At 61.2% G+C, this 57671-nt stretch carries 46 protein-coding genes and 1 tRNA gene (2 of these 47 only partly in view); 31 read left to right on the plus strand and 16 right to left on the minus strand.

Annotated features, from left to right (window positions below; genetic code table 11):
• The 7 genes from rpsU to PBDP_RS27175 form a co-directional block, all read left to right on the plus strand.
• Nucleotides 1-154, plus strand: partial view of a 30S ribosomal protein S21 gene (rpsU, locus tag PBDP_RS27145; RefSeq protein ID WP_002551877.1) — the 3' portion only. It extends 62 nt beyond the left edge of the window; the window shows 154 of its 216 coding nt (coding positions 63-216); its start codon lies beyond the left edge, outside the window; the stop codon is at nucleotides 152-154.
• 479 nt (nucleotides 155-633) lie between these two features.
• Nucleotides 634-2592 carry a DNA primase gene (gene dnaG, locus PBDP_RS27150; RefSeq protein ID WP_116833604.1) on the plus strand — a complete coding sequence of 653 codons (1959 nt, stop codon included), beginning with the start codon at nucleotides 634-636 and terminating at the stop codon, nucleotides 2590-2592.
• Nucleotides 2593-2659: 67 nt separating this feature from the next.
• Entirely contained in the window at nucleotides 2660-4507 is a 1848-nt protein-coding gene (gene rpoD, locus PBDP_RS27155) for an RNA polymerase sigma factor RpoD (RefSeq protein ID WP_116833605.1), read from the plus strand.
• 130 nt (nucleotides 4508-4637) lie between these two features.
• Nucleotides 4638-8381 (plus strand): EAL domain-containing protein, encoded by a 3744-nt coding sequence (locus PBDP_RS27160; RefSeq protein WP_109754985.1) that lies wholly within the window; start codon nucleotides 4638-4640, stop codon nucleotides 8379-8381.
• Between the two features lie 15 nt (nucleotides 8382-8396).
• Nucleotides 8397-8473: transfer RNA gene (locus PBDP_RS27165), tRNA-Ile, on the plus strand.
• 96 nt (nucleotides 8474-8569) lie between these two features.
• Entirely contained in the window at nucleotides 8570-11002 is a 2433-nt protein-coding gene (locus tag PBDP_RS27170) for a hypothetical protein (RefSeq protein WP_249411826.1), read from the plus strand.
• A 36-nt stretch (nucleotides 11003-11038) separates the two neighbouring features.
• Nucleotides 11039-11500 carry an Lrp/AsnC family transcriptional regulator gene (locus tag PBDP_RS27175; RefSeq protein ID WP_018607342.1) on the plus strand — a complete coding sequence of 154 codons (462 nt, stop codon included), beginning with the start codon at nucleotides 11039-11041 and terminating at the stop codon, nucleotides 11498-11500.
• 22 nt (nucleotides 11501-11522) lie between these two features.
• On the opposite strand, the gene PBDP_RS27180 is transcribed toward PBDP_RS27175, so the two are convergent.
• On the minus strand, nucleotides 11523-11837 hold the full coding sequence (locus tag PBDP_RS27180; RefSeq protein WP_109754986.1) for an XRE family transcriptional regulator: 315 nt from the start codon (nucleotides 11835-11837) through the stop codon (nucleotides 11523-11525).
• Nucleotides 11830-12195, minus strand: a complete 366-nt coding sequence (locus PBDP_RS27185; protein WP_109754987.1) for a type II toxin-antitoxin system RelE/ParE family toxin — start codon at nucleotides 12193-12195, stop codon at nucleotides 11830-11832. The genes PBDP_RS27180 and PBDP_RS27185 overlap by 8 nt, the downstream gene beginning before the upstream one ends.
• 360 nt (nucleotides 12196-12555) lie before the next feature.
• Between PBDP_RS27185 and PBDP_RS27190 the strand changes: the two genes are divergently transcribed.
• From PBDP_RS27190 to PBDP_RS27230, 9 genes are all read left to right on the plus strand, one after another.
• On the plus strand, nucleotides 12556-14238 hold the full coding sequence (locus tag PBDP_RS27190) for a flavin monoamine oxidase family protein (RefSeq protein ID WP_212801543.1): 1683 nt from the start codon (nucleotides 12556-12558) through the stop codon (nucleotides 14236-14238).
• 12 nt (nucleotides 14239-14250) lie between these two features.
• The gene (locus tag PBDP_RS27195) at nucleotides 14251-15045 is read left to right on the plus strand and encodes a carbon-nitrogen hydrolase family protein (RefSeq protein WP_109754989.1); all 795 of its coding nucleotides are present in this window, start codon (nucleotides 14251-14253) and stop codon (nucleotides 15043-15045) included.
• Nucleotides 15046-15107: 62 nt separating this feature from the next.
• Nucleotides 15108-17549: a pyrroloquinoline quinone biosynthesis protein PqqF gene (gene pqqF / locus PBDP_RS27200; RefSeq protein ID WP_212801544.1), complete on the plus strand. Its 2442-nt coding sequence runs from the start codon at nucleotides 15108-15110 to the stop codon at nucleotides 17547-17549.
• Between the two features lie 170 nt (nucleotides 17550-17719).
• A complete protein-coding gene (pqqA, locus tag PBDP_RS27205; protein WP_003177660.1) occupies nucleotides 17720-17794 on the plus strand; it encodes a pyrroloquinoline quinone precursor peptide PqqA in 75 nt (24 codons plus the stop codon).
• 80 nt (nucleotides 17795-17874) lie between these two features.
• Nucleotides 17875-18786 (plus strand): pyrroloquinoline quinone biosynthesis protein PqqB, encoded by a 912-nt coding sequence (gene pqqB, locus PBDP_RS27210; RefSeq protein ID WP_212801545.1) that lies wholly within the window; start codon nucleotides 17875-17877, stop codon nucleotides 18784-18786.
• Between the two features lie 212 nt (nucleotides 18787-18998).
• Entirely contained in the window at nucleotides 18999-19751 is a 753-nt protein-coding gene (gene pqqC / locus PBDP_RS27215) for a pyrroloquinoline-quinone synthase PqqC (RefSeq protein ID WP_116833607.1), read from the plus strand.
• The gene (pqqD, locus tag PBDP_RS27220) at nucleotides 19748-20023 is read left to right on the plus strand and encodes a pyrroloquinoline quinone biosynthesis peptide chaperone PqqD (protein ID WP_109754993.1); all 276 of its coding nucleotides are present in this window, start codon (nucleotides 19748-19750) and stop codon (nucleotides 20021-20023) included. The genes pqqC and pqqD overlap by 4 nt, the downstream gene beginning before the upstream one ends.
• A complete protein-coding gene (gene pqqE, locus PBDP_RS27225; RefSeq protein WP_109754994.1) occupies nucleotides 19995-21164 on the plus strand; it encodes a pyrroloquinoline quinone biosynthesis protein PqqE in 1170 nt (389 codons plus the stop codon). The genes pqqD and pqqE overlap by 29 nt, the downstream gene beginning before the upstream one ends.
• A complete protein-coding gene (locus PBDP_RS27230; RefSeq protein WP_212801546.1) occupies nucleotides 21130-22959 on the plus strand; it encodes a S9 family peptidase in 1830 nt (609 codons plus the stop codon). Before pqqE ends, PBDP_RS27230 begins: the two co-directional genes overlap by 35 nt.
• Nucleotides 22960-23096: 137 nt before the next feature.
• Here the strand turns inward: PBDP_RS27230 and PBDP_RS27235 are convergent, their stop codons facing one another.
• The 11 genes from PBDP_RS27235 to bioB all read right to left on the minus strand — a co-directional run bounded on the left by PBDP_RS27235 (nucleotide 23097) and on the right by bioB (nucleotide 36101).
• Nucleotides 23097-23255, minus strand: coding sequence for a YqaE/Pmp3 family membrane protein (locus PBDP_RS27235; protein WP_038436734.1), 159 nt, complete (start codon nucleotides 23253-23255; stop codon nucleotides 23097-23099).
• Between the two features lie 344 nt (nucleotides 23256-23599).
• Nucleotides 23600-25378 (minus strand): acyl-CoA dehydrogenase C-terminal domain-containing protein, encoded by a 1779-nt coding sequence (locus PBDP_RS27240; protein ID WP_212801547.1) that lies wholly within the window; start codon nucleotides 25376-25378, stop codon nucleotides 23600-23602.
• A 203-nt stretch (nucleotides 25379-25581) separates the two neighbouring features.
• Nucleotides 25582-27378: an acyl-CoA dehydrogenase C-terminal domain-containing protein gene (locus tag PBDP_RS27245; RefSeq protein WP_212801548.1), complete on the minus strand. Its 1797-nt coding sequence runs from the start codon at nucleotides 27376-27378 to the stop codon at nucleotides 25582-25584.
• Between the two features lie 92 nt (nucleotides 27379-27470).
• Nucleotides 27471-28760, minus strand: coding sequence for a GGDEF domain-containing protein (locus PBDP_RS27250; protein ID WP_109754998.1), 1290 nt, complete (start codon nucleotides 28758-28760; stop codon nucleotides 27471-27473).
• A 242-nt stretch (nucleotides 28761-29002) separates the two neighbouring features.
• Nucleotides 29003-30808, minus strand: coding sequence for a phenylacyl-CoA dehydrogenase (locus PBDP_RS27255; protein ID WP_212801549.1), 1806 nt, complete (start codon nucleotides 30806-30808; stop codon nucleotides 29003-29005).
• 275 nt (nucleotides 30809-31083) lie between these two features.
• Nucleotides 31084-31380, minus strand: coding sequence for a pyrroloquinoline quinone biosynthesis protein PqqE (locus tag PBDP_RS27260; protein ID WP_109755000.1), 297 nt, complete (start codon nucleotides 31378-31380; stop codon nucleotides 31084-31086).
• A 119-nt stretch (nucleotides 31381-31499) separates the two neighbouring features.
• A complete protein-coding gene (bioD, locus tag PBDP_RS27265; RefSeq protein WP_163856364.1) occupies nucleotides 31500-32180 on the minus strand; it encodes a dethiobiotin synthase in 681 nt (226 codons plus the stop codon).
• Nucleotides 32177-32989, minus strand: a complete 813-nt coding sequence (bioC, locus tag PBDP_RS27270; RefSeq protein ID WP_116833611.1) for a malonyl-ACP O-methyltransferase BioC — start codon at nucleotides 32987-32989, stop codon at nucleotides 32177-32179. The genes bioD and bioC overlap by 4 nt, the downstream gene beginning before the upstream one ends.
• Nucleotides 32982-33713: an alpha/beta fold hydrolase gene (locus PBDP_RS27275; protein WP_109755003.1), complete on the minus strand. Its 732-nt coding sequence runs from the start codon at nucleotides 33711-33713 to the stop codon at nucleotides 32982-32984. The genes bioC and PBDP_RS27275 overlap by 8 nt, the downstream gene beginning before the upstream one ends.
• On the minus strand, nucleotides 33706-34884 hold the full coding sequence (bioF, locus tag PBDP_RS27280; protein ID WP_109755004.1) for an 8-amino-7-oxononanoate synthase: 1179 nt from the start codon (nucleotides 34882-34884) through the stop codon (nucleotides 33706-33708). Before bioF ends, PBDP_RS27275 begins: the two co-directional genes overlap by 8 nt.
• A gap of 161 nt (nucleotides 34885-35045) precedes the next feature.
• Entirely contained in the window at nucleotides 35046-36101 is a 1056-nt protein-coding gene (gene bioB, locus PBDP_RS27285; protein ID WP_109755005.1) for a biotin synthase BioB, read from the minus strand.
• A 90-nt stretch (nucleotides 36102-36191) separates the two neighbouring features.
• Here bioB and PBDP_RS27290 point away from each other — a divergent pair, with 90 nt between their 5' ends.
• The 5 genes from PBDP_RS27290 (at nucleotide 36192) to rarD (ending at nucleotide 41958) form a co-directional block, all read left to right on the plus strand.
• Nucleotides 36192-36932: a ComF family protein gene (locus PBDP_RS27290; RefSeq protein WP_109755006.1), complete on the plus strand. Its 741-nt coding sequence runs from the start codon at nucleotides 36192-36194 to the stop codon at nucleotides 36930-36932.
• Between the two features lie 58 nt (nucleotides 36933-36990).
• On the plus strand, nucleotides 36991-37755 hold the full coding sequence (locus PBDP_RS27295; protein WP_212802544.1) for a TOBE domain-containing protein: 765 nt from the start codon (nucleotides 36991-36993) through the stop codon (nucleotides 37753-37755).
• 66 nt (nucleotides 37756-37821) lie between these two features.
• Nucleotides 37822-39723 carry a PhoX family protein gene (locus PBDP_RS27300; RefSeq protein ID WP_212801550.1) on the plus strand — a complete coding sequence of 634 codons (1902 nt, stop codon included), beginning with the start codon at nucleotides 37822-37824 and terminating at the stop codon, nucleotides 39721-39723.
• 170 nt (nucleotides 39724-39893) lie between these two features.
• On the plus strand, nucleotides 39894-40868 hold the full coding sequence (locus PBDP_RS27305; RefSeq protein ID WP_109755008.1) for a serine/threonine protein kinase: 975 nt from the start codon (nucleotides 39894-39896) through the stop codon (nucleotides 40866-40868).
• Nucleotides 40869-41070: 202 nt separating this feature from the next.
• Complete coding sequence (gene rarD / locus PBDP_RS27310; protein ID WP_109755009.1) at nucleotides 41071-41958, plus strand: EamA family transporter RarD; 888 nt, start codon at nucleotides 41071-41073, stop codon at nucleotides 41956-41958.
• Between the two features lie 214 nt (nucleotides 41959-42172).
• On the opposite strand, the gene PBDP_RS27315 is transcribed toward rarD, so the two are convergent.
• The gene (locus tag PBDP_RS27315) at nucleotides 42173-42694 is read right to left on the minus strand and encodes a glycine cleavage system transcriptional repressor (protein ID WP_109755010.1); all 522 of its coding nucleotides are present in this window, start codon (nucleotides 42692-42694) and stop codon (nucleotides 42173-42175) included.
• Between the two features lie 437 nt (nucleotides 42695-43131).
• Here PBDP_RS27315 and PBDP_RS27320 point away from each other — a divergent pair, with 437 nt between their 5' ends.
• Nucleotides 43132-45309: a malate synthase G gene (locus PBDP_RS27320; protein ID WP_176689007.1), complete on the plus strand. Its 2178-nt coding sequence runs from the start codon at nucleotides 43132-43134 to the stop codon at nucleotides 45307-45309.
• A 216-nt stretch (nucleotides 45310-45525) separates the two neighbouring features.
• Here the strand turns inward: PBDP_RS27320 and PBDP_RS27325 are convergent, their stop codons facing one another.
• Nucleotides 45526-45972 carry a response regulator gene (locus PBDP_RS27325; RefSeq protein ID WP_060740319.1) on the minus strand — a complete coding sequence of 149 codons (447 nt, stop codon included), beginning with the start codon at nucleotides 45970-45972 and terminating at the stop codon, nucleotides 45526-45528.
• Between the two features lie 260 nt (nucleotides 45973-46232).
• Here PBDP_RS27325 and PBDP_RS27330 point away from each other — a divergent pair, with 260 nt between their 5' ends.
• The 9 genes from PBDP_RS27330 (at nucleotide 46233) to PBDP_RS27370 (ending at nucleotide 57152) form a co-directional block, all read left to right on the plus strand.
• A complete protein-coding gene (locus PBDP_RS27330; protein WP_305490392.1) occupies nucleotides 46233-48167 on the plus strand; it encodes a putative nucleotidyltransferase substrate binding domain-containing protein in 1935 nt (644 codons plus the stop codon).
• The gene (locus tag PBDP_RS27335) at nucleotides 48164-48871 is read left to right on the plus strand and encodes a 3'-5' exonuclease (protein WP_109755013.1); all 708 of its coding nucleotides are present in this window, start codon (nucleotides 48164-48166) and stop codon (nucleotides 48869-48871) included. The genes PBDP_RS27330 and PBDP_RS27335 overlap by 4 nt, the downstream gene beginning before the upstream one ends.
• A 385-nt stretch (nucleotides 48872-49256) precedes the next feature.
• Nucleotides 49257-49775 (plus strand): RNA polymerase sigma factor, encoded by a 519-nt coding sequence (locus tag PBDP_RS27340; RefSeq protein ID WP_109755014.1) that lies wholly within the window; start codon nucleotides 49257-49259, stop codon nucleotides 49773-49775.
• The gene (locus PBDP_RS27345) at nucleotides 49772-50746 is read left to right on the plus strand and encodes a FecR domain-containing protein (RefSeq protein WP_109755015.1); all 975 of its coding nucleotides are present in this window, start codon (nucleotides 49772-49774) and stop codon (nucleotides 50744-50746) included. Before PBDP_RS27340 ends, PBDP_RS27345 begins: the two co-directional genes overlap by 4 nt.
• A gap of 260 nt (nucleotides 50747-51006) precedes the next feature.
• Entirely contained in the window at nucleotides 51007-53445 is a 2439-nt protein-coding gene (locus PBDP_RS27350) for a TonB-dependent siderophore receptor (RefSeq protein WP_116833616.1), read from the plus strand.
• Nucleotides 53446-53612: 167 nt separating this feature from the next.
• A complete protein-coding gene (locus tag PBDP_RS27355; protein ID WP_212801551.1) occupies nucleotides 53613-54743 on the plus strand; it encodes a PepSY-associated TM helix domain-containing protein in 1131 nt (376 codons plus the stop codon).
• Nucleotides 54740-54919: a hypothetical protein gene (locus PBDP_RS27360; protein ID WP_109755018.1), complete on the plus strand. Its 180-nt coding sequence runs from the start codon at nucleotides 54740-54742 to the stop codon at nucleotides 54917-54919. The genes PBDP_RS27355 and PBDP_RS27360 overlap by 4 nt, the downstream gene beginning before the upstream one ends.
• Nucleotides 54920-55123: 204 nt before the next feature.
• Nucleotides 55124-56422: an MFS transporter gene (locus tag PBDP_RS27365; RefSeq protein ID WP_109755019.1), complete on the plus strand. Its 1299-nt coding sequence runs from the start codon at nucleotides 55124-55126 to the stop codon at nucleotides 56420-56422.
• A gap of 100 nt (nucleotides 56423-56522) precedes the next feature.
• Nucleotides 56523-57152 (plus strand): glutathione S-transferase, encoded by a 630-nt coding sequence (locus tag PBDP_RS27370; protein ID WP_109755020.1) that lies wholly within the window; start codon nucleotides 56523-56525, stop codon nucleotides 57150-57152.
• Between the two features lie 183 nt (nucleotides 57153-57335).
• On the opposite strand, the gene creD is transcribed toward PBDP_RS27370, so the two are convergent.
• Nucleotides 57336-57671, minus strand: partial view of a cell envelope integrity protein CreD gene (gene creD / locus PBDP_RS27375; protein ID WP_109755021.1) — the end only. 1038 nt of this gene lie beyond the right edge of the window; 336 of the gene's 1374 nt are visible here — the last part of the coding sequence; its start codon lies beyond the right edge, outside the window — the gene reads right to left on this strand; its stop codon occupies nucleotides 57336-57338.

A 57671-nucleotide genomic window follows, 5' to 3' on the forward strand; every position in this document is an offset into this window, starting at 1 on the left:
CTCCTGCGAAAAAGCCGGTGTTCTGGCTGAAGTTCGTAGCCGCGAATTCTACGAGAAGCCGACTTCTGAGCGTAAGCGCAAGGCAGCAGCCGCTGTTAAGCGTCACGCCAAGAAAGTTCAGCGCGAACAGCGCCGCGCCGTACGTCTGTACTAATACACAGACGTCCGTAGCAAGCTTCTGCCAAGCCCGGCCCTCAAGCCGGGCTTATGGCATTTGCGGAATAACGCTTGATGCTTCACCGTCAAAGCCGCAGACGCGACCAAGACAACCTGCTTCACCGCGTCAGACCTGGCTCTTTTGCCAGCGGTGCACGTCTTTCCTGACGAGCCTTCCAAGGCTACCGACGAGCACACCCTGATTCCTCTAACGACGATCAGCCCAAGGCACCTGCCTGCGTGCCCGCTTCATGAGCTATCCGAGGCCTGAACAGCCGTTACCGGACTCAGCGCAACACATTCAAACAGTCGAATACTGATAGTTATTAACGTCAGTGGATTATCGGCAGATACACTTCCCGACAGCGATGATGCAGACGACCCGGTCGAGCCACCGATTTAGCGTGCCTCAAACCCAGACCCGGTTACGCCTGCCGATTTCGGGTCCATATTTCGCGCAGTGATGATGAGAACGCCATGGCCGGGCTGATTCCCCAGAGCTTTATTGACGACCTCCTGAACCGCACCGACATCGTCGACGTGGTCAGCTCTCGCCTGCAAATGAAGAAAGCAGGCAAGAACTACACAGCCTGCTGCCCGTTCCACAAAGAGAAAACGCCTTCTTTCAGCGTCAGCCCCGACAAGCAGTTCTACTATTGCTTCGGCTGTGGCGCTGGCGGCAACGCCCTCGGCTTCATCATGGACCACGACAACCTGGACTTCCCCCAGGCGGTCGAAGAACTGGCCAAAGCCGCCGGCATGGAAGTACCCCGCGAGGAAAGCGGTCGACAGCACAAGCCACGCCAACCGACCGATTCTCCGCTTTACCCACTGCTGACCGCGGCAGCGGATTTTTATCGCCAGGCCCTAAAAAGCCACCCGGCACGCAAGGCCGCGGTGGACTATCTAAAGGGCCGCGGCCTGACCGGCGAAATCGCCCGGGACTTCGGCCTCGGCTTCGCACCGCCCGGCTGGGACAATCTGTACAAGCACCTGAGCAGCGATACGTTGCAGCAGCGCGCCATGATCGACGCCGGCCTGCTGATTGAAAATGCCGAAACCGGCAAGCGCTACGACCGCTTCCGCGACCGGGTCATGTTTCCGATCCGCGACACGCGCGGGCGGATCATTGCCTTTGGTGGCCGGGTGCTGGGCGACGACAAGCCGAAATACCTGAACTCCCCGGAAACCCCGGTGTTCCATAAGGGACAAGAACTCTACGGCTTGTATGAAGCGCGCAAGAACAACCGCAACCTCGATGAAATCATTGTCGTCGAAGGCTACATGGACGTTATTGCCCTGGCCCAACAAGGCCTGCGCAACGCTGTGGCGACCCTGGGCACAGCCACCAGCGAAGAACACATGAAACGCCTGTTTCGCGTCGTGCCCAACGTGCTGTTTTGCTTCGACGGTGACCAGGCCGGTCGCAACGCCGCCTGGCGCGCCCTGGAAGCTACCTTGCCGTGCCTGCAGGACGGCCGCCGGGCACGCTTTCTGTTCCTGCCCGAGGGCGAAGACCCGGACACCCTGGTGCGCTCCGAAGGTACCGACGCGTTCCGGGCACGAATCAACCAGCACGCCCAACCATTGGCCGATTATTTCTTCCAGCAGTTGACCGAGGAAGCCGACCCGCGCTCCCTCGAAGGCAAGGCCCACATGGCCACCCTCGCGGCACCACTGATCGACAAGGTGCCCGGTGCCAACCTGCGCACACTGATGCGCCAGCGCCTGACCGAAATCACCGGCTTGAACAGCGAAGCGGTCAATCAACTGGTGCACAGCGCGCCCCAGGAGGCGCCGCCGGCTTATGACCCGGGCATCGATTACGACGCGATGCCGGATTTCGCCGACTATCATCAACCCCAGCAGGATTACGCCCCCCAGCAGGAATGGACGCCGAAAAAAACCGGTAGCGGCGGCAAGAAATGGGACAAGAAACCCTGGGACAAGAACGGCAAGCGTGGCGATCGCGACCAACCACGTGCCCCGCGCGTGCCGGCCGCCGTCGAACCACCAACACTGGCCGCCTTGCGCACCTTGCTGCATCACCCGCAACTGGCGGAAAAAGTCGAGGACGCAGGGCACTTCGCCGCCGAGGACCACAGCAATACGCAATTGCTGGTGGCACTCCTTGAAGCCGTGCAGAAGAACCCCAAGCTAAACTCTTTCCAGTTGATCGCGCGGTGGCACGGTACCGAGCAGGGACGTCTTTTGAAGGCCCTGGCCGAGAAGGAATGGCTGATTGATGGAGACAACCTTGAACAACAGTTTTTCGACACCATTACTAGCTTGTCCGCCCGCCAACGCGAGCGAAATCTGGAACAACTTCTGCGAAAAGCTCGCCAGAGCGAGTTGACCAGCGAAGAGAAAAACCAATTGCGCGACTTACTTAGCCGCAATGTTTGCGCATCAAACCCGACCTCAACTGGCGCGTGAGGTCACAGCTCAGGTATAATCCTCGGCTTGTTTTTTGCCCGCCAAGACCTTCAGTGGATAGGGTGTTATGTCCGGAAAAGCGCAACAGCAGTCTCGTATCAAAGAGTTGATCCTATTGGGTCGTGAGCAGGGCTACCTGACTTACGCGGAGGTCAACGACCACCTGCCGGAGGATATTTCAGATCCGGAACAGGTGGAAGACATCATCCGCATGATCAACGACATGGGGATCAACGTATTCGAGGTTGCTCCAGATAAGGATGCCCTTATGCTGGCCGACGCCGATACCGACGAGGCGGCCGCTGAAGAAGCGGCCGCAGCGTTGGCAGCGGTCGAGACCGACATTGGTCGCACCACCGACCCCGTGCGCATGTATATGCGTGAAATGGGCACGGTAGAGCTCCTCACACGCGAAGGCGAAATCGAAATCGCCAAGCGTATTGAAGAAGGCATCCGTGAAGTGATGGGCGCAATCGCGCACTTCCCTGGCACGGTTGACCATATTCTCTCCGAGTACACCCGCGTCACCACCGAAGGTGGCCGCCTGTCCGACGTCTTGAGCGGTTATATCGACCCGGACGACGGCATTGCGCCGCCTGCTGCCGAAGTGCCGCCGCCAATCGACGCGAAAGCCGTCAAGGCCGACGACGACACCGATGACGAAGACGCCGAAGCGAGCGACGACGAGGAAGAAGCCGAAAGCGGTCCGGATCCGATCATCGCAGCGCAGCGTTTCGGCGCTGTGGCCGACCAGATGGAAATCACCCGCAAGGCGCTGAAAAAGCACGGCCGCAACAACAAGCAGGCAATTGCCGAGCTGTTGGCACTGGCCGAGCTGTTCATGCCGATCAAGCTGGTACCGAAGCAATTCGAAGGCCTGGTCGAACGTGTGCGCAGTGCCCTGGATCGCTTGCGCCAGCAAGAGCGCGCGATCATGCAGCTTTGCGTGCGTGATGCCCGCATGCCGCGCGCCGACTTCCTGCGTCAGTTCCCTGGTAACGAAGTCGACGAAAGCTGGACCGATGCACTGGCCAAGGGCAAGAGCAAATATGCTGAAGCCATTGCCCGCCTGCAACCGGACATCATTCGTTGCCAGCAGAAGCTGAGCGCGCTGGAAGCCGAGACCGGCCTGAGCATCGCCGAGATCAAGGACATCAACCGTCGCATGTCGATCGGCGAGGCCAAGGCCCGTCGCGCGAAGAAAGAGATGGTCGAAGCGAACTTGCGTCTGGTGATCTCCATCGCCAAGAAGTACACCAACCGCGGCCTGCAATTCCTCGACCTGATCCAGGAAGGCAACATCGGCCTGATGAAGGCGGTGGACAAGTTCGAATACCGTCGCGGCTACAAGTTCTCGACTTATGCCACCTGGTGGATCCGTCAGGCGATCACTCGCTCGATCGCCGACCAGGCCCGCACCATCCGTATCCCGGTGCACATGATCGAGACGATCAACAAGCTCAACCGTATTTCCCGGCAGATGCTGCAGGAAATGGGTCGCGAACCGACGCCGGAAGAGCTGGGCGAACGCATGGAAATGCCTGAGGACAAGATCCGCAAGGTATTGAAGATCGCCAAGGAGCCGATCTCCATGGAAACCCCGATCGGCGATGACGAAGACTCCCATCTGGGTGACTTCATCGAAGACTCCACCATGCAGTCTCCGATCGATGTCGCCACTGTCGAGAGTCTCAAGGAAGCGACTCGCGAAGTGCTTTCCGGCCTCACTGCCCGTGAAGCCAAGGTACTGCGCATGCGTTTCGGCATCGACATGAATACCGACCACACCCTCGAGGAAGTCGGTAAACAGTTCGATGTCACCCGTGAGCGCATTCGTCAGATCGAAGCCAAGGCGTTGCGCAAACTGCGCCACCCGACGCGAAGCGAGCATCTGCGCTCCTTCCTCGACGAGTGATCTTCAAACCCCCCGGCCCTGCCGGGGGTTTTGTTATGTGCAACAGATAAAATCCCCCTCGTTACGCTCCTCACCACCCTGTGGCCCGTCTACACTCGAATCATCCTCCCCAAGCCATGACGAGACAGTGATGCCCAGACTGACGGCCGCGCTTTTGCTGTCATTGATGACCTGGACCGCAACAGCTGGCGCGTTGACGCTCACCGACGAGGAGCTCCGCTGGCTCAAGGACCACCCCGACCTGCGCCTGGGCGTCGATGCCTCATGGCCGCCGTTTGAGTTCCGCGATGACCAGGGCCGCTATCAGGGCCTGGCCGCCGACTACGTCGACATCATTCGTGAGCGGCTGGCCATCAGGCTCACCCCCATCGAGCCCGCTAGCTGGACCGCCGTGCTGGAGCAGGTCGTACAGGGCAAGATAGACCTCCTGCCGGGCATCATGTCCACGCCGGAGCGCCAGAACTACCTGGCGTTTACCCGGCCTTACCTGGACTTCCCCATTGTCATCCTGGCCCATCGCGGTGGCGCCCAGCCCCACAACCTCAAGGAGCTGTACGGGCTGAAAATAGCCGTGGTAGAGAACTATGCCCCCCATGAACTGCTGCGCAACCACCATCCCGACCTGAATCTCGTGGCGCTGCCCAACGTCAGCTCAGCCCTGCAAGCACTGGCAACCGACGAGGTGGATGCGGTGGTCGGCGACCTGGCTTCCAGTGTCTGGAGCCTGCGCCAACTCAAGCTCGAAGGTCTTTATGTCAGCGGGGAAACGCCTTATCGCTATCAGTTGGCAATGGCCGTCCCTCGAGACAACAAGATATTGGTGGGTATCCTGGACAAGGTCATGGCCGACATGAGCCCGGCCGAAGTTGCCGAGATCCAGCAGAAGTGGGTCGGCAATGTGCATGACTACCGCCAGCTCTGGTCAGATTTGCTGGTCTACGGCCTGCCTGCACTATTGCTCCTGGTCGGGATACTGGCGGTAGTGATTCGCATCAACCGCCGACTCAGCTCGGAAATCGCCCGACGGGTCGAGCTGGAACAGGAGCTGCGCAGCAGCGAATACCATTACCGTGGGCTGGTGGAGAGCCTGTCGGCCATTGCCTGGGAGGCAAGGGTCAGCGACTTCACCTACAGCTACGTGTCGCCCCATGCCGAAGACCTGCTGGGTTATCCCCTTTCCCATTGGCTGATCCCAGGCTTCTGGCGCAACATCATTCATCCGGCCGACCTGATCCGTGCCCAGACCTACTGTGATCATGAAGTGCTGGCCGGGCGCGATCACTGCATCGATTATCGCGTGATCACCGCCGATGGCCGCTGCCTGTGGGTGCGCGACATTGTCAGTCTGATCGAACACGGTCACGAACCGGTGATGCGCGGGCTGATGATCGATATCAGCGAAGCCAAGCGCACCGAGGAAGCACTGCGCCTTTCGGAGCAGAAATTTGGCTCAGTGTTCCGCCAATGCCCGGACATCCTGGTGATCGCACGGCTGATGGACGGTTGTCTGCTGGAGGTCAACAAGGCCTTCGAGGAGCAGATCGGCCTGAGTGCCGCCGAGGTGGTGGGGCGCAGCGCAACCGAATTGAATATCTGGGGCATCCAAGGCGTGGGGCCGGGCCTGTTGCAGCGCTTGCAGGCCGGCAGTATTCGCAACCTGGAAATGCCCTTTCGCCGTAGCAATGGCCAGGTGTTCACCGGACTGATCTCCGCCGAACCCTTCGACCTCGACACGACGCCAGCCCTGGTCGTGGTAGTGCGGGACATCAGCCAGCTCAAGGAAACCCAGCAGCAATTGCAGACCTCCGAAGAGAAGTTTGCCAAGGCATTCCACGCCTCGCCCGATGGCTTGCTACTGTCCCGGCAAAGCGATGGTTTGCTGATTGAAGTCAACGAAGGTTTCAGCCGCATTACCGGTTTCAACAGCGCCCTGTCGGTGGACCGCTCTACCCTGGACCTGGGCATCTGGGTCAACCTCAACGAGCGCAAGCAGATGCTCAACCTGCTGAAACGGGACGGCTTCGTGAAGGACTTCAGCTGCCATATCCGTCGCAACGACGGGCAGGTACGGCTCTGCGAAGTCTCCAGTCGCCCGCTGCCCATCGGCAACGAAGACTGCATGCTGACCATCGCCCGGGACATCACCGAACGCCATCTCATGCAGGAGAAACTGCAACAAGCCGCCACCGTGTTCGAAAGCACGGCCGAAGGCGTGCTGATCACCGATACGCAACAGCACATCAGCGCGGTGAACCGAGCCTTCACCGAAATCACCGGCTACAGCGAAACCGAAGCCTTGGGCCATACACCTCGGTTACTGGCTTCCGGCCTGCATGACAGCGCGTTCTATGCCGCGATGTGGCACCAGTTGACGGCGGAAGGTCACTGGCAGGGCGAGATTTCCAATCGGCGCAAGAACGGCGAGCTGTACCCCAGTTGGCTGACCATCAGCGCGGTGCGCAATCGGGATCAACAGATCACCCATTTCGTTGCGGTCTTCGCCGATATCTCCAGCCTCAAACATGCCCAGGCCCGGCTCGATTACCAGGCTCACCACGATCCACTGACCGGCCTGCCGAATCGCACGCTGTTCGAAAGCCGCTTGCTGACGGCCCTCAACAGCCAGCAGGAAAACGGCGGCCAGGGCGCGGTGCTGTTCTTGGACCTGGACCGCTTCAAGCACATCAACGACAGCCTCGGACACCCGGTCGGCGACCTGCTGCTCAAAGGCATTGCCGTGCGCTTGCGCGAGCAACTTCGCGACATCGACACCGTGGCGCGCCTGGGCGGCGACGAGTTCATCATCCTGCTGCCTGGCTTGCAGCAGCCCAGCGACGCCGAGCACATCGCCCAGAAACTATTGAACTGCTTTGCCGCGCCATTCCAGGCCGGCGAGCACGAGTTTTTCATCAGCGCCAGCATTGGCACCAGTCTCTACCCACAGGATGGCTGCGACGTCGCCACGCTGGTCAAGAATGCTGACGCTGCGATGTACCGCTCCAAGGCCAAGGGGCGCAACCGGGTGGAAAGCTACACCCGCGACCTCACCGCCCAGGCCAGCGAGCGCGTAGCCCTGGAACACGAGCTGCGACGGGCGATCGAGCGCAACGAACTGTCATTATCCTTCCAACCAAAAATCAGCCTCGTCGACAACCGCCTGGTGGGCGCCGAGGCGCTGATTCGCTGGACCCACCCGACATTTGGCGACGTACCGCCGGAACATTTCATCCCCCTGGCGGAAGAAAACGGCATGATCCTGCAAATTGGCGACTGGGTACTGGAACATGCCTGCCAGCAGTTAAGTGAGTGGAACAGCACCCATGACAGCCTGGGCCCTCTGTCGGTCAACCTCGCCGGCGCCCAATTGCGCCAGCCCAACCTGTTGGGACGTATCGAACAACTGCTGCGCGAACACCATCTCAAGCCAGGCTTGTTGCAACTGGAAATTACCGAAAACTTCATCATGAGCCAGGCCGAAGAGGCCCTGACGGTGCTGCACCAGTTGAAAAAGCTCGGTGTGCAATTGGCCATCGACGACTTCGGCACGGGTTACTCTTCCCTCAGCTACCTCAAGCGCCTGCCGCTGGACATCCTCAAGATCGACCAATCCTTCGTCCGCGGCCTGCCCGACGACCCCCACGACGCGGCCATCGTGCGGGCAATCATCGCCCTGGGCCGCAGCATGCAATTCACCATCATCGCCGAGGGCGTTGAAACCCTGGCCCAGCAGCAATTCCTGAGCGAAGAAGGTTGCGAACAGATCCAGGGCTACATCGTCAGCCTGCCCCTGGGCGCCGACGAGTTTGCCGCCACGTTTCTTCGTGTGACCGTATCGGATTTTTCGGATAGCACAGCCGAGAAACCGTCGCTATAATCCGCGACCTACTGAGGGCCTATAGCTCAGTTGGTTAGAGCAGAGGACTCATAATCCTTTGGTCCACGGTTCAAGTCCGTGTGGGCCCACCATCTTGAAAGCCGCGCATTGCGCGGCTTTTGCGTATCTAGCGTCCTCCCGCTAGCATCCTTCCCTCCGATACAATAAAAATCCCATCCCTCACCGAGATGCCCATCATCGCCAGCCCCAGCCTCCCGCGACTGTTTCTTGAACTGTTCTGGCAACTTGGCATCCTTCTGGTGCCGGCCTTTTTCGTCACCGTGCTGCCGCCCCCACTGGCTTTGCTGGCGGTGGTGGCCCTTGGACTGCTGATGGGCCTTGCTGCTCGCCTGGGCTTTTTGGCGATGGGCCGAGGCATTGCCCGGGTGACGGTCGGTGCCGTGTTTGGCCTGGGTTTCAGCCTCGGCCGGGCGCTGCCCGAGTGGTGGGGCATCTTGGTGGCGATCGTCGGCATCGTTGTTGGGCTCGCCTGCGTCAGTAGCTGGGAACGGCGCCTTGGGTTGGCGCCCGTTTCCAGCAAAGGGCCGAGTGCCTGGGGTGGAAACGAGCCGATGCTGACCCCTGAAGGCGAGCCAATCCGGGTCTTCAACCACGGCGAAATCGCCATGGGCGGCCCGACTTATTGCGACTATCTGTTCCCTGACGGTGTGCTTCTACAAGGCATTGGCTCCTCGGCAGTGTTCTCCAGCGACGGGCGCTACTTCGCCGCACCGGTACCGTCCCGGCAGGCATGGGGGCTGGTGGTCCTCGACCGTCAGCAACGCCAGCTGTACCGCTGCGCCGACAGCGAGCTCTGGGAGTTGGACGCTTTTGATCTCGACCTGCTGAGCGGACGACATAGCCCACTGGTGGATAACAGCGCTCGCAAAACCCGGCTCGATGAGCTGTTGCAAACCGCCAGCGTCACCCACCTGGTGCCTGTCGCCGATCTTTGGCTGGAAGCCGACTGGCATCCTGAGCCGACCTTCGAGCGGCGCTCCGCTAATGGCCAGCAGTGCCTTCAGGGCAATATTTCTTTGCCTTCGACTTTTCGCGACTTGCCCCAGCCACTGGATCCCCTGCATTCACCGCGCTATACCATCAGCATCAATGGACAACCGTCCGGCCTGTTGATGGCGGCAGACGCGCCGTTGATATGGAGCACCGATCAACGCGCGCTGGTGTGCCTGGCTCAGGAGCAAAGCGGTGACGCGGAGGGCGACCAGTATTGGTTGTGGCAGCTCGACATCGGCTGGCGCGTCCTGCCATCGCCCTGGGTGAGGAGTGTCGCGGAACCGTCCTTCTACTGGCATCAATTGCTGAGCCTCGACGCGGACCATGTACGTATCGGCGCGTACCTCGATTATCCGCGCCCAGGTTCCGGCCGTTACGGCTATCGCCTGGACAGCATCCACGGCGATACCGAAACCCAGGCCGGCCATGACGCCCAAGGCCGCGTACAGGTCGCTGAATTCAAACTGACCCGCATGGCCATTGCGTTGCCGTTGGACAGTCGAGGAGCACGCGGTGATGCGTTTATCGAGACACAGCCGATGCTAGATGGTGCCTGCGCTCAGTTGAGCTGGCTTGGCGACAATCGCGAAGGGCTTGGGGGCTATCGCTGTCAGATCGGTGACTGGCACTTGCCGGGAAGTTGGTTGTTGGACCACCGTGTCTCAGACTGCGGACGTTACCTCGCACTACTGCCCTTCGAAAACTCAACGACCGTGACCACCCATGGCGTGATTGCGGACACGAAGGATCGACGCCTGCTGGAAGGGCCGGCGATGTGGGTGGAACGCATCCTCGATTTTCGTGATGGCCGGCTGAGCCTGGCAGTGGTTGCCGGTCGACTTGACCAGGACCTGGAGGGCAGCGCGCTGCAACGTTTCAATGTCCAGGCGCCGCAGAACGGTAGCGCCAACGCCACTTCGTTCTTTCATCCCGACGAGCGATCCCGGTTGTTCTATGACACCGTGGAACTGCAGGTAGTCGATTCACAGCTTCAGAGAATGCCACCCTGGCGCCTGGTGGATCGTCCGCAAGCCGCCAACGCCGAAGGGGACTTCATCCAGCCTGCACCCGACCACCGGGACGCCGCCTGGTTGTTCGGCAGCGAGACGGAATATGCAGACAGTTGGGTACGCGCGCAGACGCCCCGGCTCGGAGGACACCTGCTGACAGCTTCAGGCTGCGCGCTGGTCGACCTGGCACCGTCGATGATCTGGTCGACGGATAGCCGTTATCTGGCCCTGACCTGCATGGCGACCGATGTGACAGAACAGTGTGGAAACTATCGAGGCTGGCAATTGCTGCTCCTGGATATCCAGGAGCACACGTTGCGGGTGCATCCGCAGTGGCTGGGCAAGCGGCCGCTGTTTGAGAGTTTCGACGACGAACAGCTGCATGTACGCTGCTTTGAGCGTGATTGGGAAGCGCCAGACGATGACGACCCAGGCTCTGTGCAGTCGTTCCCGCGGGCTCTACTGTTGCAGTTGCCCACCGAACAATTGGTTTGCCAGGACGGTTTATGGCTCAGGCCGTCACAGATGCACCTGGCCCATGCCTGGCGAACGCTGGCTTTACCTGCCATTGGCTATTTCCCACGTGAGAGCCTGTAACATGTTCGCTATCGAATGCCCGCGCCGGAGCCCACTTTGACTGACACCCGCCCTCCCGTTCTCGACGAAATCGACCGACAACTGATCGCGGCGCTGCAAATCAATGCACGGGAAAGCGTCGCCATGCTTGCCCGGCAGCTAGGCATCGCCCGCACGACCGTGACCTCACGGTTGGCGCGGCTGGAAAAAACCAAGGTGATCACTGGATACGGCGTGCGCCTGGGGCAGCGGGTGATAGACGGCGGTTTGCAGGCCTATGTCGGTATCAAGGTTCAACCGCGCTCCGGCAAGGACGTGCTGCGGCGCTTGAGCGCCATGGCCCAGGTCCAGCAGTTGTGCGCGGTCAGCGGTGAGTTCGACTATGTCGCCTGGCTGCGCACGGACTCGCCGGAGCAGCTGGACCAGTTGCTGGACCAGATCGGCAGCGTGGACGGTGTGGAGAAGACCACTACGTCGATCATCCTCAGCAGCAAGATCGATCGGGGCCAGCCCGTCTAAGCCCAGCAGGGAACAACGTCAGTTACTGTGTTTGATGGGCGAAGTTTTCGATCCTGACCTGCCCCTCCGGGAAGGTCGCGATAATCTCCAATTCCCCCCCCATGGCGCGGATGTAATTTCGTAGCGTACTGATGTACATGTCGGTACGGCGTTCCATTTTCGAGACTGCCGCCTGGTTGATATGCAGCGTCTTGGCCAAAGCATCCTGGCTCAGCTCCTGCGCCTGACGCAACTCGTGCAACGGCATTTCTGCACGCAGTTTCTGATACAGAGTCTCTGCACGAGCCCGGGAGTCAGGCGAACGACGTGCAATCAAGTCGGAAAATTTCTTAGCCATTGTCAAAGCCCTCTCTCTTCAATGCTTCCAGATGCTCGTCATAGAGACGTTCAGCCAAAGGCACACATTCCTGATACCAACGGTCCTGGCCGGTTTTGTCTCCCCCGATCAGCAGGATGGCGCAACGGCGTGGATCAAACGCATAGAGCACACGATAAGGCCTACCTGCGTGTTGTACTCGTAACTCACGAAGGTTGCCATGACGCGAGCCCTTGATATCACTGGTGTGAGGAAAACCCAGATGCGGCCCGGCATCGCCAAGCAGCATCACCGAGGCCTGCACTGAATCTTGCTCGGTCTCACTGAGACAGCTCCACCACATCTCAAATTCGTCGGTGTATTCAACGTCCCATTTCATTCAAATATGCCACCCAGGATATATAACCTCAAGGGAATAATCTTAGGAGATTCGGTGGTAGCTGCTCCTGTTGATCGCACAGACAATTGTTAAGGTAAGTTTCCGCGGGAGCGAGCGTGCTCGCGATGGCGCTGGTTCAGCCACATCTTCATGACTGACAGGCCGCTAGCGCGAGCAAGCTCGCTCCCACAGAGAACCTGTTTCGTCATTACGATTCATCAATACGTCAAAGCGACTGAAAACCGCTCAAAACGACGACATATTGTGTCTTATTAACGTGTTCCACCCTCCCTAGAATGGCTGGCATCTTTCCTATACTCAGACGCGAAGGCCGCGTCGAGTCGCCCATCAAGGTCAGCCATGAACAAGAACAATCGCCACCCAGCAGACGGTAAGAAACCCATCACCATTTTTGGCCCGGACTTTCCTTTCGCCTTTGACGACTGGATCGAGCATCCGGCTGGCCTGGGCAGAATTCCCCCCCACAACCACGGTACGGAAGTGGCGATTGTCGGTGCCGGGATCGCTGGTCTGGTGGCGGCTTACGAGCTGATGAAGCTCGGTCTCAAGCCCGTGGTCTACGAAGCGTCGAAGATGGGTGGGCGCCTGCGCTCACAGGCGTTCAACGGTGCCGAAGGGGTGATTGCCGAGCTGGGCGGCATGCGTTTTCCGGTGTCATCCACTGCGTTCTACCATTACGTCGACAAGTTGGGCCTGGAGACCAAACCGTTTCCCAACCCGTTGACCCCGGCGTCCGGCAGCACGGTCATCGACCTGGAAGGCCAGACCTATTACGCACAGAAGCTGGCGGATCTTCCAGCCCTGTTCCAGGAAGTTGCCGATGCCTGGGCCGATGCCCTGGAAGATGGTGCGCGCTTCGGCGATATCCAGCAGGCGATCCGCGACCGCGACGTGCCGCGCCTGAAGGAACTGTGGAATACCTTGGTACCCTTGTGGGATGACCGCACGTTCTACGACTTCGTCGCCACATCCAAGGCATTCGCCAAGCTCTCGTTCCAGCACCGCGAAGTGTTCGGCCAGGTCGGTTTCGGCACGGGCGGCTGGGATTCGGACTTCCCCAATTCGATGCTGGAAATCTTCCGCGTCGTGATGACCAACTGCGACGACCACCAGCATCTGGTAGTCGGTGGCGTCGAACAGGTGCCCCACGGTATCTGGAACCATGTGCCGGAACGCTGTGCACACTGGCCGGAAGGTACCAGCCTGAATTCTCTGCACCTGGGCGCCCCACGCAGCGGTGTGAAGCGCATTGCCCGCGCCACCGATGGACGTTTCAGCGTGACCGACGTCTGGGAAAACACCCGCGAATACGCCGCCGTGCTGGTCACCTGCCAGAGCTGGCTGCTGACCACCCAGATCGAATGCGAAGAGGCGCTGTTCTCGCAAAAAATGTGGATGGCCCTGGACCGCACCCGCTACATGCAATCGTCGAAGACGTTCGTGATGGTCGACCGGCCGTTCTGGAAGGACAAGGACCCGGAAACCGGCCGCGACCTGATGAGCATGACCCTGACCGACCGCCTGACCCGTGGCACCTATCTGTTCGACAACGGGGACGACAAGCCGGGGGTGATTTGCCTGTCGTATTCCTGGATGAGCGACGCGTTGAAAATGCTGCCCCATCCGGTGGAAAAACGCGTGAAGCTGGCCCTCGATGCCCTGAAGAAGATCTACCCCAAGGTGGACATCGCCGCGCGCATCATCGGCGACCCGATCACCGTGTCCTGGGAAGCCGACCCGCATTTCCTCGGCGCCTTCAAGGGCGCCCTGCCTGGCCACTATCGCTACAACCAGCGCATGTATGCGCATTTCATGCAGGACGACATGCCGGCCGAACAACGCGGGATCTTTATCGCCGGTGATGACGTCTCATGGACACCGGCCTGGGTCGAAGGCGCGGTACAGACCTCGCTCAATGCCGTGTGGGGGATCATGAAACACTTCGGCGGTGAAACTCACGCCGAGAACCCGGGTCCAGGCGATGTATTCCATGAGATCGGTCCGATCGCCCTGCCCGAATAAAAGGAGTTGTTGATGCGTGTAGCCCTCTATCAATGCCCACCGCTGCCACTGGATCCGGCCGGCAACCTGCAACGCCTGCATCAGGTGGCGCTGGAAGCCAGGGGCGCCGATATACTGGTGCTGCCGGAGATGTTCATGACCGGCTACAACATCGGCGTCGACGCGGTGAATGTATTGGCCGAGGTCTACAACGGCGAGTGGGCGCAACAGATCGCCCGCATTGCCAAGGCCGCCAGCCTGGCGATTGTCTATGGCTACCCTGAACGCGGCGAAGACGGCCAGATCTACAACGCGGTGCAACTGATCGACGCCCAAGGCGAACGACTGGCCAACTACCGCAAGAGCCACCTGTTCGGTGACCTCGATCACGCCATGTTCAGCGCCGGCGACTCGGCGCTGCCTATCGTCGAGCTCAACGGCTGGAAGCTCGGCCTGCTGATCTGCTATGACCTGGAGTTCCCGGAAAATGCCCGACGCCTGGCCCTGGCCGGTGCCGAGCTGATCCTGGTGCCAACCGCCAATATGCAACCCTACGAATTCATCGCCGACGTCACCGTGCGTGCCCGAGCCATCGAGAACCAGTGCTTCGTGGCGTACGCCAACTACTGCGGCCACGAAGGTGAATTGCAGTATTGCGGCCAAAGCAGCGTCGCCGCACCGAATGGCAGCCGCCCGGCGCTTGCCGGGCTGGATGAGGCCTTGATCGTCGCTGAACTGGACCGCCAACTGATGGAAGACTCCCGCGCCGCCTACAACTACCTGCACGATCGCCGCCCTGAGCTTTACGGCGAGCTGCACAAACATTGATAGAGGATTGAGAAAGGCCCCTGATCCGCTAGCATGAGCGCATCTTTGTCCTGGAAGCGCTCATGCCGGCCCCCGACTCCCTCCGCCCCCACATTGAAACCCTGGCCAATGGCTTGCGGGTGACGTTGCGTCATGACCCCGCCCTCAAGCGCAGCGCTGCGGTACTGCGAGTCGCAGCTGGCAGCCATGATGCGCCCCTGGCCTGGCCGGGATTGGCGCATTTGCTCGAGCATCTGTTCTTCCTCGGCACCGAGCGGTTTCCCGTCGGGGAGAACCTGATGGCCTACGTGCATCGCCACGGCGGTCAGCTCAATGCGCGCACCAGCGAACGCACCACGGATTTTTTCTTCGAATTGCCACCCGCAACCTTTGCCGACGGACTGGAACGACTGGGGGACATGCTCGCCCAGCCACGCCTGGACGAAGCCGATCAGTTGCGCGAACGAGAAGTGCTGCACGCAGAGTTCATTGCCTGGTCCCAGGATACGGCAGCCCAGCGACAGCTCGCCCTGCATGACGGCGTGTCGGCGACCCATCCGCTGCGGGGGTTCCATGCCGGCAATCGCGACAGTCTCGCGGTGGCGCAAGCCGAATTCCAAACGGCATTGCATGATTTCTACCGCAGCTTTTACCGCAGTGGCCAGATGACCCTGAGCCTGGCCGGCCCGCAAAGCATCGACGCCTTGAAAGCCTTGGCGGAACAGTTCGACAGCCACATACCTGCCGGCGAAGCGGTTGCCAGGCCAGCACCGCCAAAGCTTATGGCGTCGTCCCAGACGAGTTATCAACTGGCCCGCGAAGGTTGTCTTGACCTGCTGTTCGCCTGCGAAGATTTGCCCGGCGCCTCGCCTCAAGCCTTGGATTTTCTCTGTACGTCACTGAACTCCAGCAAACCGGGAGGCCTGCTCGACACATTGCGTCAGCGCAACCTGGCTGACAGCCTCAAGGCCAACGCGTTGTATGAATTTGCCGGGCAAGCGCTGCTGCACATTGAAATCAAGCACGACAACGCTCAAGCAGCGGCGCAAATCCGGCCGTTGTTGCACGACTGGCTGGGGTTCTTTGCCGCCCAGGACGACTGGGCGCCGTTGCGCCAGGAGTTCACCGCACTGCTGCTGCGTCGCCAGGAAACAGGATCAGCCTTGCAGTTGGCCCGCTGGGACTGCGAAGGGCGTGACGGGCCGCTGCTGGCAAACGACCTCGTGAGGCTCAGGGAAATCCTCAAGCAACTGCCCCCCGCCGATCAGGTCACGCAGCAATGGCAACTGCCCGCGCCCAACCCGTTCCTACACACCCCAAGCCAAGCACCTCGCGCCGGGCTGATACGCGGCCAGACCAGCGCCCATCGCGGCTTGCGAACTTTTGCCCAGGACCGCTCCCGAGGCCGACGGGAACGCTCGCCCATGCAGTTCAGCCAGGCGCTGCCGGATAACGGTCGTGAAGGCGCGGTGTACCTGCGCTGGCAACTGACGACCCAGGCACCGCTCGATTTTCAAGCCAGGCTCGACCGACACCTGCAGGACGTGCGTGAGGATGCTGGCCAGGCCGGTGTGGACGTCAGCTTCGAGTCCTGCGCCAATCAATGGCTACTGAAACTGGTCGGCTTGCAGACTCCGATACCGTTGGTGCTTGAACACGTTCTGACGAAGCTCGCGCAACCGCTACCAATGGCCCTGGCCGCTCATGAGCCCCCGCCGATACCGATTCGACATTTGTTGAAGGCATTGCCGAATCACTGCCGGCGCAACCGGCAATCGCCAGCGCTGCCATTGCCCGACAGCGATCAAAGTGTGTGGACAACAGCCCGATGGGATGGGCTGTCTATCGGTCTGTCGGCGGCCACCCAAGGGGCATTGGGCCCCGCATTGGCCAGGGTGCCGGGCATCGCGGGCGAGGAAATCAGCCTGGCGACGGAATCTCGCGGGCAACGCATCTGGAATACGCTCAAGACTCACGGGGAAGAACCGGCCGTGCTGCTGTTTTGCCCGACGCCCACCCCGGCGCTGGCCGACGAAGCCGCCTGGCGGTGGCTGGCACAGCTGTGTCAGACGCCGTTCTACCAGCGCCTGCGAGTCGAGTTGCAGTTGGGCTATGCGGTGTTCAGCGGGCTGAAGCAGATCGACGGGCAAACCGGGATGTTATTCGGCGTCCAATCACCCAACCTCTCGGCGACGCAACTGAGTGCCCACATCGAGCAATTCCTGGCTGGGTTACCGGCGCTGATCCAGCAGCTCGACGATTCATCCCTGGCCCGCCAGCGGCAAGCGCTTGCCGCCCAACTCCAGAGTACCGCCCTGCCCTTCGCCCAGGCCGCCGAACTGCTCTGGCAAGGCAAGCTGACAGGCCGCCCGTCGGATTATCTCGAGCAACTGTCCAATGCCATCGTGAGCCTGGATCGCGCCCAGCTAAAGGCAGCCGCCCAGTGTCTGATCGATGCGCAAGGAGGATGGTGCTGCCTGAGCAACGGAGCCTGCCCGGGGGAAGGTTGGCAATCGGCGCAGTGATCATTGCAGCCGCGGTAATGAGCTTTCTTTGAGAATCGCGGCGAACGAATATGTCAGATTTAGTAACATAGGCGCCTAAGCATCTGAACATCTCCGAACGGAGGTGGACTATATGTATAGGTCTCACCCGTTCCATCTAACGAAAGCAGCCCAACCAAAGGAGTATTTCCATGTCCTGGTCCAAACCCGCATATATCGACCTGCGTATCGGTTTCGAAGTCACCATGTACTTCGCCAGCCGTTGAATGCTGCAGGCGCTTAAGCACGCAGCACTACGCCTCGGTCAGCCGAGGCGTTTTTATTTCGGTTTGCAGATGGAGCAGCCATGTTCGTCCAGATTCTAGGTTCTGCCGCCGGTGGCGGTTTCCCCCAGTGGAACTGCAACTGCGCCAATTGCGCAGGTTTTCGCAACGGCAGCCTACGGGCCCAGGCGCGCACCCAATCGTCCATAGCCCTTTCCGATGACGGCGTGAACTGGGTGCTGTGCAACGCCTCTCCGGACATTCGCGCCCAGCTCCAGGGCTTCGCCCCGATGCAGCCAGGCCGGGCGCTGCGCGACACCGGCATTGGCGCCATCATCCTGATGGACAGTCAGATCGACCACACCACCGGCCTGCTCAGCCTGCGTGAAGGCTGCCCACATCAAGTCTGGTGCACCGACATGGTCCATGAGGACCTGAGCACCGGCTTCCCGCTGTTCAACATGCTGACCCACTGGAACGGTGGGTTGAGCTGGAATCGCATCGAGCTCGACCAGAGCTTCACCATCCCGGCCTGTCCGAACCTGCGTTTCACGCCGTTACCATTACGCAGCGCCGCCCCACCCTATTCACCGCATCGTTTCGATCCGCACCCGGGCGACAACATCGGCCTGATCGTCGAAGACCTGCGCACCGGCGGCAAGCTGTTCTATGCCCCGGGCCTGGGCAAGGTCGACGGACAGTTGCTGGAGATTATGGCCGGCAGCGATTGCCTGTTGGTGGACGGCACGATGTGGGACGACGATGAAATGCAGCGCCGTGGCGTCGGCACGCGCACCGGTCGGGAAATGGGCCATCTGGCACAAAACGGTCCCGGCGGGATGCTGGAAGTGCTGGAGCAACTGCCCGAACAGCGCAAGGTCCTTATCCATATCAACAACACCAACCCGATTCTGGATGAAGACTCACCCGAGCGGGCTGAGCTTGTACGCCGAAAGATTGAAGTGGCTTACGACGGAATGAGTATTGAGTTGTAGGAAAGGCGGAACCAATGTGGGGGTGAGCTTGCGGTGTGCCAGTCAAGATTGACGCTGGCTGACAGAACGCTATCGCGAGCAGGCTCGCTCCCACAGTAGTCCGAGTCGTACTGGATATCTGACTCACAGCAAAACCAGTGTGGGAGCGAGCTTGCTCGCGATGGGGCCAACCCTGACGCCACAGAACCCACGGGCATTTCCCGGAGACCGAAATGACTGACACCCCCCTGTCCCCCACCGAGTTCGAAGCGGCCCTGCGCGCCAAGGGCGCGTATTACCACATCCATCACCCGTATCACGTGGCGATGTATGAAGGCCGCGCCACTCGCGAGCAGATCCAGGGTTGGGTCGCCAACCGGTTTTACTATCAGGTGAACATCCCACTCAAGGATGCCGCGATCCTGGCCAACTGCCCGGATCGGGAGATCCGTCGCGAGTGGATCCAGCGCCTGCTCGACCATGACGGCGCGCCCGGCGAGGACGGTGGTATCGAAGCCTGGCTGCGGCTGGGCCAGGCGGTGGGCCTGGATCCCGATCAGCTGCGTTCCCAGGAACTGGTGCTCCCGGGTGTGCGTTTCGCGGTGGATGCTTATGTCAACTTCGCCCGCCGGGCCTGTTGGCAGGAAGCCGCCAGCAGCTCGCTGACCGAACTGTTCGCCCCGCAGATCCACCAGTCGCGCCTCGACACTTGGCCGCAGCACTACCCGTGGATCGACCCGACCGGCTACCAATACTTTCGCACTCGTCTGAGCCAGGCCCGGCGCGATGTGGAACATGGCCTGGCGATTACCTTGCAGCACTACACCACCCGCGCAGGGCAGGAGCGCATGCTGGAGATTCTCCAGTTCAAACTGGACATCCTTTGGAGCATGCTCGACGCCATGAGCATGGCCTACGAATTGAACCGTCCGCCCTACCACAGCGTGACCGCGCAACGGGTGTGGCACAAAGGGATCGCCTTATGAGTTTCGACCGCAGTAAAACCCCGCGCTGGCGCCCCGGCTATCGCTTCCAGTACGAACCGGCACAGAAGGGCCACGTGCTGCTCTATCCTGAAGGCATGATCAAGCTGAATGACAGCGCGTCGCTGATCGGCGGTCTGATCGACGGCGAACGGGATGTCGCGGCCATCATCGACGAGTTGGCCAAGCAGTTCCCGGACGTGCCGGAACTCGGTGACGACATCGAGCAATTCATGGAGGTCGCCCGTGCACAGCACTGGATCGAACTTGCCTGAGACCACCGGGCTGCCACCCAAGCCTGAAGTCGGCCTGCCGCTGTGGCTGCTGGCGGAGCTGACCTATCGGTGCCCGCTGCAATGCCCGTATTGCTCCAACCCGTTGGATTTTGCCGAGCAAGGCAAGGAGCTGAGCACCGAGCAGTGGTTCAAGGTCTTTCGCGAGGCCCGAGAGATGGGCGCCGCGCAATTGGGCTTTTCCGGCGGTGAGCCGCTGGTGCGCCAGGACCTGGCCGAACTGATTGGCGAGGCGCGCAGGCTGGGTTTCTATACCAACCTGATCACCTCCGGCATCGGTTTGACCGAACAGAAAATCAGCGACTTCAAAAAGGCCGGCCTGGACCATATCCAGATCAGCTTCCAGGCCAGCGACGAGCAGGTGAACAACCTCTTGGCCGGCTCGAAGAAAGCCTTCGCGCAAAAGCTGGAAATGGCCCGGGCGGTGAAGGCTCACGGTTATCCGATGGTGCTGAACTTCGTGACCCATCGGCACAACATCGACAAGATCGACCGCATCATCGAGCTGTGCATCGCCCTGGAAGCCGACTTCGTCGAGCTCGCCACCTGCCAGTTCTACGGCTGGGCACAGCTCAACCGCGTCGGCCTGCTGCCCACGCGGGAGCAATTGGTACGGGCCGAGCGCGTCACCAACGAATACCGCGCCAAGCTGGAAGCTGAAGGTAATCCGTGCAAGCTGATCTTCGTCACGCCGGACTACTATGAAGAACGCCCCAAGGGCTGCATGAACGGCTGGGGCAGCATTTTCCTCACCGTCACGCCGGACGGCACGGCATTGCCCTGTCACGGCGCCCGACAGCTGCCGGTGCAGTTTCCCAACGTGCGCGACCACAGCATGCAGCACATCTGGTACGACTCGTTCGGCTTCAACCGTTTCCGCGGTTATGACTGGATGCCCGAACCGTGTCGCTCTTGCGACGAAAAAGAAAAGGACTTCGGCGGCTGTCGCTGCCAGGCGTTCATGCTGACGGGGGACGCGAGCAACGCCGACCCGGTGTGCAGCAAGTCCGAACACCACGGAGTGATCCTTAAGGCGCGCGAAGACGCCGAGCACGCTACGCAAACCATTGAGCAACTGGCCTTCCGCAATGAACGAAACTCGCGCCTCATCGCCAAAGGCTGACCCTTTCAGCGCCGCCCAGGCCGTGGCCGCCGGCACCGACTTCGCCGAACTGCAGGTCGGGCCCCTCGGCTTGTTCTGGAATGAATACCGTCCCGAAGACGGCGCCTGCCGGATCTGGCATTGGCAAGATGCCAAGGCCCGCCGCCTGACACCGGACGGGTTCAGCGTACGCAGCCGGGTCTATGAATACGGCGGTGGATCGTTCTGCCTGAGCCATGACGGTGTGTTGTTCATCAATGAAGCCGACCAGCAGCTGTACCACCAATCCCTGAATGACGAGCAGCCTGTGGCGCTGACCTCGGGTGACTGCCGCTATGGGGATCTTGGCTTCGCCGACGGCCAGGTATTGGCGGTGGAAGAACAGGCCAACCAGCATCGCCTGGTGTCGATCGGGTTGGCGGATCATCAGCGACATCTGCTGGCAGAAGGCGCGGATTTCTATGCATCGCCGACCGTGAGCCCGGACGGCCGGCGGCTCGCCTGGGTTGAATGGAGCCGCCCGCACCAACCCTGGACAGCAACGCGGTTGATGCTGGCCGAGCGCACTGCCCAGGGTTGGGGTGAGCCGCGCTGTGTGGCGGGCAACGATGACGAGGAGTCCATCCAGCAGCCGCGCTTCGACGCGTCCAGTCGCCTTTACTGCCTGACTGATCGCGGTGGTTACTGGCAACCCTGGATGGAATCGCCTCAAGGCCTGCAAGCACTGCCCTCCGCCCAAGCCGATCACGCCCCGGCGCCATGGCAACTGGGTGGCTGTACCTGGCTGCCGCTGGACGAACACACCTACCTGGCGAGTTGGACCGACGCGGGTTTCGGACGTCTGGGCCTGTGCCACAGCGACGATGCCGATGAGGACTTCACCGGCACCTACACCCGCTTTCGCAGCCTGGCGCTGGATGAACGGTTCATCTACGCCGTTGCCGCCTCACCGACCAGCCCATCGGCGATCATCAGCATTGAGCGCCATAACCACGCAGTGGCAGTGCTGGCCGGCGGCGTCGCGCCGTTGCCCATCGAACAGATCAGCCCCCCTCGAACCCTGCGCTATCCATCCGCGTCGGGTGACGCCCACGGGTTCTTTTACCCGGCCATGAATGCACCCGCGAAGCCACCATTGGTCGTGTTCATTCACGGCGGCCCCACCTCGGCCTGTTATCCGCTGTTCGATCCGCGTATCCAGTATTGGACCCAACGTGGCTTTGCCGTCGCCGACCTCAACCACCGTGGCAGCAGCGGCTATGGCCGGGCGTATCGACAGGCGTTGCATTTGAATTGGGGCGTGGTAGATGTCGAGGACGCTTGCGCGGTGGTCGCATATCTCGACGGACAAGGCCTGATCGACGGTCGTCGCGCATTCATTCGGGGCGGCAGTGCCGGTGGCTACACGACCCTTTGCGCCTTGGCGTTCCACGATGTGTTCCGCGCCGGCGCAAGCCTCTATGGTGTCAGCGACCCTGTCGCCCTGGGGCGTGCCACGCACAAGTTCGAAGGGGATTACCTGGATTGGCTGATCGGCGACCCACAACAGGACGCCGAACGCTACCGCGCGCGTACGCCGCTGCTGCATGCCGATCGAATCCGCGTACCAGTGATCTTTTTCCAGGGCGAGCTGGATGCCGTAGTCGTGCCGCAGCAGACCCGCGATATGGTCAGTGCGTTACAGGCGAACGGCGTTACGGTCGAGGCGCATTACTATCCCGATGAGCGTCACGGCTTTCGCAAGGCTGCGAACCAGGCGCATGCGCTGGAGCATGAATGGTTGTTCTATCGCAGGGTGATGGATAGCCCCACATAGGGGAAATGCAAAATCAATGTGGGAGCGAGCCTGCTCGCGATAGCAATGGTTCAGTCAACATCTCCGAGACTGATAAACCGATATCGCGAGCAGGCTCGCTCCCACAGGTTTCCAACCAGCCTATTAATCATGCCGGTTCAGCGCTTGGCGATGATGTACACCGCATGCACGATGCCGGGGATGTAACCCAACAGGGTCAGCAGGATATTCAGCCAGAAGGCCCCGCCAAAACCGACCTGCAGGAAAACCCCCAGTGGCGGCAGCAGGATGGCGATAATGATTCGAATGATATCCATGGATAACTCCTGATTGGCGATGGCTACGTTGCCACATAGCTCATTGACCCACGACCGCTCGTCAGGGTTCAGTGAAAAACAACCAGGATGGGTGGCCGAACGGCCAAATCCGATAACGACAAAAAACGCAGGCAAAAGAAAACCCCGCCGAAGCGGGGCTTTGCAGACTGTTTCCCTGACATCCCTTTCACTCCGCCTTCCTGGCAGAATCCTACGTGTCCGTGTTGTTGCTCTGCGCATCCTGCGCGACGTCCATGTGAAGTAGATTAGCCCTGGATCCAATCTACTGATAGAGGGAAAATGCCAGCACATTGTGTAAGCGTTTGCTTACACAATGTCAGCTTTTAGAACTGCCCGGGCTCCAACAGGAACAGCGACTCGCTGCCCGCTTTCACCGAAGCACTCAGCGAGTGGATACGTGGCAGCAGACGGGCGAAGTAGAACCGTGCCGTGCCCAGTTTGCTCGCGTAGAAATCATCCTGGCTTTCTTTGCCCAAGGCAGCCTTGGCCATCAGTGCCCACATGTAGGCATAGGCGGTGTAGCCAAATGCCTGGAGATACTCCACCGACGCCGCGCCGATTTCGTTCGGGTTGCTCTTCGCCCGATCCAGCAGCCATTCAGTCAGTTCATCCAACGTACCGACCGCATCGTTCAGCGGCGTGGTGAACTCCGCCAGGTCGCTGCTAGCGGTGGCGGTGAAGTGGCGGATTTCATCGGCAAACAACTTGTAGAACGCACCGCCGCTGCCGACGATCTTGCGCCCTACCAGGTCCAGCGCCTGGATACCGTTGGTGCCTTCGTAGATCTGGGTGATACGCACATCGCGCACCAGTTGTTCCTGCCCCCATTCACGGATATAGCCGTGGCCGCCGAAAACCTGTTGGCCGTGGACCGTGGTTTCCAAGCCCAGGTCGGTCAGGAAAGCCTTCGCCACCGGTGTTAGCAACGCCACCAAGTCCTCGGCGCGCTTACGGGTGGCAGGGTCCTCACTGAACTTGGCGGTATCCAATTGCATCGCCACGTAAGTGGAGAATGCCCGGCCACCTTCGTTCGAGGCTTTCATGGTCAGCAACATCCGGCGCACGTCGGGATGGACGATGATCGGGTCGGCGACCTTGTCCTTGTTTTGCGCACCGGTTGGCGAGCGGCTTTGCAGGCGATCACGGGCGTATTCGACGGCGTTCTGGTAGGAACGCTCACCGGAGGCCAGGCCTTGGATACCCACGCCCAGGCGCTCGTAGTTCATCATGGTGAACATCGCCGCCAGGCCTTTGTTCGGTTCGCCTACCAGGTAACCCACGGCTTCGTCGAAGTTCATCACGCAAGTGGCGGATGCCTGGATACCCATCTTGTGTTCGATCGAGCCGCAGTTGGCCGGGTTGCGTGCGCCCAGGCTGCCATCGGCATTGACCATGAACTTGGGCACCAGGAACAAGGAAATGCCTTTCGGGCCTGCCGGCGCGTCCGGCAGTTTCGCCAACACCAGGTGGATGATGTTCTCGGTGAGATCGTGTTCGCCGCCAGTGATGAAAATCTTCGTGCCGCTGACCTTGTAGGAGCCGTCGGCCTGGGGTTCGGCCTTGGTGCGGATGATTCCCAGGTCTGTACCAGCATGAGGCTCGGTCAGGCACATGGAACCGGCCCAGATACCGGCGTACATGTTCGGCAGGTACGCCGCCTTCAGCTCTTCGCTGGCATGGGCATTGATCGACAGGCAAGCGCCGGCGGTCAGCATCGGGTACAGACCGAAGGACAGGCTGGCGGAGTTGACCATTTCCTCGACCTGGGCCGAAACGGCCTTGGGCATGCCCATGCCGCCGTACGTCGGATCACCGCCGACACCGACCCAACCGCCTTCAGCGTAAGTCTTGTAGGCCTGTGGGAAACCTGCCGGCGTGGTGACGGCACCGTCAGCCCAGTGGCAGCCTTCTTCGTCAGCGGCGCGGCTGAGGGGGGCGATGCTTTTGCTGGTGACTTTGCCGGCTTCTTCAAGGATCGCTTCGACCGTTTCAGCGTCCACGGTGTCGGCCAGCGCCGGCAGTTGGGCCCAGAGTTTCGCGACCTCGAACACTTCATTGAGGACGAAGCGCATATCGCGCAGGGGCGCTTTGTAGTCAGCCATGGCAAACCTCGCAGGATCTAAACAGTTGGTTCGTATGAAAACGGTTTTTGCAGTGGCTGGAGTGTACCTCAACAACTTTTAAGACACATAGGGTCAACCCATGACCGTTTTGTTATTTTTAGTCACAGCATATGCTGAGGGATTTGCCGTGGCGAGGAAGCTTGCTTCCACTGGGATGGAGCAGCTCTCTCGCCACGGTTCAGTCAGAGAGCAAACAACTCCGCTGGCATCTTCATCAAGCAGTCACTTCCAGCCTCGATGGCGGCCCGATGGGCGGTCGTGCGTGGCAGCAGGCGCTTGAAGTAAAACTCGCAGGTAACCAGTTTGCCCCGGCAGAAATCCCCATCGCCGTTGCCACCGTCGAGTTGCGCCTGGGCCACCAAGGCCATGCGCAGCCACAGGTAGGCCAGGATGATGTAACCGCTGTACATCAGATAATCCACGGAGGCGGCACCCACTTCGTCCGGGTTCTTCATGGCCGCCATGCCGACCCGGGTAGTCAGCTCGCCCCATTGCTGGTTGAGGCCGTCGAGTTGCGCGACATAATCCTTGAGCTGCGGATGTCCGGCATTCGCAGCGCAGAATTTGTGGACGATTTTAGTGAAGCCACGCAGCAGCTTGCCCTGGCTGCCCAACACCTTGCGCCCCAATAGATCCAAGGCCTGGATGCCGTTGGTGCCTTCATAGATCGGCGCAATGCGACAGTCACGCACCAACTGCTCCATACCCCACTCGCGAATGAAGCCGTGGCCGCCAAATATCTGCATGCCGTGGTTGGTCACCTCCAGCCCGGTGTCGGTCATGAAGGCCTTGCAGATCGGGGTGAGGAACGCCAGCAGGTCCTCGGCCTCCTGGCGGGCTGCTTCGTCTTGGCTCAGGTGCGCGGTGTCCAACAGTTGCGCGGTGAAATACGTCAACGCCCGGTTGCCTTCGTTGAAGGCCTTCATGGTCAGTAACATCCTGCGCACATCGGGATGGACGATGATCGGGTCGGCGACTTTTTCCGGCGCCTTGGGACCGGTCAGCGCGCGCATCTGCAAACGTTCGTTGGCGTATTTGATCGCGCCCTGGAAGCTCGCTTCTCCCAGGCACAGGCCCTGCATGCCAGTGCCGAGCCGGGCATGATTCATCATGGTGAACATGCAGTTGAGGCCTTTGTTCGGCTCGCCGATCAGGAACCCCTTGGCTCCATCGAAATTCAGCACGCAAGTGGCCGACGCCTTGATGCCCATCTTGTGTTCGATCGAGCCACAGGAAACGCCATTGCGCGCCCCCGCCTCACCCGTGGCGTCGGGCAGGAACTTGGGCACGATGAACAACGAGATGCCTTTGGTCCCAGCGGGGGCGTCCGGCAACTTGGCAAGCACCAGGTGGATGATGTTATCGCTCATGTCGTGCTCGCCGGCGGAAATGAAGATCTTGCTGCCGGAGATCGCGTAGCTGCCGTCGGCCTGGGGCGCGGCCCGGGTCTTGATGATGCCCAGGTCGGTGCCGCAGTGGGCTTCGGTCAGGCACATGGTGCCGGTCCACTGGCCGGCGGTGAGTTTGCTCAAGTAGGTCTGTTTCTGTTCTTCGGTGCCGTGGGCGTGAATCGCCGACATGGCGCCGTGGGTCAGGCCCGGGTACATGCCCCAGGAGGTGTTGCTGGAGCCGATCATCTCGCTGATGACCAGGCCCAGGGAACTGGGCAGGCCCTGGCCGCCATACACCGGGTCCGCCGCCAGCCCATGCCAGCCGCCCTCCACGTACTGTGCGAAAGCCTGCTTGAAGCCTGTAGGCGTGGTGACTACGCCGTTGTCGAAATGGCAACCTTCTTCGTCACCAGAGCGATTGAGCGGCGCCAGCACGTTCTCACAGAATCGGGCGCCTTCCTCGAGGATCGCGCTGACCATGTCCGGGCTGGCATCGTTGGCACCCAGTTCGGCGTAACGGCCATGGAAATCGAAGACGTGATCGATCAGAAAGCGCATGTCGCGCAAGGGGGCTTTGTACTCGGGCATGGTGGTTTTCTCCGGTAGCAGATCGTTTCCAACCTACTGCCGGCCACCCAAGCCCACAATCACAGTCCAGACGCTGAATGCGCCGTCATCACTCAACCCGCGGCGGCGTCCATGCGCACCGCGCCACGGCGGTTCTGCCCGAAGGCGATCACACAGTTACGCCCCGCGCCCTTGGCGTTATAGAGCGCCTGGTCGGCGGACTTGAGCACTTCTTCGGGTGTACGTTGTTCAACGCGTTCGGCCACGCCGATGCTGACGGTCACCGATACGCTGGACGCACCGGCGCCAGAGCGACGCTGACGGCCTTGTTGATCGTCCTGGGGACGGCTGTCGGGATTGCGCAGCTGGATGGCGTACGTCTCGATGGACTGGCGGATGACTTCCAGATGGGGCATGCACTCGTCGATGGTCTTGCCCGCGAACACCAGGGCAAATTCCTCCCCGCCATAGCGATACGCCCTGCCGCCACCGCCGATCTTCGACAGTTTGCTGGCGACCAGGCGCAGCACCTGGTCACCCACATCGTGACCATGGGTGTCGTTGAATTTCTTGAAGTGGTCTACGTCACTCATCGCCAACACATAGTTGCGCCCCAGGCGCTGCATGCGCTCGTTCAGCGCCCGACGCCCCGGCAGGCCGGTGAGCTCGTCACGGAAGGCCATTTGGTAGGCCTCGTGAGCGACCGCAGCGGCGATCATCAACATCACCTGGCTGCACATGATGTTCAGGGTGAACGGCAGGATGAAAGTTTTCGGCAACATCCAGAACAACCCGAGCAACCCCACCAATTGCGCGGCATGCAATGGCCGGGGGTTGCGCCAGTATTGCCAGGCCAACAGCAGGAACACGGCGGCGAACATTGGGTAGGACAATTGGATCAGGCTCATCCAGGCGCCGTGCAACGCGGGCCAGCGGATCTCCGAAAGCCACAACAGCAAGGCCTGGGGAAAACTCTGCTCCAGGGCCAATGCCACGCTGCCAAAGACCAGCAACACCGCGAACCGCGCCACCATGTCCTGGAACAGATGAGTGCGCTCCTGCCACGCCGCGAACAACCCGAACAACAGTGGCAACAACAGGCAGACAAGATGGAATACCACAGCGGCGTCTTCGCGCACCTTGCCGTTATCGCGGTAGAAGTCGGTCTGGGTATCCAGGAGGAAATAAGCGATGTATACCGTGACCATCAGAAACAGTTCACGTTGACGTCGGTAGACGGCGCAGTACGCCCCGCCCAGCAATAACACCAGCGTCGGAAGAACGTTGAACAACGAGGTGAAGAAAACGTTGAGATCCTTGACGTAGGCAGCCGCAAGTCCCGCCAGCAAAAGCAGTAACGATGGTAGGAAATGGCTTAGACGTACAGCGGAAGAACGCGGCAAGGGTAAAGCTCCGACCCGGCTGAGCAAAGATGGCATTGTGCCTGCAACTGGAGCAGTAAGGCACGCTGGATGTGACAGATGTCACACTGCCACCCCTGTAACGGCAGGAGGGAATGTTTTCTTAGGTGCTGTTTGATGAATGTTTTTCGAAATATCTCAAGATCCCACAGGGAGATTTAGGCGAACATGAAAAAGCCGCTGCTCCCGAAGAAGCAGCGGCTTTTGGAAGAACCGCGTGAGGCTTAGTAGCCCAACGCGAAGTCCTCTTCTTTCATGTCCATCAGGTTGTTGGCGCCCGACAGCATGGCTGCCACGTGGGTACGGGTGCGCGGCAGGATGCGCTGGAAGTAGAAGCGCGCGGTCTGCAGCTTGGCGGTGTAGAAGGCTTCTTCGGTAGTACCGGCGGCGAGTTTCTCCGCAGCCAGGCGTGCCATGTCGGCCCAGAAATAGGCCAGGCAGGCGTAACCGGAGTACATCAGGTAGTCCACCGATGCCGCACCGACTTCCTCGCGATCCTTCATGGCCGCCATGCCGACCTTCATGGTCAACTCGCCCCATTCCTTGTTCAGCGCAGCCAGGGGTTCTACGAACTCCTTGACCGCTTCGTTGCCTTCGTTGCCCTGGCAGAACTTGTGGACGATCTTGGTGAAGCCCTTGAGTGCCTCGCCCTGGGTCATCAGCACTTTACGGCCCAGCAGGTCGAGGGCCTGGATGCCGGTGGTGCCTTCGTACAGCATCGAGATACGGCTGTCGCGAACGTTCTGCTCCATGCCCCACTCAGCGATGAAGCCGTGGCCGCCGTAGATCTGCACGCCATGGTTGGCCGATTCGAAGCCGACTTCAGTCATGAAGGCCTTGGCGATCGGCGTCATGAACGCCAGCAGCGCATCGGCTTTTTTCTTCTCTTCTTCATCTACGCCGTACTTGACGATGTCGACCTGCTTGGCGGTGAAGTAGACCATCGCCCGATTACCTTCGGCGAAAGCCTTCATGGTCAGCAGCATGCGACGCACATCAGGGTGCACGATGATCGGGTCGGCAGCCTTTTCCGGTGCTTTCGGGCCAGTCAGGGAGCGCATTTGCAGACGATCGCGGGCATATTTCAGGCCGCCCTGGAAACCGATTTCGGCGTGGGCCAGGCCTTGCAGCGCGGTGCCCAGGCGTGCGGTGTTCATGAAGGTGAACATGCAGTTCAGGCCTTTGTTCGCCGGGCCGATCAGGTAACCGGTGGCCGCGTCGAAGTTCATCACGCAAGTGGCGTTGCCGTGGATGCCCATCTTGTGTTCCAGGGAACCACAGCTCACTGCGTTGCGCTGACCGATGGAGCCATCGGCGTTAGGCAGGAATTTGGGAACGATGAACAGCGAAATGCCCTTGGTGCCGGCGGGAGCGTCCGGCAGGCGAGCCAACACGATGTGGACGATGTTGTCGGCCATGTCGTGTTCACCGGCCGAAATGAAGATCTTGGTGCCACTGACCTTGTAGGAACCATCGGCCTGAGGCTCGGCCTTGGTGCGCAGCATGCCCAGGTCGGTGCCGCAGTGCGGTTCGGTCAGGCACATGGTGCCGGTCCATTCGCCGGAAACCAGCTTGGTCAGGTAAGCCTCTTGCTGCTCAGGCGTGCCGTGTTCGGAAATGGTGTTCATCGCGCCATGGGACAGGCCTGGGTACATGCCCCAGGACCAGTTGGCTTCGCCGACCATTTCGCTGACCGCCAGGCCCAGAGACTCCGGCAGGCCTTGCCCGCCGTGCTCGACGTCGTGGGCCAGGCTTGGCCAGCCGCCTTCGACGAATTGCTTGTAGGCTTCCTTGAAACCGGTCGGGGTCTTCACGCCGGACTCGCTCCAGGTACAGCCTTCGATGTCGCCCACGCGGTTCAGCGGAGCTAATACCTGCTCACAAAACTTGGCGCCTTCTTCGAGAATGGCGTCAACCATGTCCGGAGTTGCATCCTGGCAAGCCGGAAGGCTCTGATAATGCGCTTCGTAGCCAAGCAGTTCGTCACGAACGAAGCGAATATCACGCAAGGGGGCCTTGTAGTCAGGCATAGCGATAAACCTCTGCTGATGTAACCGGGAATGAACGACCGCGTGGATTTGTTGTAGCGGTCAAACAGTTGTTTGAAACATACGTTTACGCCCAAATCTTGTCAAGCGCCGATCTTTTGCCATTCGTCATCAGCTTGGGAAAAATGTCGGACACGGAAAATCCATCGCACTGAAGAACTCGCGGTGTGCGTAGGAAATATTAGTTGAGCAATAAGACGTTAGAGACAAGAACGCCGCGAATAATCGCGGCGTTTTCGTAAATCTGAAGAACAGGATCAGGCGAAGGTATCGATCAACGTACCGAGCATTTCGTCGGATGCCTTGGCCACGCTCACACCCAGTTGCACCTGGAACTTGCCTTGGGACAGTTCGACCACGTTTGCGGCCTGGTCCGACTGTTGGCTGCGATCCACCGAACGCAGGCGATCAACCTGCACTTCGGACGACTGACTGGTGACCGAGCGCTCGATCGTGGTGTTGGCAATCTGGCCGGCCGCCTGATCGACACGGTTCTGCCCTGTCTGAATCGTACTCAGACCGGCATAGAACGCGGTGTTTCCTGAGATTTCCATGGCAGAGCTCGTCTTCTTGAAGGGTCGACAGTGGCCATTGAACCAGAAGCCTGCGGAAAAGGCCCGACAAAAACACTAATGGCACAGTGCCGCGTCATAGGCAAAACCTTGGCGTGGTTTCAGTCCAGCAGGTCCAATTGAAGGTGTTCGGCCACGGCTTCGGCCGTCACGCCTTGGATTCGTGCCACCCGGCCCAGGCAAGGCGCCGGAAGTCGCTCGGCCAAGGTTGCCAGGTTTTCTTCCAGGCGCGAGGTGGCCGGGTCGATGATGTTCGCGACCCAACCAGCAAGCTGCAAGCCATCACGGGCGATCGCCTCGGCGGTCAACAACGCATGGCTGATGCAGCCCAGGCGCACGCCCACCACCAGAATCACCGGCAAGCCCAGCGCTATCGCCAGGTCGGAAAGATTGTCCTGGCCGGCCAGCGGCACTCGCCAACCGCCCGCACCTTCGATCAAGGTGAAATCGGCGCCCAGCGCCAGCACTTCGCGCATCGGGCCTAGCAACGACTGCACCGTCAACGCAACGCCCGCCTCCCGGGCAGCCAAGTGCGGCGCTATTGCCGGTTCGAACGCCACCGGATTGACCTGTGCATAAGTCAACGGTATCGAGCATTCGGCTAGCAAGGCCAAGGCATCGGCATTGCGCAGGCCCTTGGGTGTCACCTCGCAACCGGAGGCCACGGGTTTGCCAGCGGCGGTACTCATGCCAGCCTGCCGTGCAGCATGCAGCAGGCCTGCCGCGACGGTGGTCTTGCCTACATCGGTGTCGGTGCCGGTAATGAAATAGGCCTGGCTCATAGCGGTTTCTCCAAGACGGCGTAGACCACCTGATAGGTCGCGGGCAACCCCTGCGCCTGTCGAAACTGTTCGTAGGCTTCAACCAACGCCAGGATCCTCGCCCTGCCCGTCAACCCACCGGGCCGGCCAGGGTTCAGATTGTGGGCGCCCAAGGCTTTCAGCTCGTGGGTCAGGCTGCGCACATCGGAGTAATGCAACACATGGGGACAATTTTCAAGACTGAGAACATGCAGCCCGCTGGCCGCGCACAACTGTCGATACGTCTCGAATGCGCGGAAACGGTTGACGTGTACCAGGCCATCCACCTGACGCCAACTGTCGCGCAATTCGTACAAAGTGCCCACACAAAGGCTGGTAAAGGCAAAAACCCCACCCGGTTTCAATACACGATGAGCCTCACTCAGCACCGAGGCAAAATCCGCGCACCACTGCACCGCCAGGCTGGAGAACACCAAATCGCAACTCGACGCCTGCAAGGGCAGTCGCTCTGCGTCGCCGGCGACAAAATGCGCAGCTCCGCCCTGGGGACGAGCATGGTTGAGCATGCCTTCGGCGATATCCAGTGCCAGGCCGGTCGTCTCGCCGAAACGCGCGCCGAGGGCCCGGGTGAAATAACCGGTGCCGCAACCCAAGTCCAGCCAACGTTGTGGGATAAACGAAGATGGCAAGCGCCCGAGCAACTGTTGGCCCACGTCGCGCTGCAACTCGGCCACGCTGTCATAACTGGCTGCAGCCCGGGAAAACGAAGCCGCCACCTGGCGCTTGTCGGGCAAGGCACCGGGTAATTTGGGAAGAGACAAATCAGTCATCACCGGACTCATGCAAAAAAGCCTGGATCGCCCCCGCCACACCGTGCGGGTCCTCCAGAAGGAATCCGTGACCGGCCTGTTCGATCAAGCCGATTTCGACATCCGGCAGCAAGACCAACAACTCACTCGCGGCTTCAGCCGGTACCAGGGCATCGAGCCCGGCAAACAGATGCAGTTGCGGACCGCGAAAGCTTTGCAATGCCTGACGGGTGTCCAGTTGCACCAGCAGTTCGAGCCCGGCCATCAATACCTCGGGCGAAGTACTCGGTGCACCGGCCAATAGCAATCGCGACAATCCACGCGGATCACTGCAGCCCTGGGCGCATAGCAAACTGAAACGCTTGAGGGTCTGGCGTGGATCGGCGGCACACCCGGCGAGAAAGCCATCGAAGGTTTCAGCGGCCATTGCACTCGGCCATTGCGCATGGGCGACGAACGAGGGATTGCTCGCCAAGGTCAGCAAGCCGCAGCAGCGCTCACCGCGCCGCGCCGCCAGCGCCGAAGCCAGCATGCCCCCCAGGGACCAACCGCCCAGCCAGACATCCTGGGGCACGGCGGCGTCCAACTCCTCGAGCCATTCATCGAGGTCGCTCGATGTCAGTGCCGGCAACGGCTCGATTTCCACCCGCAGATGTTCGTCGAGACCTTGCAGCGCCGCCGCCAATGGCTCAAGCGGCGAAATACCCAAGCCCCAACCGGGCAGCAGTATCAGTCGATCACGCATGGCTTGGCTCCGGTCCCAGTTGGGCAAAACACTCGGCCAGTGCATTCAGCAATAGCTGCACCTGGGCTTCGCTGTGGGCGGCGGTCAGGGTCACGCGCAAACGAGCGCTGCCGGACGGTACGGTGGGCGGACGGATCGCCGTGACCATCAGCCCGCGCTCACGCAGCATCTGCGACAAACGCATCGCCCGCCCCGCATCACCGATCAGGATCGGCTGGATCGGCGTGAAGCTGTCCATCAATTGCAGGCCAATCTGTTCGGCGCCGTGACGGAACTGGCGGATCAGCACCTGCAAATGTTCACGCCGCCAATGCTCGCTGCGCAGCAGTTCGAGGCTCTTGAGCGTGGCACAGGCCAGGGCCGGCGGTTGGCTGGTGGTGTAGATATAGGGACGCGCGAACTGGATCAGGCTCTCGATCAGTTCCTCACTGCCGGCCACAAAAGCGCCGGCGGTGCCGAAGGCCTTGCCCAAGGTGCCAACCAGCACCGGCACGTCATCCTGGCTCAAGCCAAAATGCTCGACGATACCGCCACCATTGGCACCCAGCGGGCCAAAACCGTGGGCATCGTCGACCATCAGCCAGGCGCCCTTGGCCTTGGCCGCACGGGCCAGTGCCGGCAGGTCGGCGATGTCGCCGTCCATGCTGAATACGCCATCGGTGACCACCAGGGTATTGCCAGTGGCTTTCTCCAGGCGATTGGCCAGGCTTTGGGCATCGTTGTGCAGGTAACGATTGAAGCGCGCACCAGACAACAGCCCGGCGTCGAGCAACGAAGCATGGTTGAGGCGGTCTTCCAGCACGGTATCGCCCTGCCCCACCAGCGCGGTGACCGCGCCGAGGTTGGCCATGTAGCCGGTGGTGAACAGCAGCGCCCGTGGGCGGCCGGTCAAGTCGGCCAAGGCTTCTTCCAAGGCGTGATGTGGGCCGCTGTGGCCAATCACCAGATGGGAAGCACCGCCACCGACGCCCCACCGAGCCGCCCCGGCGCGCCAGGCCTCGATCACCTGCGGGTGATTGGCCAGGCCCAGGTAATCGTTATTGCAGAAAGCCAGCAACGGCTGGCCGTCCACCACCACTTCCGGGCCCTGCGGGCTTTCGAGCAACGGGCGCTGGCGATAGAGGTTTTCGGCGCGACGGGCAGCCAGGCGTGCGGCGAGATCGAAGGGCATGCAGGCCTCAACTATTTAAAGACTGGCCAAAAACCTTGTGGGAGCGAGCCTGCTCGCGATAGCGGTGTACCAGTCGACACAAATGCTGAAGGTTCCATCGCCATCGCGAGCAGGCTCGCTCCCACAGTTTCTTGCATTCCAATCAGGGAATCGGTGAGCAATCAAACAGCGGCGTTGTAGAACTGCTCGCTACTCTTCTGCTCCACCAGCGCCTGCTCAATCGCCGCCTGGTGCACTTCATCGGCATGTTCTTCCCGGGCTTCGGGCTGGATACCCAGGCGGGCGAACAACTGCATGTCCTTGTCGGCTTGCGGGTTGGCGGTGGTCAGCAGCTTGTCACCGTAGAAAATCGAGTTCGCACCGGCCAGGAACGCCAAGGCCTGCATCTGCTCGTTCATCGCTTCACGGCCAGCGGACAGGCGTACATGGGATTGGGGCATCATGATCCGCGCCACGGCGAGCATGCGGATGAAATCGAACGGATCGACATCCTCGGCATTCTCCAGTGGCGTACCGGCGACTTTGACCAGCATGTTGATCGGCACCGATTCCGGGTGCTCCGGCAGGTTCGCCAGTTGGATCAGCAGGTTGGCGCGGTCGTCCAGGGACTCGCCCATGCCGAGGATGCCGCCGGAGCAGATCTTCATCCCCGAATCACGCACATAGGCCAGGGTTTGCAGGCGCTCGCTGTAGGTGCGGGTGGTGATGATGCTGCCGTAGAACTCCGGCGATGTGTCGAGGTTGTGGTTGTAGTAGTCCAGGCCGGCCTGGGCCAGCGCTTGGGTCTGGTCCTGGTCGAGGCGGCCGAGGGTCATGCAGGTTTCCAGGCCCATGGCCTTCACGCCTTTGACCATCTCCAGCACATACGGCATGTCCTTGGCCGACGGATGCTTCCAGGCCGCGCCCATGCAGAAACGGGTCGAACCGATGGCCTTGGCACGCGCGGCCTCTTCGAGGACCTTCTGCACTTCCAGCAATTTCTCTTTATCCAGCCCGGTGTTGTAGTGACCGGACTGCGGACAATATTTGCAATCTTCCGGGCAAGCGCCGGTCTTGATCGACAGCAGCGTGGAAACCTGGACGCGGTTGGCGTCGAAGTGCGCGCGGTGCACGGTCTGCGCCTGGAACAGCAGGTCATTGAATGGCTGGACGAAGAGTGCTTTGACTTCGGCCAAAGACCAGTCATGACGCAGGTTGGCAGTGGTGCTGGCGCTCATGGGCATTTCCTTGATTATGCTTGGCTGGCGCCTGGGGGATGGAATACCCACAGGCGCGACACGGATGTTCGGCATATTTAAGGAAGAGTCATGCGCTGTCAACCACGTTACAACGGACCGGTTTACATCTGGTTAAAAAACAAACAATTCTGCTTATTGTGCGGCGAAAGCACCGACACACCACAGCCTATCTGCACACCGTGTGAAAGCGAACTGCCCTGGCTTGGCGATCAATGCCGCGTCTGCGCATTGCCGCTGCCCATGGCCGGACTGCGTTGCGGACAATGTGCCTCGCAACCGCCGGCCTTCGAGCGGGTCCTGGCCCCCTGGGCCTACGACTTCCCGGTGGACAGCCTGATCACCCGTTTCAAGCATCAGGCGAAGTGGCCCCTGGGCCGGCTACTGGGCGAACTGCTGGCCCAATCGCTGCAGCATCATTTCGACGAAGGCCTGGAACGGCCCGACGCACTGGTACCGGTGCCACTGGCGACCCGGCGCTTGCGCCAGCGCGGTTTCAATCAGGCGGCGCTACTGGCCCGCTGGCTCAGTGGACCGTTGGCGATCCCTTGCCAAGAAAACCTGCTGCGACGCACCCAGGACACCCCCGCCCAACAGGCCCTCGACGCCAAGGCACGACGGCGAAACCTGCGCCAGGCCTTTGCCCTGGCGCCCGAGGCCGCGTTGCGCAACCGTCACCTGGCGTTGGTCGACGATGTGCTCACCACCGGTGCCACTGCCCAAGCACTGGCGGCCCTGTTGCGCGATGCCGGCGCTGCGCGGGTCGATGTGTACTGCCTGGCCCGCACGCCGAAACCCGGTGAGCCGGCTTGACGTGCCGCGCCCAAGGCGCCAACGTCCGCTCATAGCCCCTTGCATGCAGTTTTCCGTCATGTCCTTGTCCACGCTTCTGACCCAGCACATCGTTCGGCGACCTCAACGCATCGCCCTGTTGCAGCACATCGCCGAACAGGGCTCGATCACCCGCGCCGCCAAGAGCGCGGGCCTGAGCTACAAGGCGGCCTGGGATGCCATCGATGAATTGAACAACCTGGCGGACCAACCGTTGGTAGAGCGCAGCGTCGGCGGCAAGGGCGGTGGCGGCGCCAAGTTGTCGGAGGAAGGCCTGCGCGTGCTGCGCCTGTATCAGCGCTTGCAAGCGCTGCAGGCCGAACTGCTGGAAGCGAGCGAGGACGCCGGCGACCTGGGCCTGCTCAGTCGCCTGATGCTGCGCACCAGTGCCCGCAATCAATTGCATGGCAAGGTCCTGGGCATCGAGGCGCAAGGGCACAACGACCGGGTACGCCTGGAGCTGGCCCGGGGCCTGGTCATCGAAGCCCAGATTACCCACGACAGCACCCTGCGCCTGGAGCTGGATACCGGCACCGAAGTGGTGGCGCTGATCAAGGCCGGCTGGCTGGAATTGCACCCTGTCGAGCAAGCGGAAAAACCGGGGCCCAATACACTGCGCGGCATGATCGAGCAGATCGACGCCGCCCAGGATGGCCCCAGCGAAGTGCGCATAGGCCTGCCCAATGGCCAGACGCTGTGCGCCCTGGCCGAGCCGCTTCAGTTGCAAGCGCAGAAACTGGCAGCCGGCTCACCGGTGCAAGTAACGTTTTCGCCAACAAATGTGCTGCTCGGCACACCGCTGTAGCACGCTGCAACAATAGTTTCATCGACCCGCTTTAAGGTGACTGCCAAAACCAGCAGGGAGCCTGAGATGAGCCTATTAGAAGAAAACCAATCCACCGACCTGGAAAAGATCGTCGGCCTGAGTCGTCGCAGCTTCATCAGCGCCGGCGCCCTGTGCGGCGCGGCGATGTTTTTGGGCGGCAACCTGCTGAGCCGCAGCGTCCTGGCCGCCGCCGTGAGCGAAGGCAACAGCAAGCTGCTGGGCTTTAACAGCATCGCCGCCGCCACGGCCGACACCATCACCTTGCCGCCGGGCTACAAATCCTCGGTGCTGATCAGTTGGGGCCAGCCGCTGCAGAAAAATGCCCCGGCCTTCGACCCCAGTGGCAACGGTACAGCCCGCGCACAGGAAGTGCAGTTCGGCGACAACAACGACGGCATGAGCCTGTTCGAATTCCCCGGTGACAAGAACCGGGCGCTGATGGCGATCAACAATGAATACACCAATTACCGCTACCTCTTCCCCCACGGCGGTCAGCCGCAGTCGGCCGAAGACGTGCACAAGGCCCAGGCCAGCGAAGGGGTCTCGGTGATCGAGGTCCAGCGTCGTCGCGGCCAGTGGCAGTTTGTCCAGGAATCGCGCTACAACCGCCGGATCCACGGCAACACGCCGATTCGCCTGCGCGGCCCGGCCGCCGGCCACGACCTGCTGAAAACCAGCGCCGACAAGAGCGGCAAGAAAGTGCTGGGGACTTTCCAGAACTGCGCCAACGGCATGACACCCTGGGGCACCTACCTGACCTGCGAAGAAAACTTCACCGACTGCTTCGGCAGCAGCAAGTCCGATTTGCAGTTCGATGAAGCGCAAAAACGCTACGGCGCCACCGTCACCAGCCGTGAGATCAACTGGCACCTGTTTGATCCGCGCTTCGACCTGGCAAAGAACCCCAACGAACTCAATCGCCACGGCTGGGTGGTCGAGATCGACCCGTTCGATCCGCAATCCACCCCGGTAAAACGTACCGCCCTGGGCCGCTTCAAACACGAAAACGCCGCCCTGGCGCAGACTAATGACGGTCGCGCCGTGGTGTACATGGGCGACGATGAGCGCGGCGAGTTCATCTACAAGTTTGTCAGCCGCGAACGCATCAACCCGCGCAATGCCAAGGCCAACCGTAACCTGCTGGACCATGGCACCTTGTACGTGGCGCGTTTCGATGCCGGCGACGGCAACCCGGACCATCCCAAAGGCAAGGGCCAGTGGATCGAGCTGACCCATGGCAAGAACGGTCTCGACGCCAGCAGCGGCTTCGCCGACCAGGCCGAAGTGCTGATCCATGCGCGCCTGGCCGCCAGCGCCGTGGGTGCCACCCGCATGGACCGCCCGGAGTGGATCGTGGTCAGCCCGAAAGACGGCCAGGTCTATTGCACCCTGACCAACAACTCCAAGCGCGGCGAAGACGGTCAGCCGGTGGACGGGCCGAACCCTCGGGCCAAGAACGTCTACGGGCAGATCCTGCGCTGGCGCACCGACCGCGACGACCACGCCTCCAAGACCTTCTCCTGGGACCTGTTCGTGGTCGCCGGCAACCCAACGGTACACGCTGGCACGCCGAAAGCCGGGTCGTCCAACATCAACGCGCAGAATATGTTCAACAGCCCCGATGGCCTGGGCTTCGACAAAGCCGGGCGGCTGTGGATCCTTACCGACGGTGACTCCAGCAACGCCGGGGACTTCGCTGGCATGGGCAACAACCAGATGCTCTGCGCCGACCCCAACAGTGGCGAAATTCGCCGCTTCATGGTCGGGCCGGTGGGCTGCGAAGTCACTGGGATCAGTTTTGCGCCGGACCAGAAGGCCTTGTTCGTCGGGATCCAGCATCCGGGGGAAAACGGCGGCTCGACCTTCCCTGAGCACCTGCCCAACGGCAAGCCACGGTCATCGGTGATGGTGATTACCCGGGAAGATGGCGGGGTCATCGGCGCCTGATAGGACCTCATCGCGAGCAAGCTCCCACAGGGATCGGCGGTACAACCGAAGATCCACTGTGGGAGCGAGCCTGCTCAAGATAGCGTCAGCACAGCCACCACCTATCTGCCTCCGTCTGCGCTACCATGCTGGGTCGGACGCGGCAGCCCTGCCGCTGCGCAGGAGTCAGCATGTCCCATCCGTTTGAAACCCTCACGCCCGACCTGGTACTCGATGCCGTTGAAAGCATCGGCTTTCTCAGCGACGCCCGCGTGTTGGCCCTCAACAGCTACGAGAACCGTGTCTATCAGGTCGGCATCGAAGATGCCGAGCCGCTGATCGCCAAGTTCTATCGCCCCCAGCGCTGGACCAACGAAGCGATCCTGGAAGAGCACAGTTTTACCTTCGAGTTGGCCGAGTACGAAGTGCCCGTGGTAGCGCCGCTGATCCACAACGGCACCAGCCTGCACGAACACGCCGGGTTTCGTTTCACCCTGTTTCCCCGTCGCGGTGGCCGGGCGCCGGAGCCGGGCAATCTGGATCAACTCTATCGCCTGGGGCAATTGCTCGGGCGCCTGCACGCGCTCGGGGCGACCCGCCCGTTCGAGCATCGTGAAGCCTTGGGCGTGAAGAATTTCGGCCATGACTCGCTGGCTACCGTGCTGCAAAGTGGTTTCGTCCCCCGCGCCCTGCTGCCGGCCTACGAGTCGGTCGCCAGGGACCTGCTCAAGCGTGTCGAAGAGGTCTACGCCGCCACGCCCCATAAGAACATCCGCATGCACGGTGACTGCCACCCCGGCAACATGATGTGCCGTGACGAGGTCTTCCACATCGTCGACCTCGACGACTGCCGCATGGGTCCGGCGGTGCAGGACTTGTGGATGATGCTCGCCGGCGATCGCCAGGAATGCCTGGGGCAGTTGTCGGAATTGATGGATGGCTACCGTGAGTTCCACGACTTCGACCCGCGTGAACTGGCGCTGATCGAACCGCTGCGCGCCCTGCGCCTGATGCATTACAGCGCCTGGCTGGCGCGACGCTGGGACGACCCGGCCTTCCCGCGCAGCTTCCCGTGGTTCGGCAGCGAACGTTACTGGGGCGACCAGGTACTGGCACTGCGCGAGCAACTGGCGGCGCTCAATGAAGAGCCGTTGAAGTTGTTCTGATGGACTGCAGAATCACCCTGTGGGAGCGGGCTTGCTCGCGAAAGCGCTGGGTCAGGCAAAGTTGTACTGCCAGGCACGCCGCCTTCGCGAGCAAGCCCGCTCCCACAGGGGACTTTCGGTGATTGTGCACAAGGTTCACAGCACAACCAGACAAATCTCCTTACAATCACCCCTTTGTTAGCTGCCTAAGCAAGGACTCTGCATGCAAGCCGCCAACCCGCGTCGCGGGTACATCCTGGGCCTGAGTGCCTACATCATCTGGGGACTGTTCCCGATCTACTTCAAGGCCATCGCCAGCGTGCCGTCCGTGGAAATCATCATCCACCGCGTGCTGTGGTCGGCCTTGTTCGGCGCGGCGTTGCTGCTGGTCTGGAAACACCCCGGCTGGTGGCGCGAACTGCGGGACAATCCACGACGACTGGCGATCCTCGCCTTGAGCGGGACGTTGATCGCGGCCAACTGGCTGACTTACGTCTGGGCGGTGAACAACGAGCGCATGCTCGAAGCCAGCCTGGGTTACTACATCAACCCACTGGTGAACGTACTGCTGGGCATGCTGATCCTCGGCGAGCGCCTGCGCCGCATGCAATGGCTGGCGGTAGGGTTGGCGGCGGTCGGCGTGGCGCAGCAGGTCTGGCAAGTGGGCAGCCTGCCGTGGGTGTCGCTGGTGCTGGCACTGACCTTCGGTTTTTATGGATTGATCCGTAAGCAGGCGCCGGTCAAGGCATTGCCGGGGCTGGTGGTGGAAACCTGGATGCTGGTGCCGATCGCCATCGCCTGGTTGCTGTTCAACCCCACGGCCACCAGTGCCCAGGCCGCTTTCTGGACCACCTCCGAAGCCTGGTGGCTGGTGGCGGCTGGCCCCGTGACGCTGGTTCCGCTGGTGTGCTTCAACGCCGCGGCGCGGCATTTGCCCTACACCACCCTAGGGTTCCTCCAGTACATCGCACCGACGCTGGTGTTGTTGCTCGCCGTGCTGCTGTTCGGTGAGCACCTGTCGTCCAGCACACTGGTGGCGTTCCTGTTTATCTGGGCTGGGCTTGCGGTGTATAGCGTCGATGCCGTGATCAGCATGCGCCGGCGCAGCTGATCAAAAAACGTACAAACCTCCACAGGCCACGCCCCGCATGGCCTGCGCTCATCCGTCCCAAGGTTATCCACAGCGTGATCCCCGCCGTTTGTGCACAAGCCCTTGAAAACTGATGATTTTTTGACCACTCTCCGCAGAACCCCGGCGACCCTGGGCTGGAGCCGGGTCTCTACAGGTTATCCACAGGCAGGCGCAGTTTTTTCTTGGATAACCTTTATTGCGCTTCGTCGCTGAGCTTGAGTTCCACCATCAACTCATCGGCCAGGGTCTCCAGGCGTTCCTGCAAGGTGTCCAGCGACAGGGTCAAGGGCACCCCAAGGGTCGCTTCGGCGTGGAACAGCAACTCGTTGCTCATCGGCGCCGGACGAACCTGCGTCACCAGGCGTTCGACGTTTACCCCCTGTTCACTCAGCAATCGGGTGATATCACGCACGATGCCGGGACGATCATTGCCCACCAGTTCCATGGTGATGGGTTTCCAGCTACAGGTTTCTTCCAGGCTGCTTTCGGCAATCAATACGCGGATGCCATGGGCCGACAGCCCCTGCAAGGCTTCGATCAACTCTTCGTGGACTTCGGCCGGGGCGCTGAGCCGCAGGATCCCGGCAAATTGCCCCGCCAGTCGCGACATACGGCTTTCCAGCCAGTTACCGCCGTGCTCGGCGATGCAATCGGCAATGCGCTCGACCTGCCCGGGCTTGTCCGGGGCGAAAACAGTGATGACCAGATGGTCCATGGCGCGGCCCTCTTGTTGTGGAAGAAACAGTATAGGCAGCAGACCGTGAGCCTGAGGATTTATACCTGACCACTGTGGGAGCAAAACATCGTGTACAAACATTCAGATTTATCTGGAACAATCTGTCTGTTTTTTGAGAACATCCTGTGCCTCGTCGTGACCGTACTGCTTTAGTCGGTCGCGGAACGACGCAATTAGTCTAATTTTCACAAGCGCAATTGATCATGTAGTATGCCGCAGCAAGCACTACATAATGTTGTACCGATGTCTGCTTAAGGCCAGTCGCATCCCTGAAAAGCCCCGTCAGCAAGGCTTAACACCCAGCCGCCAGCGATGGCATGTACTGGTTCCGGGGTTTGTGGTTTAAATGTCCCGAGGCTTCATTGTCAAAATCGAAGAGCTGAAAAGCGAAATAGCTGAGCAGAGTGAGGCAAGCAATGACTGAACACGTTCAAGTCGGTGGCCTTAAGGTCGCCAAAGTCCTGTTCGACTTCGTGAATAACGAAGCCATTCCCGGAACCGGCCTCACCGCCGACGCGTTCTGGGCCGGTGCCGACAAGGTCATCCACGACCTGGCGCCGAAGAACCAAGCCCTACTCGCCAAACGCGACGATTTCCAGGCGCGGATCGACGCCTGGCACCAGGCTCGTGCCGGCCAGGCCCACGACGCCGTGGCTTACAAAGCCTTCCTGCAAGACATTGGATACCTGCTGCCAGAAGCGGCGGATTTCCAGGCCACGACGCAAAACGTCGATGACGAAATCGCCCGCATGGCCGGCCCGCAACTGGTGGTGCCGGTGATGAACGCCCGCTTCGCCCTCAACGCATCGAACGCCCGCTGGGGTTCGCTGTATGACGCGCTGTACGGCACCGACGCCATCAGCGAAGCCGACGGCGCGGAAAAAGGCAAAGGCTACAACAAGGTTCGCGGCGACAAGGTCATCGCCTTCGCCCGCGCCTTCCTCGACGAAGCGGCGCCCCTGGCGGCCGGCTCCCATGTCGATTCCACCGCGTACAAAATCGTCGACGGCAAACTGGTGGTCACCCTCAAGGGTGGCAGCAACAGCGGCCTGCGTGACGATGCCCAGTTGATCGGCTTCCAGGGCGATGCCTCGGCACCGACCGCCGTGCTGCTGAAGCACAACGGCCTGCACTTCGAAATCCAGATCGACGCCACCACCCCGGTCGGCCAGACCGACGCCGCCGGCGTCAAAGACATCCTGATGGAAGCCGCCCTGACCACCATCATGGATTGCGAAGACTCGGTCGCCGCCGTCGATGCCGATGACAAAGTGGTGATCTACCGCAACTGGCTCGGCCTGATGAAGGGCGACCTGGCTGAAGAAGTCGCCAAGGGCGGCCAGACGTTTACCCGGACCATGAACCCCGACCGCGTCTACACCACCGTCGACGGTTCGAGCGTGACCCTGCACGGCCGCTCGCTGTTGTTCGTACGCAACGTCGGCCACCTGATGACCATCGATGCGATCCTGGACAAGCATGGCAACGAAGTGCCGGAAGGCATCCTCGATGGCCTGGTCACCAGCCTGGCGGCGATTCACAGCCTCAACGGCAACACCTCGCGGCGCAACAGCCGCACCGGCTCGGTGTACATCGTCAAGCCAAAGATGCATGGCCCGGAAGAAGCCGCGTTCACCAACGAGCTGTTCGGTCGCGTCGAAGACGTACTGAACCTGCCACGCAACACCCTCAAGGTCGGGATCATGGACGAGGAGCGCCGTACTACGGTCAACCTCAAGGCCTGCATCAAGGCCGCCAGCGAGCGCGTGGTGTTCATCAACACCGGTTTCCTCGACCGCACCGGCGACGAAATCCACACCTCCATGGAAGCCGGCCCGATGGTGCGCAAGGCGGATATGAAAGCCGAGAAGTGGATCGCCGCGTATGAAAACTGGAACGTCGATATCGGCTTGAGCACCGGACTGCAAGGTCGCGCGCAAATCGGCAAGGGTATGTGGGCGATGCCGGACCTGATGGCGGCGATGCTCGAACAGAAAATCGCCCATCCGATGGCCGGTGCCAACACCGCGTGGGTTCCGTCGCCGACCGCGGCCGCGTTGCACGCGCTGCATTACCACAAGGTCGACGTGTTCGCTCGCCAGGCCGAACTGGCCAAGCGCGCCCGCGCTTCGGTGGACGACATCCTGACCATCCCGTTGGCGGTCAATCCGAACTGGACGCCGGAGCAGATCAAGAACGAACTGGACAACAATGCCCAGGGCATCCTTGGCTACGTGGTGCGCTGGATCGACCAGGGCGTTGGCTGCTCCAAGGTGCCGGACATCAACGACATCGGCCTGATGGAAGACCGTGCGACGCTGCGTATCTCCAGCCAACACATCGCCAACTGGCTGCGTCACGGCATCGTCACCCAGGACCAGGTGATGGAAAGCCTCAAGCGCATGGCGCCGGTGGTAGACCGTCAGAACGCCAGCGACCCGCTGTACCGTCCGTTGGCACCAGGCTTCGACAACAACATCGCCTTCCAGGCGGCGGTCGAACTGGTGATCGAAGGCACGAAGCAGCCTAACGGCTACACCGAGCCGGTGCTGCACCGTCGCCGTCGTGAGTTCAAGGCAGCCAATGGGTTGTGATTGAGCGATAGACACGCGACACACAAAAGCCCTGATCTCTCGATCAGGGCTTTTTCATTTGCACGACCTGACTGCTTTTGTGGCGAGGGGATTTATCCCCGCTGGGCTGCGAAGCGGCCCTCAATTCTGCGCAACGATACGATCCGATGGCGAGCGCTTCGCACTCGAACGGGGATAAATCCCCTCGCCACAGGTTTCATGCATGGCAGGGAAATCTTAAAGATCCATCCCCAACTCATGCTTGACCAACCCCAACAGCTTGTCGGTATCGATCGGCTTGAGCAGAAAGTCCACCACGCTCAAGTGCATGGCTTCAATGGCGTCCTTCACATCGGCATCGCCTGACACAATGATAATCGGCAGCGCCGCCCGCTCCGACTCGCGCACCAGGCGGACCAACTCCAGGCCATCGACATTGCCCATGCGCAGATCGGTGATCAGCAGGCCTATCGATGGCTTGGTTTCCAGCATCTTGAGCGCCGTTTCGCCACTGGCGGCGGTCATGCAGTGAATCCCGTCCAACGCCAGGATCTCCGACAGCAGCTCACGAGCGTCCTTGTCGTCATCGACGATCAAGACGCGCTGCGGCGGCAGGTCAGGTTCCAGCATGACGGCACTCAGCGCCTCGCGCTCGGCGTCACTCAAAATATCGTGGTCGGACATGGTGCTCTCTACGTTCTTTAAATCGATCCCCTGGCACAGTGGTCAGACATCGTTCTGCGGCGCTTCAATGTGCACTTCGTCGGATTTTTTTCCAAGAACATTTAATGAAGATTTTTCCGACGCCTGGCGTAGGACTTTTCCGTAAGCCTGCCCCGTATGCAGCGACCTAGACTTACGTCCAATGGGCACCCCGCGCTGAGGGGCCGACCATGGCAGAACAGATCCGACCACAACAATTCGAAAAAGACTGCGTAATGGTTATGAAAAAAGCGGACGCCTTCATCCAGGCAGGGAAAACCGCGGTGTTGCAAAACATCCAGGGGACGCTGCAATTTCTCCAACGCTTTCCCCCGTTCAACCAGATGGAAAACGCCCACCTGGCCTATCTGGTGGAGCAATGCCTGCTGCGCTTCTACGCGCCGGGCGAAACCATCATCAAACCCGCCGACGGCCCGGTGGAGCATTTCTACATCGTCAAGCAAGGCCGGGTGGTAGGCGAACGTCCGCACACGGCCAAAGGTGGCACCGAAACCACCTTCGAAATCACCACCGGCGAATGTTTCCCCCTCGCCGCGCTGCTGGGCGAACGGGCCACGCGCACCGAGCATCGGGCCGGCGAAGACACGTTCTGCCTGCAACTGAACAAACAAGCCTTCATCAAGCTGTTCGCCCTGTCTGGCCCGTTTCGCGACTTCGCCCTGCGCGGGGTCAGCAGCCTGCTCGATCAGGTCAACCAACAAGTCCAGCAAAAGTCCGCACAAACCCTGGGCACGCAATATTCCCTCAATACGCGGTTGGGTGAACTGGCGATGCGTCATCCGGTGAGTTGCAGCCCGGACACCCCGCTGCGCGAAGCCGTGAAGCTGATGCACGAGCAACAAGTCGGCAGCATCGTGGTGGTGAATGAGCAGAAAACCCCGGTGGGAATTTTCACCTTGCGCGACCTGCGACAGGTGGTGGCCGATGGCTCCGGGGATTTTTCCCAGGCCATCGTCGGACACATGACCCAGGCACCGTTTTTTCTCTCGCCGGACCACAGCGCGTTCGACGCGGCCATCGCCATGACCGAGCGCCACATCGCCCACGTCTGTCTGGTCAAGGACCATCGCCTGTGTGGCGTGGTATCGGAGCGCGATCTGTTTTCCTTGCAGCGCGTCGACCTGGTGCACCTGGCCCGAACCATTCGCAGCGCTCCCAGGGTAGAGAACCTCGTGGCCCTGCGCGGCGAAATCGGCCAGTTGGTGGAGCGCATGCTGGCCCACGGCGCCTCGTCGACCCAGATCACCCACATCATCACCTTGCTCAACGATCACACCGTGTGCCGCGTCATCGAGTTGACCCTGGCTGACAAAGGCGACCCGGGGGTGCCGTTCAGTTGGCTGTGTTTCGGCAGTGAAGGCCGGCGCGAGCAGACCCTGCACACCGACCAGGACAACGGCATTTTGTTCGAAGCGCGGGACGCCGCCCATGCCGCGCAGATCCGCGGCCTGCTGCTGCCCATCGCCCAGCAGATCAACCAGAGCCTGGCCCTGTGCGGCTTCACCTTGTGCAAGGGCAACATCATGGCCGGCAACGCCGAGCTGTGCCTGTCCCGCGCCGAATGGGCCCGGCGCTTTGCGGCATTCATTCGCGAAGCGACGCCGGAGAACTTGCTGGGCTCCAGTATTTATTTCGATCTGCGGGTGGTCTGGGGCGACGAGCAAGGCTGCGAGCAGTTGCGCCGGCAGATCCTCGATCAAGTGGCCGATAACCGCTTGTTCCAGCGCATGATGGCCGAGAACGCGCTGCGCCATCGCCCGCCAGTAGGACGCTTCAGGGATTTCGTTCTGAGCCGCAAGAATGGCGAAAAGGCCACGCTGGACTTGAAAGTGCAAGGCCTGACGCCCTTCGTCGACGGCGCCCGTCTGCTGGCCCTGGCCAACGGCATCGAAGTCAACAATACCCTGGAACGCTTGCGGCAACTGGTCGTCAAGGAAGTGATCGAACCGCTCGATGGCGCGGCCTATGAAGAGGCCTATCACTTCATCCAGCAGACCCGCATGCAACAACATCAATTGCAAACCCGCGAGAACCTGCCCTATTCCAATCGCGTCGACCCTGACAGCCTCAATCACCTGGACCGGCGCATCCTGCGCGAATCCCTGCGCCAGGCCCAACGCCTGCAAAGCAGCCTGGCGCTGAGGTATCAGTTGTGAGCATTTTTTCCTGGCTACGCCCGGCTCAGCCGCTGTTGCCGCAGATGTTGCAGCAGCGCCTGGAGCGCCTGCCCGCCCCCTCGCCGTTGGATGAACGCAGCTTACGGGAACAGCGCTGGGTGGTGCTGGACCTGGAAACCACCGGCCTGAACCTGAACAAGGATCAGGTTCTGTCCATCGGTGCGGTGGTCATCGAAGACGGCGCGATCGACTTCAGCCAGCAGTTCGAACGCACCCTGCAATGCGACAAGCAGAAACTCGGGCCGAGTGTGTTGATCCACGGTCTGGCGCCCAGCGCCATTGCCGCCGGCAGCGACCCGGCCGAGGCGCTGCTGGCGTTCATGGAGTTCGTGGGCGACAGTCCGCTGCTGGCCTTTCACGCGCCATTCGACTCCCACATGCTCGGGCGCGCCTTGAAAGACTACCTGGGCTATCGCCTGCAGCATCCGTTTCTCGATGTGGCCGACCTGGCGCCGATGCTTTGCCCCCAGGCCAATCTGCGCAAGGCGGGTCTGGATGAATGGATCGACTGGTTCAAGCTGCAAGTCTTCGACCGCCACAACGCCAGTGCCGACGCCCTGGCCACCGCCGAACTGGCGCTGATCCTGTTCAGCCGTGCCCGCCAGCAGCAGATCCACAGCCCGCTGGACCTGCAACAGCGCCTGGGCCAGTGGAAACGGCGCCAGCAGGCGCCTTCGCTCTAAATCCTCTGCTCCGAGGGTGGTTTACCTGTGGGAGCAAGGCTTGCCCGTGATGCAGGCGACTCGGTTTGGCTCTCAAACCAGGCGATACCATCGCGGGCAAGCCTTGCTCCCACAGACTCATTAGACCCACAGATCAGGTCCCGACCAGCACCAATTGCTTTCCCGCCCCCGCCTCTGCCACAATCGCGAACAATTCTCGTTACTTAAAACATCGGTGATGCTTCGTGTCGTCAGTCCCTAGTGTCCGGTCTCGCAAGTACCGTCCCTTTTTTGACGAGTGGCGGCTGTCGTCAGGCAAGGCGCCGCGACGAGTCATAGCCTGCTATGGCGAGGAGCGGCAACGCAGCATGACGGCAGCCGACGCCGTCAAAAAGGAACGGTACTTGTGAGACCGGACACGACTCCTCATAGTGATTTGGTTGGTGCGTTGTACCGTGACCATCGCGCTTGGCTATTGGGATGGCTGCGCCGCAACGTGGCGTGTGCGCAACGGGCCGAGGACCTGAGCCAGGACACCTTTGTGCGCTTGCTGGGTCGCGAGGAGCTGAAGGCACCTCGCGAACCGCGGGCGTTTCTGGTAGCCATCGCCAAGGGCCTGCTGTTCGATTACTTCCGTCGAGCGGCATTGGAGCAGGCTTACCTCACCGAATTGATGCTGATCCCCGAGGCCGAGCAGCCCTCGGTGGAAGAACAGCAAATAATCCTGGAAGACCTCAAGGCCATCGACCGCCTGCTGGGAAAACTGTCGAGCAAGGCTCGCGCAGCCTTCCTCTATAACCGCCTCGACGGTCTCGGCCACGCCGAAATCGCCGAACGCCTGGGGGTTTCGGTGCCGCGGGTACGGCAATACCTGGCCCAAGGCATTCGCCAGTGCTACATCGCCCTGTATGGTGAGCCGACATGAGCCAGGCCCATGCCAAACCGGTCTCGGCCAGCGTGCTGGACGCCGCCATTGCCTGGCAATTGTCGCTGGACTCGAGCAGCCCTCAGGAGCGCGAAGCCTTCGCCCGCTGGCATGCCGCCGACGAAGAACACGCCCGGGCCTGGCAGCAGCTGGGCATGCTCGACCAGCGTTTCAGCGTCGCAAGTGGACCGGCGCGGGCCGCACTGCTGCAATCGCGGGTCAGCATTCGCCGGCGGATCCGCAAGGTGGGCAGCGGCCTGGCCAGTGTTATCGCGGTCATCGGCCTGGCGTTGTTTGCCGGAGATCGTTACCTGCCGCTGGATTACTGGCTGGCCGACCAGCGCACCGCCACTGGCGAACAACGCACCCTGCGCCTGGTCGATGGCACGCTGATCAACCTCAACACCCACAGTGCGCTGGATGTGCGGTTCGATGACAAGCAGCGCCGCATCGTCCTGCAGGAAGGCGAGATCCTGGTAGAAACCGGCCACGGCGACCCGCGCCCGTTCATCGTCGAGACCCGCGAAGGCAACCTGCGCGCCTTGGGCACACGGTTCCTGGTCAGGCGTGAAGACGAAGGCACGCGCCTGAGCGTGTTGAAGTCCGCCGTGGCGGCACACCCGCAGGCCGCGGACACGGAACAGATCCTGCGTGAAGGCCAACAAGTACTGATGCGCCGCGACGGCCTCGGACCGACCATTGCCTTGCCCCCCGGCGCCGATGCCTGGACCCGCGGCATGTTGGTGGTGGACAACGCGCGCCTCGAAGATCTGGTCCATGAACTGGGGCGCTACCGACGCGGCTACTTGGGTGTCGCCCCTCAAGTGGCAGACCTGCGCATCACCGGCAGCTTTCCATTGCATGACACCGACCTGGCCCTGACTGCCCTGCTGCCGAGCTTGCCGGTGCAGATCGAGCATCACACGCGATGGTGGGTGGTGGTTGGACCGAGGGCCGAGGCCAAGCCTTGAGGAATCTTGCGTCAGTGGTGACCTAATTGCGAGCAGGCTCGCTCCCACAGTGGAGCGGTGTTGTACACAAAGCAGCGGCTCACTGAAGATCAACGGTGGGAGCGAGCGTGCTCGCGATGAGGCTAGTAGCCTCAACACAAAGCCAGGCAGGGCACCGGGCCCCAAGCTGAATCTAAATTATTTTCATCCAACCCTATCACTTTTCAATTTTCATCCGGCACCCAGGCAATTGAGAAATATTTCCATTCAGGAGCCGCCGTATGTCCCGCCCGCTAGACACCCTGTTGCGCCCCAGCCTGCTGGCCGTTGCCATTGCCTTTGCCGTTCCTCTCGCCAGCGGCCCGCTGCTGGCCGCCGAACAGGCCACGAGCGTGCGCACCTACAACCTGCCCGCCGCGCCACTGGCCAGCACCCTGAACCAGATCGCCAGCCAGGCCGGCCTCGCGCTGAGCCTGAATCCGTCCCTGGCTTCGGGCAAGACCTCGGCTCCGGTCCAGGGCCAGTTCGACGCCACCGGCGCATTGCGCGAGGCCTTGCGCGGTACCGGCCTGCAATTGGAGCAAAGCAGCGCCGGCACCTACAGCCTGGTGGCCGTGCCTGAAGGCGTGATGGCCTTGCCGGAAACCAGCGTGATCGGTGCCGGTGTCAGCGAAACCGCGTGGGGCCCGACCGAAGGTTACGTCGCCACCCGCACCGCCGCCGGTACCAAGACCGATACGCCGATCGTCGAACTGCCGCGCTCAGTCTCGGTGGTCACGCGCCAACAAATGGAGGACCGTTCTGTCCTCAACCTCAATGACGCCCTGCGCTACACCGCTGGCGTGCAGAGCAGCGGCTACGGCTCGGATTCGCGCAATGACTGGCTGCTGGTTCGCGGCTTCGTGCCGACTCAGTTCCTCGATGGCCTGCCGCTACCCAGGGGCAACTACATCACGCCGAAAATCGAGCCCTGGAACCTTGAACGCATCGCCGTACTGCGTGGCCCGGCCTCTTCGGTCTACGGCCAGACGCCACCTGGCGGCATGTTGGACATGGTCAGCCGTCGCCCACAGGCCGAAAGCAGCAACGAGGTCGAGTTGCAGGCCGGCAGCTACGAACACAAGCAGATCAACTTCGACAGCACCGGCAAAGTCGATGACGAAGGCCAGTTCCTCTATCGGCTCAGCGGCACCGTGCGCGACAGCAATTCCCAGGTCGATCACATCCCGGACAAGCGCTACAACCTCGCACCGAGCCTGACCTGGAACATCAACGACGACACGCGCCTGACCTTCCTGTCCCAATACACCCGCGACGACACTGGAATCACCGGGCAATTCCTGCCGCTGCAAGGTACCAAGCTGTCCTCGCCGGCGGGCAAGATTTCCCACCACAAGAACCTCGGCGACCCGGACTGGGAATTCTACGACCGTACCTACTACGCCCTCGGCTATGCGTTCGAACATCGCCTGAACGACACCTGGCAGTTCCGCCAGAACCTGCGCTACACCAAGAGCGACCTGGAAACCCAGGGCATCTCCGCCGGCGGGCAATTCTGGCCGGCGGGTCCTGATGAAGCGGTGAGCGCCGATGGCACGGTCAAGCGCAGCGCCAGTGTCGTCGACGAAGACATCAGCCAGTTCGCCGTGGACAACAACTTCCAGGCCGATTTCCAGACCGGCGCCCTCAGCCACACTTTGCTGCTGGGCCTGGACCACCAGCGCTCCAACAGCAATTCGCGCTGGTTGTGGGGTTCGACCGGCGTGCCGACCAGCAACATCCACAACCCGATCTATGGACAGGATTTCTCCAACGTCCAGTACTTCACCATGTACGACTACAACCAGAAGACCAACCAGACCGGCCTGTACGTCCAGGATCAGATCGCCCTGGACAACTGGCGCCTGACCCTCGGCGGTCGTGAAGACTGGATTCACACCGGCACCGAATTCCACAACCAGAACAACGTAACCAACACCCAGCGCGACAAGAAATTCAGCGGCAACGCGGCGTTGAGCTACGTCTTCGATAACGGTGTGACGCCCTACATCTCCTTCGCCCAGTCGTTCCAGGCGGCGGCGGGCTCGACCGTCAACAGCACCGAAGCGTTCAAACCCACCGAAGGCGAACAATACGAAGCGGGGATCAAGTACCAGCCACCCGGCACCAAGACTCTGCTGACCGCTGCGGTGTTCGACCTGACTCAGAAAAACAACTCTGTCACCGAAAACAACGTCACCCGCCAAGTGGGTGAAGTACAGGTGCGCGGCCTGGAGTTGGAAGCCTCAGGCGACGTGACCGACAACCTCAAGCTGATCGGTTCCTACACCTACAACGACAGCGAAATCACCAAGGGCACGACAGCTGAAAAAGGCAAGCGCATGGCCCAGGTGCCGCGTCACCAGGCCACCGCCTGGGCGGACTACACCTGGCATAACGGCCCGCTCGACGGTTTCGGCGTCGGCGCTGGCGTGCGTTATGTCGGCGACACCTACGGCAACACCACCAACACCGACTGGGGCCATGTCGGCTCCTACACCGTGTATGACGCCTCGGCCCATTACGACCTGGGCCGTTTGAACAAGACCCTCAAGGGGGTCACGGTAGCGGTGGACGCGAAAAACATCTTCAACAAGGACTACCTGTCCACGTGCGACGGCTTCTACTGCTACTACGGCGACCAACGCAACGTCGTCGCCAGCGTGAATTACAAATGGTAAACGGTTAGCATTTGCATACCCGCTTCAGCGGGCACTCTGTGGGAGCAAGGCTTGCCCGCGATGGAGACGACTCGGTTTCTGAAGGACCGCATCGCCTGTTTCGCGGGCAAGCCTTGCTCCCACAGATACCCATCGCCACAAGGTGTCCTTTTGCATTCGGATAGCTCATGAAAAGCAAAACCATTCGCCGCTGGTCCTTCGTCCACACCTGGACCAGCCTGATCTGCACGGTGTTCCTGCTGATGCTGGCGATCACCGGGCTGCCGTTGATCTTCCATCATGAAATCGAACACCTGCTGGGCGACGCCCCCCAGCTCAGGGAGATGCCGGCTGACACGCCGCCGCTGGACCTGCAACAACTGGTGGAAAAAGCCAAGGCCCATCGCCCAGGCGAAGTGGTCCAGTATTTTGGCTGGGACGAGGACGAGCCCAACGGCGTCATCACCATCATGGCGCCGACACCGGGCACCGAACCCAATTCCTCCCACACTTTCATGCTCGATGGGCGCACCGGCGAGGCCCTGGAAATGCCCTCGGCCAATGGCGGCTTCATGATGGTCATGCTGCGCCTGCACGTGGACATGTTCGCCGGATTGCCGGGCAAATTGTTGCTGGCATTCATGGGGTTGTTGTTCGTGATTGCCATCGTCTCCGGGGTGATCCTGTACCTGCCGTTCATGCGCCGCTTGAAGTTCGCCACGGTGCGCCAGGACAAATCCACGCGCCTGCGCTGGCTCGACCTGCACAACCTGATCGGCGTGGTCACACTGGTGTGGGCGCTGACCGTCGGCGTTACCGGCGTCATCGCCGCGTGCGCCGACCTGATCATCGCCGCCTGGCGCAACGACAGCCTCAGCGCCATGATCGAACCCTACCGCAACGCCCCGCCGCTGACCCAACTGGCACCGGCCACCCGTTTGCTGGACATCGCCAAGGACGTCGCGCCGGGCATGGCGCCCAGCTTCATCGCCTTCCCCGGCACGCTGTTTTCCAGCGAACACCACTACAGCGTGTTCATGAAAGGCAGCACCCACCTGACCTCGCATTTGCTGACGCCGGTACTGGTCGACGCCAGCACCCTGGAGGTCACCGCCGTGGCCGAACGGCCGTGGTACATGGACGTCATGAGCCTGTCGTTGCCGCTGCATTTTGGTGACTACGGTGGCCGGCCGATGCAGATTTTCTGGGCCACCCTCGATGTGCTGACCATCATCGTCCTCGGCAGCGGCGTTTACCTGTGGCTGGTGCGGCGCAAGGCGACCAAGCGAGCAAGCGTTGTCGCGGAGGTCGCTTCGTGAGGCCTCGACAGTCGAGTTTCTGGAAAGTGTTTGGCGTGCCCATGGTGATCGGCGTTCTTTGCGCGGCAGGGTTGTTCAGTGCCTTGCTGGGTGACGGTTTGTGGGACGCCGTCAGTTGGCTAGGGTTGGGTATCCCTTCTGTGTTGGCGGTGTGGGGCTTGGTCCCGCGCCGCTGAGTCATCCGGGCGTGCATTGACCAGATGCACGCCCTCCTCTCTTCGTCATACGACAACTGCGGACACGCGGGTTAATTCCAGCCGCCCAGACTCTGACATATTTATTGACAAATTAATCCTTGCACTCCTATAAAGGCGCACGTTGTACGACAACTTACAACATGACATGCGACACCAAATCCAAAAATAATCGATGGTGAAGTGATGAAAATCAAAGGCATCCGCTGGTGGATGGTTGGCCTGGTCACGGCCGGCCTGATGGTCAACTACCTGGCTCGCAATACCCTCTCGGTGGCCGCTCCGACCCTGATGAGCGAAATGAACATCTCCACCGAGCAGTATTCCCACATCGTCGTGGCCTGGCAGATCTGCTACGCGCTGATGCAACCGGTGGCCGGCTACATCATTGATGCCATCGGTACCAAGATGGGTTTCGCCATTTTCGCCTTCGCCTGGTCCATCGCCTGTGCCGCGGCGGCCATGGCCTCGGGCTGGCAAGGCCTGGCGTTTTTTCGTGGTTTGCTGGGCCTGACCGAAGCCGCCGGGCTGCCGGCCGCGGTAAAAACCTCTACTGAATGGTTCCCGGCCAAGGAACGCTCGGTGGCCATCGGCTGGTTCAATATCGGCTCCTCAATCGGCGCCGTGCTGGCTCCGCCACTCGTGGTCTGGGCGATTCTGAACAGTGGTTGGGAGCTGGCGTTTCTGATCGTTGGCGGCCTGGGCGTGGCCTGGACGTTCCTCTGGCTGATCTTTTACAAGCATCCGCGCGACCAGAGGCTCTTGGGCGACACTGAGCGTGATTACATTCTCAGCGGCCAGGAAGCCCACTTCCAGGATCCGACACCGAAGAAAGGCAGCTGGAAACGCATCATCGCCAGCCGCAACTTCTACGCCATCGCCAGCGCCCGGATCCTCTCCGAGCCGGCTTGGCAAACGTTCAACGCCTGGATCCCGCTGTACCTGATGACCGAGCGGCACATGAACATCAAGGAGATCGCAATGTTCGCCTGGCTGCCGTTCCTGGCGGCCGACCTGGGTTGCGTGCTGGGTGGTTACCTGAGCCCGTTCTTCCATAAATACTGCAAGGTGTCGCTGTTCACCTCGCGCAAAATGGTCCTGCTGTTCGGTGCCTCCTGCATGGTCGGCCCGGCGTGCATCGGCCTGGTCGCCAGCCCCTACACCGCCATCGCCCTGCTGTGCATTGGCGGCTTTGCTCACCAGACTCTATCCGGAGCGCTATACGCCATCACGTCCGATTCCTTCGGCAAGAATGAAGTCGCCACCGCCACCGGCATGGGTGGGATGTTCGGTTACCTCGGTGCAGCGGCCTTCACCCTGCTGTTTGGTGTGATGGTGACAAAGATCGGCTACAGCCCGTTGTTCGTGCTGCTGGCGATCTTCGACGTGGTCGCCGCGTTTATCGTCTGGACCGTCGCCCGGGAACTCAAGCAACAACCGGCGACATCGGCACCGGCGCCGCAGGCCCTGCAACCAACCGCCTGATGCATGGCGCGACTGAGCCTCTTCGCCCGGGTCGCGCCTGCCTTGTGCGCGGCTGGACGCGCTATGCTGCGCAACAAGTCCCACTGATCGAGACACTGCCATGTCCACCCCCAGCATGACGTTGTTCCACAACCCCGCTTCACCCTTCGTTCGCAAGGTCCTGGTGCTACTGCACGAAACCGGCCAGCAAGACCGCGTGGCGTTGCAACTCAGCCAGCTCACGCCGGTCAAGCCGGACCGGGCCCTGATCGATGACAACCCATTGAGCAAGATCCCGGCCTTGCGCCTGGCCAACGGCAGCGTGATCCATGACAGCCGCGTCATCCTCGACTACCTCGACCATCAGCACGTCGGCAACCCGTTGATTCCCCGGGACGGAGCCGCCCGCTGGCGGCGCCTGACCCTGGCCTCCCTGGCCGATGGAGTCATGGATGCAGCGGTGATGATCCGCTACGAAACCGCCCTGCGTCCTGCGGAAAAACACTGGGACGAATGGCTCGATGCGCAGCGGGACAAGATTCGCCGGGCCCTGGGCCTGCTCGAAGCCGAGGCGATTGCCGAACTGGCCTGCCATTTCGACGTGGCCTCCATCAGCGTGGCCTGCGCCCTGGGCTACCTGGACCTGCGCCATCCGGACCTGGAATGGCGCAAGGCCAATCCGCAGCTGGCGGCATGGTTCGCCGAAGTGAGCTTGCGGCCTTCGATGCTCGAGACGGTGCCCAGGGTTTAGATTTGCATTGACCGTTCCGCCCTCATCGCGAGCAGGCTCGCTCCCACACTTGATCGTGTCGCCCTTTGTGGGAGCGAGCCTGCTCGCGATGGCAGCGCACCGGATCCACAGGAAACAACCCGGCAATCCGCATCACCAACACCTCTCGTAATTGCCGGTCCTCACGCAACCCCAACGACCGGCTCATTTCACCTCTCCCAAGTCAAAGCTCATGGCAGCGGCCGACTTCGACCCAACCCCGTACCAATCCAGCTTACGGGTCAACACCATGAATACGCCCAACAGGCCGAACAGCAACAGCGACCCCATCAACAGCGCATAGTCCTCGGCGCTCAACAAGCCATAGAGCAAGCCGTACAACCCTGCCAGCCCCACCGAAAACCCCAGGCCGTGGCTCACGCTACGCAGCACATGGCAGACATAAAACCCGATCAGCACCACACAGGCACTGGCCGACACCAGGTACGCCAGGGTGAAGCCGATGTGCTCCGACAGCGACAACAGCAACAGGTAAAAGAA

It is taken from the genome of Pseudomonas sp. St290, from assembly GCF_018325805.1.
GTDB lineage: Bacteria > Pseudomonadota > Gammaproteobacteria > Pseudomonadales > Pseudomonadaceae > Aquipseudomonas > Aquipseudomonas bijieensis.

What these genes read in the sequence shown, in the direction of transcription:
- dnaG (WP_116833604.1), top strand. Translation starts at nt 634, where the DNA reads ATGGCCGGGCTGATTCCCCAGAGCTTTATTGACGACCTCCTGAACCGC.
- rpoD (WP_116833605.1), top strand. Translation starts at nt 2,660, where the DNA reads ATGTCCGGAAAAGCGCAACAGCAGTCTCGTATCAAAGAGTTGATCCTA.
- PBDP_RS27160 (WP_109754985.1), top strand. Translation starts at nt 4,638, where the DNA reads ATGCCCAGACTGACGGCCGCGCTTTTGCTGTCATTGATGACCTGGACC.
- PBDP_RS27170 (WP_249411826.1), top strand. Translation starts at nt 8,570, where the DNA reads ATGCCCATCATCGCCAGCCCCAGCCTCCCGCGACTGTTTCTTGAACTG.
- PBDP_RS27180 (WP_109754986.1), bottom strand. Translation starts at nt 11,837, where the DNA reads ATGGCTAAGAAATTTTCCGACTTGATTGCACGTCGTTCGCCTGACTCC.
- PBDP_RS27185 (WP_109754987.1), bottom strand. Translation starts at nt 12,195, where the DNA reads ATGAAATGGGACGTTGAATACACCGACGAATTTGAGATGTGGTGGAGC.
- PBDP_RS27190 (WP_212801543.1), top strand. Translation starts at nt 12,556, where the DNA reads ATGAACAAGAACAATCGCCACCCAGCAGACGGTAAGAAACCCATCACC.
- PBDP_RS27195 (WP_109754989.1), top strand. Translation starts at nt 14,251, where the DNA reads ATGCGTGTAGCCCTCTATCAATGCCCACCGCTGCCACTGGATCCGGCC.
- pqqF (WP_212801544.1), top strand. Translation starts at nt 15,108, where the DNA reads ATGCCGGCCCCCGACTCCCTCCGCCCCCACATTGAAACCCTGGCCAAT.
- pqqB (WP_212801545.1), top strand. Translation starts at nt 17,875, where the DNA reads ATGTTCGTCCAGATTCTAGGTTCTGCCGCCGGTGGCGGTTTCCCCCAG.
- pqqC (WP_116833607.1), top strand. Translation starts at nt 18,999, where the DNA reads ATGACTGACACCCCCCTGTCCCCCACCGAGTTCGAAGCGGCCCTGCGC.
- pqqD (WP_109754993.1), top strand. Translation starts at nt 19,748, where the DNA reads ATGAGTTTCGACCGCAGTAAAACCCCGCGCTGGCGCCCCGGCTATCGC.
- PBDP_RS27230 (WP_212801546.1), top strand. Translation starts at nt 21,130, where the DNA reads ATGAACGAAACTCGCGCCTCATCGCCAAAGGCTGACCCTTTCAGCGCC.
- PBDP_RS27235 (WP_038436734.1), bottom strand. Translation starts at nt 23,255, where the DNA reads ATGGATATCATTCGAATCATTATCGCCATCCTGCTGCCGCCACTGGGG.
- PBDP_RS27240 (WP_212801547.1), bottom strand. Translation starts at nt 25,378, where the DNA reads ATGGCTGACTACAAAGCGCCCCTGCGCGATATGCGCTTCGTCCTCAAT.
- PBDP_RS27245 (WP_212801548.1), bottom strand. Translation starts at nt 27,378, where the DNA reads ATGCCCGAGTACAAAGCCCCCTTGCGCGACATGCGCTTTCTGATCGAT.
- PBDP_RS27255 (WP_212801549.1), bottom strand. Translation starts at nt 30,808, where the DNA reads ATGCCTGACTACAAGGCCCCCTTGCGTGATATTCGCTTCGTTCGTGAC.
- PBDP_RS27260 (WP_109755000.1), bottom strand. Translation starts at nt 31,380, where the DNA reads ATGGAAATCTCAGGAAACACCGCGTTCTATGCCGGTCTGAGTACGATT.
- bioD (WP_163856364.1), bottom strand. Translation starts at nt 32,180, where the DNA reads ATGAGCCAGGCCTATTTCATTACCGGCACCGACACCGATGTAGGCAAG.
- bioC (WP_116833611.1), bottom strand. Translation starts at nt 32,989, where the DNA reads ATGACTGATTTGTCTCTTCCCAAATTACCCGGTGCCTTGCCCGACAAG.
- PBDP_RS27275 (WP_109755003.1), bottom strand. Translation starts at nt 33,713, where the DNA reads ATGCGTGATCGACTGATACTGCTGCCCGGTTGGGGCTTGGGTATTTCG.
- bioF (WP_109755004.1), bottom strand. Translation starts at nt 34,884, where the DNA reads ATGCCCTTCGATCTCGCCGCACGCCTGGCTGCCCGTCGCGCCGAAAAC.
- bioB (WP_109755005.1), bottom strand. Translation starts at nt 36,101, where the DNA reads ATGAGCGCCAGCACCACTGCCAACCTGCGTCATGACTGGTCTTTGGCC.
- PBDP_RS27290 (WP_109755006.1), top strand. Translation starts at nt 36,192, where the DNA reads ATGCGCTGTCAACCACGTTACAACGGACCGGTTTACATCTGGTTAAAA.
- PBDP_RS27295 (WP_212802544.1), top strand. Translation starts at nt 36,991, where the DNA reads ATGTCCTTGTCCACGCTTCTGACCCAGCACATCGTTCGGCGACCTCAA.
- PBDP_RS27300 (WP_212801550.1), top strand. Translation starts at nt 37,822, where the DNA reads ATGAGCCTATTAGAAGAAAACCAATCCACCGACCTGGAAAAGATCGTC.
- PBDP_RS27305 (WP_109755008.1), top strand. Translation starts at nt 39,894, where the DNA reads ATGTCCCATCCGTTTGAAACCCTCACGCCCGACCTGGTACTCGATGCC.
- rarD (WP_109755009.1), top strand. Translation starts at nt 41,071, where the DNA reads ATGCAAGCCGCCAACCCGCGTCGCGGGTACATCCTGGGCCTGAGTGCC.
- PBDP_RS27315 (WP_109755010.1), bottom strand. Translation starts at nt 42,694, where the DNA reads ATGGACCATCTGGTCATCACTGTTTTCGCCCCGGACAAGCCCGGGCAG.
- PBDP_RS27320 (WP_176689007.1), top strand. Translation starts at nt 43,132, where the DNA reads ATGACTGAACACGTTCAAGTCGGTGGCCTTAAGGTCGCCAAAGTCCTG.
- PBDP_RS27325 (WP_060740319.1), bottom strand. Translation starts at nt 45,972, where the DNA reads ATGTCCGACCACGATATTTTGAGTGACGCCGAGCGCGAGGCGCTGAGT.
- PBDP_RS27330 (WP_305490392.1), top strand. Translation starts at nt 46,233, where the DNA reads ATGAAAAAAGCGGACGCCTTCATCCAGGCAGGGAAAACCGCGGTGTTG.
- PBDP_RS27345 (WP_109755015.1), top strand. Translation starts at nt 49,772, where the DNA reads ATGAGCCAGGCCCATGCCAAACCGGTCTCGGCCAGCGTGCTGGACGCC.
- PBDP_RS27350 (WP_116833616.1), top strand. Translation starts at nt 51,007, where the DNA reads ATGTCCCGCCCGCTAGACACCCTGTTGCGCCCCAGCCTGCTGGCCGTT.
- PBDP_RS27355 (WP_212801551.1), top strand. Translation starts at nt 53,613, where the DNA reads ATGAAAAGCAAAACCATTCGCCGCTGGTCCTTCGTCCACACCTGGACC.
- PBDP_RS27365 (WP_109755019.1), top strand. Translation starts at nt 55,124, where the DNA reads ATGAAAATCAAAGGCATCCGCTGGTGGATGGTTGGCCTGGTCACGGCC.
- PBDP_RS27370 (WP_109755020.1), top strand. Translation starts at nt 56,523, where the DNA reads ATGTCCACCCCCAGCATGACGTTGTTCCACAACCCCGCTTCACCCTTC.